The following is a 57,245-nucleotide window of genomic DNA, read 5'->3' on the forward strand; positions in this document are numbered from 1 at the left end:
CGCGCGCTCGCGGACCTCAGGTGAGAACTTGTTCGACTTGTTCATGGCTCCATCTTCTCAAAGGTTGGAGCCTCCACAATTCCCGGGCCGGTTCAATAAACCGTGCGGGCTTCCGGCTACTCCGCGCGTATGCACCCGTCGACCGCGTTCAGCTACCGCGTGAAGCTCAATCTCATGCGCGATGCAGGCTAGGGGCCTGCTTCGGGTGTATGTTGCAGACACAAGGGCCTTCATTGGCGGTAGCAGTACGTTCATCTCTCCTCCCTCCGAGTCCGCTCAGGCGAACGGCACTCGCGACCTGAGCTGCCTGACCGAGAAGCCACCTGACTTTGTCCAGCGGACTGTCGCCGACGGTGGCGGGTCTGTTGGAGACACGGCCCTGTTGCCTCGTCCCCAGTGCGACAAGCGCTTGGAGCACACGCAGCTCAGTCACGCCCAGTTCGGGGCCGACCAGCCAGTAGGTGAAGGCGCCAGCTTGGTACTCCAGTTGCACGCACGCGGTCTGCCCATCTTTCGCCTGCGACCGGAAAAGACCGGGGGCAAATGCCACCAGCGGGCCAGGCGAGCGAACGCTGGCAAATCCGCCGGCTCAGTGCTGTGCGTCGCCATGGCCAAGTTCCGCAATCAGCTTCTCAACGTCAGCCCGGCGCCAAGCCACCGACCGTGCGCCAAGCTTCACAGGCGCGGGATAGCGCCCTACTTTGACGCCTTGGTACCAACCGGCACGGCTCACCGGGAAAAGCGCCAGCACTTCAGGCAGCTTCAGCAGCGGCGTTCCGGCCGCGTTCATCGTCTTCATCGAACATCACTCCACCCCCAAAGGTGGCCGGCGATGTGTCCTCAGTCAAATCAATCTGCCCTTCGCCGCAGCGGGGGAAGTGCTGCGGACAACCGGTGGCGTCCAACGACGCGCAGGGAGGTATAGAAGCGGACGAGGGGGGACAAAGGAACGACGGGATGAAATCGTGACAAAAATCACGACAACTGCCACCGTTGAACGAGGTGCACCGAGACGCCTCATGGCGGACACCACCGTGAACTCACGCCCAAGAGGCGTACAAATCAGGGGTCGATGTCCAGCGCCATCCGAGGGCGTTTAGGACACTTTTAGGACACTAGAAACGAAAACGCCACCCGAGGGTGGCGTAAGTCGTTGATTTCTTTAGGAAATCCTGGTGGGCGGTGCAGGGTTCGAACCTGCGACCCCTGCCGTGTGAAGGCAGTGCTCTACCGCTGAGCTAACCGCCCGAATGGGTTGCACCCGATCGGGTTGCAGCGATTTGCTTGTTTGCTCTTCGCTGCGAAGAATGTCATTATGGCATGGAATCAGGCGGATGCAAGCACTTTTCGCCAGATTGTTTTTCCACCGCTGGCCTTGTCCAGATCGGCGAGCATGGTGTCGTGGGCCTGGCGCTCGGCCGGGCTGCCGGCCAGCACCGGCAGGTCGAAGCTTTTCAGGTCGACGGCCAGCTCGATGTTCGACTCGCTGCCGGCGGACGAGCCGCCCTGCTCGTCCTCGTCGTGCATGAGCAGCGCATCCTGGCCACGGGTCAGGCGGATGTAGACCTCGGCCAGCAGCCGGGCGTCGAGCAGGGCGCCGTGCAGCGTTCGGTTGCTGTTGTCCACCTCCAGGCGGCGGCACAGCGCATCCAGCGAGTTGCCCTTGCCGGGGAACATCGCCCGCGCCATGGGCAGCGTGTCGACGATGCCCTCGACATGATCGGCAAAGCGCGACAGGCCCAGGCGGCGGAACTCGGCATCGAGGAAGCCGACGTCGAACGCGGCGTTGTGGATGACGATCTCGGCCCCGCGCAGGTACTCGACGATCTCCGGCGCGTGCACCTCGAACTTCGGCTTCGTGGCCAGGAAGGTGTCGGTCAGGCCGTGGACCCGCACCGCCTCTTCGTGGCATGGCCGCTCGGGGTTGAAGTAGAAATGCAGGTCGTTGCCGGTCGGGCGGCGGTTGACGAACTCGACGCAGCCGAATTCGACCACACGATCCCCCTGATCGGCGTACAGACCGGTGGTTTCGGTGTCAAGGAAGAGCTGTCGCATGGTGATCCAGGCAACGCGCCGCGCTCAGTGGTGCTCGCGGGCGTGGTTGATGGTGTAGCGCGGGATCTCGACGACGAGGTCCTCGCGGGCGACGATGGCCTGGCAGCTCAGGCGCGACTGCGGCGCCAGGCCCCAGGCCCGGTCGAGCAGGTCTTCCTCTTCCTCCTGCGCCTCGTTGAGCGAGGCGAGGCCTTCGCGCACGATGACGTGGCAGGTGGTGCAGGCGCAGCTCATCTCGCAGGCATGCTCGATCTCGATGCCGTTTTCCAGCAGCGCCTCGCACAGGCTGGTGCCGGGCGCGACGTCCAGCACGCGGCCCTCGGGGCACAGCTCGTGGTGGGGGAGGATCTTGATGATGGTCATGGTGCGGTGGGGGATCAGAGTTCTTCGAGGCGCCGGCCGGTGAGGGCCTGGCGGATGCCCCGGTTCATGCGGGCGGCGGCAAACGCTTCGGTGCCGTCGGTCAGCGCCTGGGTCGCGGCCTCGATCTGGCGCAGGTCGTTCTGGCTCAGGGCCATGCCCAGACGGGCCAGCAGGGTGTCGATGTCGTCGCGATCGCTGCCGTCGAGCAGGTCACCGTCGGCATCGAGGGCGGCCTGGGTCGCCAGCGCCAGGCGTTCGGCGTCGACGCGGGCCTCGGTCAGCGCGCGGCGGTGCATGTCCTCTTCGGCGTGGGAAAAGCCGTCGCGCAGCATCGAGGCGATCTGGTCGTCGGCCAGGCCGTAGCTGGGCTTGACCAGGATGGAGGCTTCGACCCCCGAGCCCAGCTCCCGCGCGCTGACCGACAGCAGGCCGTCGGCATCGACCTGGAAGGTCACGCGGATGCGCGCCGCACCGGCGACCATCGGCGGGATGCCACGCAGCTCGAACCGCGCCAGCGACCGGCAATCGCTGACCAGCTCCCGCTCGCCCTGCACCACGTGCACGGCCATGGCGGTCTGGCCGTCCTTGAAGGTGGTGAAGTCCTGGGCCTTGGCCGTCGGGATGGTGGCGTTGCGCTCGATCACCCGCTCGACCAGGCCACCCATGGTTTCCAGGCCCAGCGACAGCGGGATCACGTCGAGCAGCAGCAGCTCACCGTCGGCCGAGTTGCCTGCCAGGGCATTGGCCTGCACCGCCGCCCCCAGCGCGACGACCTGGTCGGGATCGAGGTTGACCAGCGGCGCGCGGCCGCACAGGGACTCGACCGCCGCACGCACGGCCGGCATGCGGGTCGAGCCGCCCACCATGACCGTGCCCTGCAGCTCGTCGGGGCGCAGGCGGGCGTCGCGCAGCACGCGCTTCATCAGCGTGATCGTGCGGGCGGTGAGCTCGGCCGTGGCCGCCTCGAGGTCGCCGCGGCTGCACACGCCCTGCAGCGTGCCGGCCTCCAGGGTCAGCTCGTAGGCCTGCTGCGGCTCGGCGGTCAGGGCCTCCTTGATCGCCCGGGCGCGCTCGAGCATGCGGCGCCGGTCGGAGGCCGACAGCGTGTCCAGCGAGGTCCCGCCATCGCGCTGCGCCAGCACGCGGGCCAGCGCCAGGTCGTAGTCATCCCCCCCCAGCGCCGAATCGCCTCCGACGGCCACGACCTCGAAGACCCCGCGCGCGAGGCGCAGCACGGAGATGTCGAAGGTGCCACCGCCCAGGTCGAAGACGGCATAGAGGCCTTCGACCGCGTTGTCCAGGCCGTAGGCGATCGCCGCGGCCGTGGGTTCGTTGAGCAGGCGCAGCACCTGCAGGCCGGCCAGCTGGGCCGCATCCTTGGTCGCCTGGCGCTGGGCGTCGTCGAAATAGGCCGGCACGGTGATCACCGCACCGTAGAGCTCGGCGTCGAAGCTGTCCTCGGCACGCTGGCGCAGCGCGGCCAGGATCTCGGCGGACACCTCCACCGGCGTCTTCACGCCATCGACCGTGGCCAGGCTGACCATGCCCGGACGGTCGACGAATTCGTAGGGCCACTGGGCACGGCCCTGCAGGTCGTCCAGGCCCCGGCCCATCAGCCGCTTGACCGAGACGATGGTGTTGCGGGGATCCTCGACCTGGGCGGCCAGCGCCTCGGCACCGATGCGACGCCCGCCACCGGGCAGGTAGCGCACGGCCGACGGCAGGATCGCCCGACCCTGGGCGTCGGGCAGGCATTCGGCCACGCCATGGCGCACGGCGGCGACCAGCGAGTGGGTCGTGCCGAGGTCGATGCCCACCGCGATGCGGCGTTGATGCGGATCGGGCGATTGCCCAGGTTCGGAGATCTGAAGGAGTGCCATGGAGTGATCACTGGTCCAGCGCATCGAGGCGCCGGTCTACATCGGCCGCGAATCGGGCCACGAACATGAGGGCTCGCACCTGGCCAGCCGCGGCGGACCAGTCCTGGCGCTCATCGATGAGGCTGGCGAGCTGCGTGTGCAGGCGCTGCTCGTGGCGCTGCACGTCGTCGGCCAGGCGCTCGACCTGCTCGACCCCGCGGGCCTCGTCCAGCGCCTCGCGCCATTCCATCTGCTGCATCAGGAAGGCACCGGGCATGGCGGTGTTGTTCTCCGCCTCGATGGCCGCCCCATGCAGCTCGCACAGGTAGGCGGCGCGCTTGAGCGGATCCTTCAGGCGCTGGTAGGCCTCGTTGACCCGGATGGCCCACTGCATGGCCACCCGCTGGGCGGCCGCGCCGTCGGAGGCGAAGCGGTCAGGGTGCACCTCGGCCTGGAGGGCCTTCCAGCGGGCGTCGATCTCGGCCCGGTCCTGCGTGTAGCGCACGGGCAGGCCAAAAAGTTCGAAGTCGGAATCGGTGAGGTTCATGGTGGCATCTGCCGGCATCGAGAAGGAAGACCGTCCGTTGCAAATCCGATGCCCCGTGGCCGACGGGGCGATGTCCACCCGCGCAGGATGAACGACGCCCGCGCGATGGCGGGCGCGACGGGGTCGACACGTGCCGATTGTCGGAGAAAAGACGAACGGCCCGCCGCGCTCGGCAGGCCCGCCGGTTCAGACGCGGAAGGATTCCCCGCAACCGCAGCGATCCTTCTCGCGCGGGTTGTGGAACTTGAAGCCTTCGTTGAGTCCCTCGCGAACGAAATCGAGTTCGGTGCCGTCCAGGTAGGGCAGGCTCTTGGGATCGATCAGGATCTTCACGCCGTGGCTCTCGAAGACATGGTCCTCGGGGGCGATGTCATCGGCGTACTCGAGCTTGTAGGCCAGACCCGAGCAGCCGGTGGTCTTGACCCCCAGGCGCACGCCGACCCCCTTGCCACGACGGCCCAGGTAGCGGGTGATGTGGCGGGCCGCCGCCTCCGACATCGTCACGGCCATGCCCGGCAGGCGCGACAACGCTGCCGGAGCCGGCTGCAACTCGCCGCGCTCCGTGCCGCAGGCAGCCGGCTCGGCGCTCACGGTGGAATCAGCCAGCATGCCGGGCCTTGTAATCGTCCACGGCCGCCTTGATCGCGTCCTCGGCCAGGATCGAGCAGTGGATCTTGACGGGGGGCAACGCCAGTTCTTCGGCGATGTGGGTGTTCTTGATGGCCAGGGCCTCGTCGAGCGTCTTGCCCTTGACCCACTCGGTCACCAGCGAGCTCGACGCGATGGCCGAGCCGCAGCCGTAGGTCTTGAAGCGGGCGTCCTCGATGCGGCCGGTGACCGCGTCGACCTTGATCTGCAGCTTCATCACGTCGCCGCAGGCCGGTGCGCCCACCATGCCGGTGCCCACCGATTCGTCGTCCTTGGCGAAGGCGCCGACGTTGCGCGGATGTTCGTAGTGGTCGATGACCTTGTCGCTGTATGCCATGTTTGATACTCCTCGTCAGCGGGCCGCAGCCCGGGTGCGCGTGTCAGTGCGCGCTCCACTGGATGGTGCTGATGTCGACACCGTCCTTGTACATGTCCCACAACGGCGACAGTTCGCGCAGCTTGGCCACCCGGTCCTTCAGGGTGGAGACCGCGTAGTCGATCTCCTCGGCCGTGCTGAAGCGGCCGATGGTCATGCGCAGGCTCGAATGCGCCAGCTCGTCGCTGCGACCCAGGGCACGCAGCACGTAGCTCGGCTCCAGGCTGGCCGAGGTGCAGGCCGAGCCCGAGGACACCGCCAGCCCCTTGACCCCCATGATCAGCGACTCGCCTTCGACGTAGTTGAAGGAAGCGTTGATGTTGTGCGGCACGCGGCGCTCGAGATCGCCGTTGATGAAGACCTGCTCGATGTCGGCCAGACCCGCCAGCAGACGCTGCTGCAGGCCGCGGATGCGGACCTGCTCCTCGGCCATCTCCAGGCGGGCCAGCTCGAACGCGACCCCCATGCCGACGATCTGGTGCGTGGGCAGCGTGCCCGAGCGCATGCCACGCTCGTGGCCGCCACCATGCATCTGCGCCTCCAGGCGGATGCGGGGCTTGCGGCGCACGTACAGCGCACCGATGCCCTTGGGGCCGTAGGTCTTGTGCGAGGCCAAGCTCATCAGGTCGACCGGCAGCGTGGCCAGGTCGATGGCCACCTTGCCGGTGGCCTGGGCCGCGTCGACGTGGAAGACCGCGCCACGCTCGCGGCACATCGCGCCGATGGCCGGGATGTCCTGGATGACGCCGATCTCGTTGTTGACGAACATCACCGACACGAGGATGGTGTCCGGGCGGAACGCCGCACGCAGCCGGTCGAGGTCGAGCAGGCCGTCGGCCTGCACGTCGAGGTAGGTCACCTCGAAGCCCTGGCGTTCCAGCTCGCGGGTGGTGTCGAGCACGGCCTTGTGCTCGGTCTTCACCGTGATGATGTGCTTGCCGCGGGTCTGGTAGAAGTGGGCCGCGCCCTTGATGGCGAGGTTGTTGGACTCGGTCGCGCCGGAGGTCCAGACGATCTCGCGCGGGTCGGCGCCGATCAGCTCGGCCACCTGGACGCGGGCTTTCTCGACGGCCTCTTCCGCTTCCCAGCCCCACGCATGGCTGCGCGAGGCGGGGTTGCCGAAATGCTCACGCAACCACGGCACCATGGCGTCGACCACGCGCGGGTCGACCGGGGTGGTCGCGCCGTAGTCCATGTAGATGGGAAAGTGCGGCGTCATGTCCATGATCAGTATGTCCTGCGCTGTGCCAGCCTGGACGGTCGACCATCGACCGCCGGGCCGCCAGCGTTCACTTCGATAGAGCGGAACCGAGGGCGAACACGGAGTTCGGCGCGGTGATCTTGATGGGCTTCACGACCGGCTGGGTCGAGATCGCCCGCTTGATGGGAGCCTCTTCCACCGACACGCCCCGAGCCAGCTGGTCGTCCACCAGGCTCTTGAGCGAGATCGAGTTCAGGTACTCCAGCATCTTGGCGTTCAGGCTGGACCACAGGTCGTGCGTCATGCAGCGACCCGAGTCGTCCCCCATGCAGTGACCACCCCCGCCACAGCCGGTGGCGTCGATGGCTTCGTCCACGGCGACGATGATGTCGGCCACCGTGATGTCCTCGGCCTTGCGTCCCAGCGAATAACCACCGCCGGGACCCCGGGTGCTTTCCACCAGCTCCTGCCGGCGCAGCTTGCCGAACAGCTGCTCCAGGTAGGACAACGAGATCTGCTGCCGGCTGCTGATGGCGGCCAGCGCCACCGGCCCGCCGTGTTCCCGCAGGGCCAGATCGATCATGGCGGTGACGGCAAACCGTCCTTTGGTCGTCAAACGCATCTCTGTGTACTCCTTCAACTCGCAAGCTGCAGCGCCTCCGTGGAGAGCACCGCAGAGCCAGCCGGATCAGTCCCGCCCGTTATCCCGAGTGATTTACTCGATTATAACGAGCTTCGTTCCGGCGTGCAGGACCACCCACGGCCCTGCCCTGTGTCAGCAAGTCTTCGACCAGTCCGCCACACGCCAGTTCAATCAAATCGAGCACCCGTTCGAAACCGTTTCCGCCACCGTAGTAGGGATCGGGCACGACCGGGGGAGAGCCGGCAGGCGCGTAGTCCATCAGCAGCCCGACGCGGGACTGCAGGTTGGACGGACAGACCGTCAAGAGATGATCGAGATTATCCCTGTCCATCGCGAGGATTCGATCGAATGTCGCGAAGTCTCCAGAGGCGACACGCCGGGCCCGCAGGCCGGCCAGGTCGTAGCCCCGGCGCGCGGCATGGGCGATGCTGCGCGGGTCGGGCGGCTGGCCGGCATGGCCGGCGTGGGTGCCGGCGGAGTCGATCAGCACCCGGTCGCCCAGCCCGGCGGCGGCGACGCGGTGACGCAGCACCGCCTCGGCGCTCGGCGAGCGGCAGATGTTGCCCAGGCAGACCATCAGGATGCGGACCGGCCCGGGCGCGCTCACGATCGCCCCTTCGACGCGGCCGCAGGGGCCGCCAGCAGCGCATCGCCGCCGCCGGAGGCCCCGAAGGCCTGCTCGCGCAGCAGCGCCAGCTGGTCGCGCACCCGGGCGGCCTTCTCGAACTCGAGGTTCTTCGCATGCTCGAGCATCTGCTTCTCGAGCTGCTTGATGCGCTTGCCCAGGTCCTTCTCGGACAGCACCTCGACCTCGGCGGCCGCATGCTCGACCACCTGGTCGTCGCGCCCCGGCTTGTCGCCGTAGACCCCGTCGATCAGCTCCTTGATGTGCTTGCGGATGCCACGCGGCGTGATGCCCATCGCCAGGTTGTGGGCGATCTGGCGCTCGCGGCGGCGCTCGGTCTCGCCGATGGCCTTGCGCATCGACTCGGTGATGCGGTCGGCATAGAGGATGGCGCGGCCGTTGACGTTGCGCGCCGCCCGCCCGATGGTCTGGATCAGGCTGCGCTCGGCCCGCAGGAAGCCTTCCTTGTCGGCGTCGAGGATCGCCACCAGCGAGACCTCGGGGATGTCCAGCCCCTCGCGCAGCAGGTTGATGCCCACCAGCACGTCGAAGGCCCCCAGGCGCAGGTCACGCAGGATCTCGACCCGCTCGACCGTGTCGATGTCGGAATGCAGGTAGCGCACCTTGACGCCGTTCTCGGCCAGGTAGTCGGTCAGCTGCTCGGACATGCGCTTGGTCAGCGTCGTGATCAGCACCCGCTCGCCGACCTCGACGCGCAGGCGGATCTCCTGCAGCACGTCGTCGACCTGGTTGCCCGCCGGGCGCACCTCGATCAGCGGGTCGACCAGCCCGGTCGGGCGCACCAGCTGCTCGACCACCTGGCCGGCGTGGTTCTTCTCGTAGTCGGCCGGCGTGGCCGACACGAAGATGCACTGGCGCATCTTGGTCTCGAACTCGTCGAACTTCAGCGGCCGGTTGTCCATCGCGCTGGGCAGGCGGAAGCCGTACTCGACCAGCGTGGTCTTGCGCGCCCGGTCGCCGTTGTACATGCCGCCGAGCTGGCCGATCAGCACATGGCTCTCGTCGAGCAGCATCAGCGCGTCGGGCGGCATGTAGTCCACCAGCGTGGGCGGGGGATCGCCCGGCTTCGCGCCGGAGAGGTGGCGGCTGTAGTTCTCGATGCCCTTGCAGTGGCCGACCTCCTGCATCATCTCCAGATCGAAGCGGGTGCGCTGCTCCAGGCGCTGGGCCTCGACCAGCTTGCCCTGGCTGACGAACTCGGCCAGGCGGGTGCGCAGCTCGTTCTTGATGCCCTCGATGGCGACCAGCACGCGCTCGCGCGGGGTCACGTAGTGGCTCGACGGGTAGATCGTGAAGCGCGGGATCTTCTGGCGGATCCTGCCGGTCAGCGGGTCGAAGAGCTGGATGGCCTCGACCTCGTCATCGAACAGCTCCAGGCGGACCGCCAGCTCGGAGTGCTCGGCCGGGAAGACGTCGATCGTGTCGCCCCGCACCCGGAAGGTGCCGCGCGTGAAATCGGTGTCGTTGCGGGTGTACTGCATGCGGATCAGCTGGGCGATCGCGTCACGCTGGCCGATCTTGTCCCCGTTGCGCACGATGAAGCGCATCTGGGTGTAGTCCTCGGGCTTGCCGATGCCGTAGATCGCGCTGACCGTGGCCACGATGACCGTGTCACGCCGCTCCAGCACGCTCTTGGTGGCCGACAGCCGCATCTGCTCGATGTGCTCGTTGATCGAGCTGTCCTTCTCGATGAACAGGTCGCGCTGAGGCACGTAGGCCTCGGGCTGGTAATAGTCGTAATAGCTGACGAAGTACTCGATGGCGTTCTTCGGGAAGAACTCCCGGAATTCGGCGTAGAGCTGGGCCGCCAGCGTCTTGTTGGGCGCGAAGACGATGGCCGGACGCCCCATCCGGGCGATCACGTTGGCCATCGTGAAGGTCTTGCCCGAACCGGTCACGCCCAGCAGGGTCTGGTAGCTCAGGCCGTCCTCGACGCCCTCGCACAGCTTGGCGATCGCCGCGGGCTGGTCGCCCGCGGGCGGATAGGGCATGAACAGCTGGAAAGGAGACCCCGGAAAGCTCACGAGCTCCCCGGCGGGGGCCTCGGTACCGGCTGGATCACCGCCAGGTTTTCCCCCTTCGATTGCGAGCTCCGTCATGCTGCTGCCACCCCACCGTAAAATTGCGCCAAACCAGCAGCCTACCTCACACGAGGTTCCGGTTTCACAACGTCCGCCCACCACCTCACAGGTTTGCCCATGTCCCTCCTGTCCGCCGTCGAAATGGCCCCCCGCGACCCGATCCTGGGTCTGAACGAACAATTTGCCGCAGACACCAACCCCGCCAAGGTCAACCTGGGCGTGGGCGTGTACTACGACGATGAGGGCAAGCTGCCCCTGCTCAAGTGCGTGCGCGCCGCCGAGCAGCAGATGATGGAGGCCCCCAAGGCCCGCGGCTACCTGCCGATCGACGGCATCGCCGCCTACGACAAGGCCGTGCAGGGCCTGGTGTTCGGCGCCGACAGCGCCGTCGTCACCGGCGGCCGGGTGGCCACCGTGCAGGCCATCGGCGGCACCGGCGGCCTGAAGATCGGCGCGGACTTCCTCAAGCGCCTGTCGCCCGATGCCCAGGTGCTGATCTCCGACCCGAGCTGGGAGAACCACCGCGCGCTGTTCACCAACGCCGGCTTCAACGTGGGCACCTACCCCTACTACGACGCCGAGAACAAGGGCATCAACTTCGCCGGCATGATCGCCACGCTGCGCGCGGCCGCGCCGGGCACCGTCGTCGTGCTGCACGCCTGCTGCCACAACCCGACCGGCTACGACATCACGCCCGAGCAGTGGGCCCAGGTGATCGACGCCGTCAAGTCGCAGGGCCTGGTGGCCTTCCTCGACATGGCCTACCAGGGCTTTGGCAACGGCATCGCCGAGGACGGCGCGGTGATCCAGCAGTTCGTCGACGCCGGCCTGGACTTCTTCGTCTCGACCTCGTTCTCCAAGAGCTTCTCGCTCTACGGCGAGCGCGTGGGCGCGCTGTCGGTGCTGTGCGCCAGCAAGGAAGAGGCGACGCGCGTGCTGTCGCAGCTGAAGATCGTCATCCGCACCAACTACTCCAACCCGCCGACGCACGGCGCCCAGGTCGTGGCCACGGTGCTCAACACCCCCGAGCTGCGGGCGATGTGGGAAGAGGAGCTGGCCGGCATGCGCGTGCGCATCAAGCAGATGCGCGTCGCGCTGGTCGAGAAGCTGGCCGCCGCCGGTGTCGACCTCGACCTGAGCTTCATCACGCGCCAACAGGGCATGTTCAGCTACTCCGGCCTGACCAAGCCGCAGATGGAGCGCCTGCGCAGCGAGTTCGGCGTCTACGGCGTCGACTCGGGCCGCATCTGCGTGGCCGCGCTGAACAGCCGCAACATCGAGTACGTGGCCGCCTCGATCAAGAAGGTGCTGTAAGCGGCACCTTCTCCGTCGGCGCTCAGTGCGCCGACACCGTGAGCACGCCGGGCAGGCCCGGTCCGGTCAGGGTGATGTAGACCGGATCGGAGCCGACCTCGATCGAGGCCTGCCCCGCGGCATCCCGACGCAGGCCCAGTGCCTGCCCCGTCATGCCCACGGCCGCCGACGCCCCCAGCGTCGGCGCCAGCCGCACGGTGCGCCGGGCTCCGTCCACCGACCAGGCCACCAGCTTGCGGTCCTTCGCCCCCTTGAAGGCGTGCACGTGCACCCCCTCGGCCGGCGAGGTCGAGCCCAGCACCTGGGCCTGCTGCCGGTAGCCACCCAGCTCGCGCGACATCACCTGCATCGTGAAGAAGGGCTTGCGGCGTGCCCGGTCGTTGGTGAGCAGCCCGAACGGGCCGTCGACCGAATCCTGCGACGAGAACCACTGCACCGACTCGACCCCGGCGGCCGCCAGCGTGATGAACGAGCGTGGCAGGTAGGCGGCCATCACCTGCTCGCTGACCGTCGACGGCTCCTGGCCGCCGTAGGTCCAGCCGACCTCGGTCACCCAGATCTCGGGCGTGCGGCCGAACCGGGCCGCGCCCTGCTCGCGCAGGCGCCGCACCGCGGAGGCCACCGAGCGGTCCGGGTCCACGACCTGGAAGGGCGCCGTCCAGTCGGTGTCATGGGCCACCGCGGCCAGCTCGGGGTAGCCCGGGTGATAGGGGTGCACGGCGAACCCGTCCAGATCAGGCGGCAGGCCGGCCTCCAGCAGCCAGTAGTGGATGATCCACATGTCGTCGTCCGACAGCAGCTTGACCGAGGCCTCGTGGGCCTTCACCTGCCGGACCGCCTCGCGCACCATGCCGGCGTAGTGGCTCAGCCAGGCCGACGGCAGCTTGCCCTGCCACTGCCCGCCGAACACCTTGGTGATCTCGTTGTGCGGCTCGTTGCCGATCTCCAGCACGAAGCGCACGCCGATCGCCCGCAGCTGCCGGGCGATCTCCACCGCGCGGCGCCCGTAGGCCACCGGCTCGTAGGGCTGGTTCGGGTAGGCCTGCTCGTTGCCGAGCTGCATGATGTAGACCACGCCGATGCCGTGGTCACGATAGTACTCGAGCCGGCGCTTCAAGCCCTCGGGCATGGCGACGAACCGGCCCGGGGACGGCTCGATGGCCGACGGCAGCTCCCAGTCGCGCACCCAGCGCACCCCGAGGTCCTGCACCATCGGGATGTCCGACAGCGGCTGCCCCTGCGAGAACTTGACGTTCAGCCCCACCACCGAGCAGAACTGCCCGGTGTCGCAGCCGGTCGGCGCCCGCACCACCGGCACGATGCAGGCGGTGCGCGAGGGACTGCCCGTCGGGCAGGCGGGCGGGCCGCTGAAGCGCAGCGTGCCGGCCCGGGCCAGCTCGCTGCGCCCGGGCACCAGGCTGGCGACACCGATGGCGCCGCGGTCGTAGACCACCTGGGACTGCGCCAGGTCCAGCGGCACCCCCTGCACATGGACACGCTCGACCAGCAGACGCCGGTCACCGCCGCCGGCCTGCGCATCGTTGAGGAAGACGACGTCGATCGCCGAGGACGCCGGCAGGTGATCGACGACAAAACGGTAGTCCTGCCCCGTGGTGGAGCGGACCTCGACCCGGCCGACCGGCTGGGCATCGACCCGCAGCTCCATCACCGGCCCCACGCCGGACCAGGGCACCCCCTTGGCCCGCACGACGATCGTCGCGTCGGGCGGCACCGGACCGGGGGCTGCACAGCCCTGCAGCGCCAGCATCGGACCGAGCACCAGGACCATCAGGGCGCCGATCTGGCGCGGTCGCCAGGACGACCAGGAAAGGACAGGCATGCGCATCTCCGAATCGGGCCGTGGCCGACGACCCGCCCCCCTGGCCTGTCTGCCGCCCCGGCCATGCTGCACTGCAGCGATTCGAGTGTAGGGCGACCCGGGACATCCCGCAGGCCGCAAAGACGTCTCGTTGACGCCGCGGCAAACGCGTCGCTCAGCGCCTCGTCGAGCAGGTACGGGGTCTGCTGGCCGCTGGCGCCCGTCCATTCACCTCGACGAGGCTGTTGCAGGGCACATCAAGATGCCATCGGAGGCGCCCCGTGTCAGTGCCCGCGCACCAGATCGGCCCGTGCCCGCGCGCTGAAGCAAGCACAGCGGGCACCTTGATTCGCTGAAGCGGCCGGGCCGCCGCCCGCCGGTCAGAAGGACGTCAGCCCGCCTCAGGGCGTGATCGGTGCCCCGGCCTGCACCCAGCGATCGAGCAGCGCCCGCTCGTCCTCGGTGATCTGCGTCGCGTTGTTCATCGGCATCAGGCGCTGCAGCACCACCTGCTGGCGGATCTGCAGCGCATGGGCGACGAGCAGCTCCGGGGTGTGCAGCGCCACGCCCTTGTTCTGCACCTGCGCGTTGTGGCAGAGCACGCAGCGCTGCGCCACCACCTGCCGGACCTCGGCCAGCGTGGGCACCGTCGCCACGCGGGCGACCGGCGCCGCCGGGCGCAGCCCGACGATCAGCGCCACCAGCAGGCCCAGCGCCAGCCCGACCAGCGGCCACAGCACGCGGCCCTTGTGGCGGGCGACGAAGAAGGTCCGCACCAGCGCGCCCACCAGCATCAGCACGCTCAGCACCAGCCAGTTGTGCGGGCCCTCGTAGAGCATGCCGTAGTGGTTGCTCAGCATCGCGATCAGCACCGGCAGCGTGAAATAGGTGTTGTGCACGCTGCGCTGCTTGCCCCGCTGGCCGAAGATGGCCTGCAGCGGCCGGCCCGCCTTCAGGTCGGCCACGACGGTGCGCTGGCCGGGGATGATCCAGAAGAACACGTTGGCGCTCATGATCGTCGCCAGCATCGCCCCCATCAGCAGGAAGGCCGCCCGCCCGGCGAACAGCTGGCAGGCCAGCCAGGTGGCCGCCACCGTGTAGACGAAGAGCAGCGCCAGCACCAGCGTGTCGTTGCCGGTCGACAGCGTGCCGTCGGCCGCCTTCTTCTGGCCGACGAGGCGACAGATCAGGTCGTAGACCACCCAGCCGGCCACCAGGAAGCCCAGTGCCGCGGCCCCGGCGGCCATCGGCGACCAGTCCATGCGGCCCTTGTCGACCAGGAAGGTGCCCGCGTTCCACAGGTAGAGCACGGTGAACAGCCCGAAGCCCGACAGCCAGGTCGAATAGCTCTCCCAGTAGAACCAGTGCAGCTGCTCGGGCATGCGCTTCGGGCCGAGCGGGAACTTGCGCGCGTTGTAGAAACCGCCGCCGTGCACCGACCAGATCTCGCCGCCCACGCCCTCGCGGCGCACCGCCTCGTCTTCGGGGGGCACCAGGCTGTTGTCCAGCCAGACGAAATAGAAGGACGAACCGATCCAGGCGATGGCCGTGATCACGTGCAGCCAGCGCAGCAGCAGGTTGGCCCAGTCGAGCAGATAGGTTTCCATGTCAGCTGCCGCGGTAGGTGGAATAGCTCCACGGGCTCACCAGCAGGGGCACGTGGTAGTGGGCGCCGGGGTCGGCCAGGCCGAAGTCCAGCGGCACAGTGTCGAGGAAAGGCGGCTCGGGCAGGGTCACGCCCCGCGCACGGAAGTAGGCGCCGACCTCGAACGACAGCCGGTAGCGACCGGGCTGCAGGCCCTCGCCCTCGAGCAGCGGGCCGCTGGCACGACCATCGCTATCGAGCACCAGGGACTGCAGGCAGCGTGCACTGCCATCGGGCGCCACGCGCCACAACGCGACGGCCATGCCCGCCGCCGGGCAGCCGTTCATCGTGTCGAGCACATGGGTGGTGAGCTTGCCCATCGGGCGGCCTTTCTGCTGCGGACCGCAGCGTCTGATTGCACTGTTTTCAAAAGTGTATACACTTTGCAGTCAATCGAACAGCACCCCGGTCGATCCGCCCAACCCGCCGCCTCCCATGTCCGAAGACACCCTCACGGTCGCCGTGGAAACCGCCATCGATGCCACCGACGACCTGGTCGCCGCCGGCAGTCCGGCGCGCCACAACATGACCCAGCGCATCGCCGACGCGATCACCACGGCCGTGGTGGAGCGCCGCCTGATGCCTGGCACCAAGCTCGCCGAGCAGCAGATCGCCGACATCTTCAAGGTCTCGCGCACGCTGGTGCGCCAGGCGCTCAACCAGCTCAGCCGCGACCGGCTGGTCACGCTCGAGCCGGCGCGCGGCGCCTTCGTGGCACGCCCCAGCGTGGAAGAGGCGCGCCAGGTCTTCGAGGTGCGCCAGATGCTGGAGAGCTCGATGGTGCGCCAGCTCGCGGCGTCGATCACCGACGAGCAGGTCGCCCAGCTGCGCGCCCACCTGCAGGCCGAGCGCGAGGCGGTCGGCCGCACCGACGTGACCGGACGCACCCGTCTGCTGGCCGATTTCCACGTCGTGCTGGCCCGCCAGCTCGGCAACGAGGTGCTGGCCCAGCTGCTGACCGATCTGCTCAGCCGCAGCTCGCTGATCTCGCTGATGTACCAGAGCTCGCACTCGGCCGAACATTCCCAGGACGAGCATGTCGCCATCGTCGACGCGCTGGCGCGCCACGACGCCGACGCCGCGGTGGCGCTGATGGCCGGCCACATCGGCAACGTCGAGCGCAACCTGCGGCTGAACCCGCGCATCAACGACCTGGCCACCGCCCTGGTCCCGCCGGCCGGGCCCGGTGCGGACGACCCTGCCACCTGACCGCCTTCGAAGGGAGCCCCAGCGATGAACCGTTATCCCCGCGACCTGGCCGGCTATGGCCGCAACCCGCCCCACGCCCGCTGGCCGGGCCACGCCCGCGTGGCCGTGCAGTTCGTACTGAACTACGAGGAGGGCGGCGAGAACTCGGTGCTGCACGGCGACGCCGGCAGCGAGCAGTTCCTCTCCGAGATGTTCAACCCGCCGAGCTTCCCGGCCCGCCACCTCAGCATGGAGGGCATCTACGAGTACGGCTCGCGGGTCGGCGTCTGGCGCATCCTGCGCGAGTTCGAGCGGCGCGAGCTGCCGCTGACGGTGTTCGGCGTGTCGACCGCGCTGCAGCGCCACCCCGAGCTGACGGCGGCCTTCAAGGAACTGGGCCACGAGATCGCCTGCCACGGGCTGAAGTGGATCCACTACCAGAACGTCGACGAGGCGGTCGAGCGTGAGCACATGCAGCAGGCGATGGCCATCATCGAGCAGCTCACCGGCGATCGCCCGGCGGGCTGGTACACCGGCCGCGACAGCCCCGGCACCCGGCGCCTGGTGGCCGACCACGGCGGCCTGCTCTATGACAGCGACTACTACGGCGATGACCTGCCCTTCTGGCTGCAGGTGCGCCGGACCGACGGCGCGCTCGCGCCCCACCTGGTCGTGCCCTACACGCTGGACTGCAACGACATGCGCTTCGCGCTGCCGCAGGGCTACAGCCACGGCGACGAATTCTTCGAATACCTGCGGGACGCCTTCGACGTGCACTACGCTGAAGGCGACGAGCGCCCCGCGATGATGAGCATCGGCATGCACTGCCGCCTGCTGGGCCGGCCCGGGCGCATGCGGGCGCTGCAGCGTTTCCTCGACCACGTGCAGTCCCACCACCGGGTCTGGATCTGCCGCCGGGTGGACATCGCCCGCCACTGGCGCGACACCCATCCGTTCGACGCGGACCGCGCCTTCGTCTGGGAATGAGGCCCGCCATGCACACGCCCCTGGACCTGCACACGCTCAACGCCGCCGACCAGCCGACCTTCGTCGCGCTGCTGGACGGCACCTACGAACATTCGCCCTGGGTGGCCGAACGTGCCTGGGCGCGCCGGCCCGCGGGCGGGCACCTGAGCCTGGCGCACCTGCTGCATGACCTGGCGTGCAGCGTGCGCGAGGCCAGCGAGGCCGAGCAGCTCGCGCTGATCCGCGCCCACCCCGAGCTCGCCGGCAAGGCCATGGTGGCGCAGTCGCTGACGGCGGAGTCGACCGACGAGCAGAGCCGCGCCGGCCTGACCGCCTGCAGCCCCGAGGAGTTCAGCCGCCTCCAGCAGCTCAACACGCAGTACAACGGCCGCTTCGGCTGGCCCTTCATCCTGGCGGTGCGCGGCCCGCGCGGCACCGGGCTGACCCGCCAGCAGATCATCGCCACCTTCGAGCGGCGCCTGCACGGCAGCCGCGACACCGAGTTCGCCGAGAGCCTGCGCAACATCCACCGCATCGCGCAGATCCGCCTGACCGAGAAACTGGCCCTGCCGCCGCGGCTGGGCCAACAGGTGTGGGACTGGTGCGAAGCCTGGGCGACGCACACCGAGGCGCAGGAGCCCGGCCAGCTCACCGTCACCTACCTGACCGCGGCCCACCAGGCCTGCGCGCGGCAGCTGGCGGACTGGATGCGCGAGGCCGGCTTCGACGAGGTGGGCCGCGACGCGGTCGGCAACGTGGTCGGGCTCTACCACGCGGCAAGCGGCCCGGGCGCACCGCGCCTGCTGACCGGCTCGCACTACGACACGGTGCGCCAGGGCGGCCGCTACGACGGCCGGCTCGGCATCCTGGTGGCCGTGGCCACCGTGCGCGAGCTGGCCCGGGCGGGCCGGCGCCTGCCCTACTCGATCGAGGTGGTCGGCTTCGCGGAAGAGGAAGGCCAGCGCTACAAGGCCACCTTCCTCGGCTCGAGCGCGCTGACCGGCAGCTTCGATCCGGCCTGGCTGGAACAGACCGACGCGGCCGGCATCCCGATGCATGCGGCCATGCGGGCCGCCGGCCTGCCCGGCGAGATGTCGGTCATCCAGGACCTGGCTCGTGACGTGAGCCAGTACCTGGGCTTCGTCGAGGTGCACATCGAGCAGGGACCGGTGCTCGACGAGGAGCTGCTGCCGCTGGGCATCGTCACCTCGATCAACGGCAGCGCACGCTACCTCGGCGAGGTCACCGGCCAGGCCAGCCACGCCGGCACCACGCCGATGAACCGCCGCCGCGACGCGGCCACGGCGGTGGCCGAGCTGGCGCTCTATGCCGAGGCGCGCGCGCTGGCCGACGAGGACTCGGTGGCCACCGTCGGCCTGCTGCAGGTGCCCGACGGCTCGATCAACGTCGTGCCCGGACGCTGCCGCTTCAGCCTGGACCTGCGCGCGCCCAGAAACACCCAGCGCAACGCGCTGGTGGCCGACATCCGCCAGCAGCTCACGCGCATCGCCGAGCGCCGTCGCGTGGGCGTGCGGCTCGAGGAGACGATGGTCGCCTCCGCCGCCCCCAGCGCCGCACCGCTGCAGGCGCTCTGGGAGCGGGCCGTGCAGTCGCTGGGCCTGCCGCTGTTCCACCTGCCCAGCGGCGCCGGTCATGACGCGATGAAGCTGCACGAGATCATGCCCCAGGCCATGCTCTTCGTGCGGGGCGAGAACGGCGGCATCAGCCACAACCCGCTCGAGTCGACCACCTGCGACGACATGCAACTGGCCTGCGAGGCCTTTGACCACCTGCTGCATCAGCTTGCCGAGGAGCACCCTTGAACACGACCAACGACACGTTCTATCCGCAGCTGGACGCCTGGATCGAGCAGCACTTCGACGAGGAGGTCCGCACGCTGCAGGCCCTGGTGCAGGTGCCCACCGACACCCCGCCGGGCCACAACGCACCACACGCCGAGCGCACGGCCGGCCTGCTGGAGGCCTGCGGCTTCGCCGTCGAGCGCCACCCCGTGCCCGAGGCCGAGGTGCAGGCCTGCGGCCTGGGCTCGCTGACCAACCTGATCGTGCGGCGCCGCTATGCGGCGGGGCCGACCATCGCGCTCAACGCCCACGGCGACGTGGTGCCGCCCGGCGAAGGCTGGCACCAAGATCCGTATGGTGGCGAGGTGGTCGACGGGGCGCTCTACGGCCGCGCCAGCGCGGTCAGCAAGAGCGACTTCGCGACCTACCTGTTCGCGGTGCGCGCGCTGGAGTCGCTCGGGCTGCCGCTGAAGGGCGGCGTCGAGCTGCACTTCACCTACGACGAGGAGTTCGGTGGTGAACTCGGCCCCGGCTGGCTGCTGCGCCAAGGGCTGACGCGGCCCGACTACCTGATCGCCGCCGGCTTCAGCTACCAGGTGGTGACCGCGCACAACGGCTGCCTGCAGATGGAGGTCACGCTGCACGGGCTGGCCTCGCACGCGGCCTTCCCGAGGACCGGCGTCGACGCGCTGCAGGCCGCGAACAGGCTGCTCACGGCGCTGTACGCGCACAACACGGTGCTCGAGGGCCGGCGCTCGGCGATCGCCGGCATCGACCACCCCTACCTGAACGTCGGCCGCATCGAAGGCGGCAGCAACACCAACGTCGTGCCCGGCAAGGTGGTGCTGAAGCTGGATCGCCGCATGATCCCCGAGGAGGACGCCACCGCGGTCGAGGCCGAGGTGCGGGCGCTGATCGACGCCGTCGTGGCGGACTGCCCGGGCATCCGGGTCGAGGTGCGCCGCCTGCTGCTGGCCCGGGCCCTGCAGCCGCAGAGCGGCAACGCGGTGCTGGTGCAGGCGCTGCAGCGCCACGGCGAGGCGGTGTTCGGCGAGCCGATCCCGACCTCCGGCACCCCGCTCTACACCGATGTGCGCCTGTACGGCGAATACGGCGTGCCCGCGGTCATCTACGGTGCCGGCCCGCGCACCGTGCTCGAGAGCAATGCCAAGCGCGCCGATGAGCACGTGCAGCTGGCCGACCTGAAGCGGGCCACCCAGGTCGTGGCACGAACGCTGCTCGACCTGCTGCACTGAAGCCGCGACCGAACCGACGAATCCAGCCAAGAACAGGCGCCGACCGGCATGGACGCTGTCCCGCCGGAATCGAGCGCCGCCACGATGTCCCGCCGACCTCCGTCCACCCCTCGATCCCATCCGGCAGCCCCGACAGGGGACTGCCTCCCCAGGAGTCCGCTCACATGTCCAAGCCCTCGACGCTGCGCCGCAGCCTGCTCGCTCTCGCCTCGGCGGCCACGCTCACGACCGGCCTGTTCGGCAGCACCGGCGCCATGGCCCAGGAAACCCCCGTCAAGTTCCAGCTCGACTGGCGCTTCGAAGGCCCGGCCTCGCTCTTCCTGACGCCGGTGAGCAAGGGTTATTTCAAGGCCGAGAAGCTCGACGTCACCGTCGACGCCGGCAACGGCTCGGGCGGCACGGTCACGCGGGTCGCCTCGGGCACCTACGACATGGGCTTTGCCGACCTGGCCGCGCTGATGGAGTTCCTGGCCAACAACCCGACCGTGCCGAACAAGCCGGTGGCGGTGATGATGGTCTACAACAACACGCCGGCGGCCGTGCTCGCGCTCAAGAAGAGTGGCATCGCCAAGCCTGCCGACCTGACCGGCAGGAAGCTCGGCGCCCCGGTGTTCGACGCTGGCCGCAAGGCCTGGCCGATCTTCGCCAAGGCCAACGGCGTGGGCGCCGTGACCTGGACCGGCATGGACCCGTCGCTGCGCGAGACCATGCTGGTGCGCGGGGACATCGACGCGATCACCGGCTTCTCGTTCACCTCGCTGCTCAACCTCGAGGCCCGCGGCGTCAAGTCCGAGGACATCGTGGTGCTGCCCTATCCCCAGTTCGGCGTGAAGCTCTACGGCAACGCCATCATCGTCGGCGAGACCTTCCTGAAGAAGAATCCCGAGGCGGTGAAGGCCTTCCTGCGGGCGTTCACCAAGGGCATGAAGGACGTGATCGCCGACCCGACGGCGGCCATCGCCACCGTCAAGGCCCGCGACGGCATCATCAACGAAGCGCTCGAGCTGCGTCGCCTCAAGCTCACGCTCGACGCCACGGTGCTGACCCCGGACGCCCGCGCCGAAGGCTTCGGCGACGTCAAGGGCCCGCGCCTGAGCCTGATGGCCAGCCAGGTCTCCGACGCCTTCGGCACGAAGGAGCGTGTCAAGCCCGAGGCGGTGTGGAACGGCAGCTACCTGCCGTCGGCCGCCGAACGCGCGATCTTCCCGAAGAAATGACCCCGCGCGGGCCCGCGCCGGCCCGCGTGCGCCGCCCCTGGCGCCCGGCACCCTGCCGGTGCGCCGGCGAGGCGCGCTCCTTGCTGGGACCGCTCCATCGCGGCACGGTCCCCGCCCTGCCCTTCCATCACCGCCTTCCCGCCGGGAAAGGAATCCGAGATGAGTGCGTTTGTCGATTTCCGCGACGTCTGGCTGGCCTACAACGACGAGCTGCTGGCCAACGGACAGTTCGCGGTCGAGGACATCAACCTGCAGGTGCACGAGGGCGAGTTCATCGCCATCGTCGGCCCCTCGGGCTGCGGCAAGTCCACGTTCATGAAGCTGGCCACCGGCCTGAAGATGCCCAGCAAGGGCACGGTCACCATCGGCGGCCAGCATGTCGAGGGCCCGCTGAAGATCACCGGCATGGCCTTCCAGGCCGCCAACCTGCTGCCCTGGCGCACGACGGTGGAGAACGTCATGCTGCCGCTGGAGATCGTCGAGCCCTACCGCTCCAGCTTCAAGCAGAAGAAGGCCGAGTACGAGCAGAAGGCGCGCCAGCTGCTCCAGAGCGTGGGCCTGGCCGGCTACGAGGACAAGTTCCCTTGGCAGCTCTCGGGCGGCATGCAGCAGCGGGCATCGATCTGCCGGGCGCTGATCCACGAACCGAAGATGCTGCTGCTCGACGAGCCCTTCGGCGCGCTCGACGCCTTCACCCGCGAGGAGCTGTGGTGCGCGCTGCGCGACCTGCAGGCGGCGCAGAAGTTCAACGTCATCCTGGTGACGCACGACCTGCGCGAGAGCGTCTTCCTGGCCGACACGGTCTACGTGATGAGCAAGAGCCCGGGCCGCTTCGTGGTCAAGCGCGAGATCGACCTGCCGCGCCCGCGTGACCTCGAGGTCACCTACTCGCCCGAGTTCACCGCCATCGTGCACGAACTGCGTGGCCACATCGGCGCCATGCGCCAGCCCGGCGCCACCGTGGCGCAGTGAGATGAGCCGCCCCGTTCCCCTCCGCCCTGGACCCTCGACATGACATCCAAACCGCTCGAACGCTACTCGCCCTGGATCCTGCTGGCCCTGGTGCTGCTGGTCTGGCAGGTGCTGTGCACCGGCTTCCACGTCTCCGAATTCATCTTCCCGAGCCCGCTGCGCATCGCCGAGTCGCTGGTGGAGTTCGGCCCGACCATCGCCGGCCACGCCTGGCGCACCTTCTGGGTCACGATGGCCGGCTTCGGCCTGTCCATCGTCGTGGGCGTGCTGCTGGGCTTCCTGATCGGCAGCTCGCGCATGGCCTACACCGCCATCTACCCGCTGATGACCGGCTTCAACGCGCTGCCCAAGGCGGCCTTCGTGCCCATCCTGGTGGTGTGGTTCGGCATCGGCGTGGGGCCGGCGATCCTGACCGCCTTCCTGATCAGCTTCTTTCCGATCATGGTCAACATCGCCACCGGCCTGGCCACGCTGGAGCCCGAGCTCGAGGACGTGCTGCGGGTGCTGGGCGCGCGGCGCTGGGACGTGCTGATGAAGGTCGGCCTGCCGCGCTCGCTGCCCTATTTCTACGGCTCGCTGAAGGTGGCGATCACGCTGGCCTTCGTCGGCACCACGGTCAGCGAGATGACCGCCGCCAACGAGGGCATCGGCTACCTGCTGATCTCGGCGGGCAGCTCGATGCAGATGGGCCTGGCCTTCGCCGGGCTGGTCGTGGTCGGGGCGATGGCGATGGTGATGTACGAGCTGTTCTCCGTCGTCGAGAAGCGCACCACCGGCTGGGCACACCGCGGCTCCAACGCACACTGACCGGACGGCTGCACCGCGGCGGTGCAGCCCGTCAAGCGTGCAGTCTTGGCGACCGGGCGGACTTCCGGACCGCATCCCCCGCAGTTCAGGGGACTGGCTCCAGGGGGGGCCTTCACCCTGAACACAGGAGTGCCGATTAGGATGTGAAGCATGAACCGGCCGGTTGTGGTGGCCGGGATTGGCCCACCGCAATCCATTCGAAACAGGCCCCACTCCATGTCAACGCTCCAGAAACTCACCCGTCGCCTGACGCTGCTCGCCCTGCTGGGCGCCACCTTCGGTGCCCAGGCGGCCACCACGACCTATGACTTCAACAGCGGCACGCTGGCCACCGAGTTCAGCTCGACGGACAGCATTTTCCGCAGCACGACCGACCAGTACCTGCGCTACGTCGCGGACACCGGCCTGCTGACGTACACGCTGACGCTGACGCAGGCGTCGGACGTGTCCTTCGACTTCTACTACGCCTCGACCGAGACGACGGCCACCACCGCGGCCGACGTCTCGTTCAGCGGCGGCGCGCTGACCAGCTCCACGCTGCTGGGCACGGCCTCCGGGGAGAACTTCAACCCGGGCGTCGGCTCGACCTCGGCCTGGAACGCGCACTACGTCTCCGACACCTTCACCGGGCTCAGCGCCGGCACCTACACCTTCACGATCGACAAGGCCAGCGTGGCGACCGTCGGCAACCCGCACTACCTGCACGTCGACGACTTCTCGGTGAGCGTGCAGGCTTCGGCCGTGCCGGAGCCGGAAAGCCTCGCGCTGATGCTGGCCGGACTCGGTGCCGTCGGCCTGATGGGCCGCCGCCGCCAGCGCCAGGACTGATCGTCCGCCCGCGCCCACCGGCCAACGCCTCCTGCGGGAGGCGTTCGTCATGGTGCGACGCACCCGATCGGCGCAGCCGCGGCGGCTCCACGCTGGCACAGCTCCTGCAAATCACGGCCACAAGGACAAGGAGACCGCCATGACTGCGAACCGTCTGCCCGTGATCGACCTGGCCAGCAGCTTCGGCAGCGATGCCGTGGCGACGCTGGAACTGGCCCGTGAGATCGATGCCGCCTGCCGGCGACACGGCTTCTTCTACGTCATCGGCCATGGCGTGCCGCTGGCGCTGACCAGTCACCTGTTCATGCTCAGCCGGCGTTTCTTCGCGCTGCCCGAGGACGTCAAGCGGCGCTGGCACATCGACCGGTCGGGCGGACTGCACCGCGGCTTCGATCCCGTGGGCTGGCAGGCGCTCGACCCGACCCGCCCGCCCGACCTGAAGGAGAGCTTCTACCTGGGCGTCGACCGCGACCACACCGATGCGCTGGTGCGTGCGGGCACGCCGCAGCACGGCCCCAACCAGTGGCCCGACGAGGACCTGGTGCCGGGGTTCCAGTCCACCTGCGAGGTCTACGCCGCCACGATGCAGCGGGTCTCGCGCCAGCTGATGGGCCTGATGGCCCTGGGCCTGCGGTTGCCGCGGGACCACTTCGAGCCGTCGATGCGCAACCCGATGCCGGTGCTGCGCCTGCTGCACTACCCCGGGCCCCGCAGCGGTGCGGGCGCGCCCGCCGCGCCACCGGCCGAACCGGTGCCGCCGCTGCCGGGCCAGCTCGGCTGCGGCGCCCACACCGACTGGGGCGGCCTCACGCTGCTGGCCCAGGACAGCGCGGGCGGGCTGCAGGTGCACGACCGTGCCGGCGAGTGGATCGACGTGCCACCGATGGAGGGCAGCCTGGTCGTCAACCTCGGCGACATGATGCAGCGCTGGACCAACGACCACTACCGCTCGACGCTGCACCGGGTGCACCAGGGCGAGGTGCGGCGCGAGCGGCACTCGCTGGCCTACTTCTTCGACATCGACTACCACGCCCAGGTCAGCGCCCTGGCCGGCTGCTGGAGTGCGGAGGATCCGCCGCACTACCCGCCGATCACCGCCGGCGAGCACATCGTCGAGATGTACCGCCGGACCACCTCGGCCCCGGCCGATCCGGCCACGCTGCGCCTGGCGGCCTGAGCGGCTGCGGCATCCCCGGGCCGGCGGCTCCGGAGCGACGCCGGCCCGCGGACCGCTCCGGAGGAGCCGGTCGCGAGACCGGCCCCGAGTCGCGTCAGAAGCGGTGGCGCAGGCCGACCGCGAAGGTGTTGCCGCTCGACAGGCTGGTCTTCTTGTCGTTCATGTAGACCGCATAGACATCGCTGCGCCGGGACAGCTTGTGGTCGTAGCCGAAGGAGGTGGTCTTGCGGGTGACGGTGGCCGCGCCCTTCTCCTCCCGGGCCTGACCGTGGGACAGCAGCAGGGCGCCCGAGCCGACCGGCACCGAAGCCCCGACCTGGAACAGCCGGGTCTCGACATCGACCGTCGCATCGGTCTCGACCTGGCCGTACTGGCCGAACAGCTTGGCGACACCAAAATCGTAGGAGGCGTTGAGCTGGGTCGTGGTCTGGGCCTCGAAGCCCGCGGGATAGACCGCCACGCCGTTCTTGACCTGCTGGTAGGTCAGCATCGTCGACAGGCCGGCGATGGCGTACTTGACGCTCGCGCTGGTGTTGCGGCCGGTGGCCCCCGTGGCCCCTTCACCGGCATTGACCAGCGCCGAGGCGCTGAAGCCGCCCCAGGTCGGGCTGGTGTAGAGCGCCGAGTTGCTCCAGCCGCTGTCACCGTAGAGCGCACCGACGAAATAGTGGCGCACCGACGGCGAGAAGCCGTAGGAGTCGCCGAAGGCGTTGTAGGACACCGTGCTGACGAACAGCGGCGTGGTGTTGCGGCCCAGGGTCAGGCTGCCCAGCGTGGCGCTTTCCAGGCCGACGATGGCCTTGCGGGCCCAGAACGCATCGGTGTCGAAGCGGGCGCTCTTGCCGGTGTCCGCACGCAGGAAGCTCTCCAGCGCGAACTTCGCCTTCAGGCCACCCCCCAGGTCTTCCGTCCCGGCAAAGCCGATGTGGCTGGTGGTCATCTTGCCGTTCTCGGCGGCCTTGAGCTTGCTTTCACCCGCCGCCTGGAACGAGCCGACCGACATGTCGACCAGGCCGTACAGGCTCACCGTCTGGGCCGAAGCCGAACCGGCAAGGGCCGCCAGGGCGGCGGCGGCGATCAATTTCTGGTGCGAAAAAAGCATGGTGATTCCACGTAGGAGGTTGTCGACAACGGAGGCACAAGAGCAATTTCCGACCGCCTCAGGCCCGGGCCGCCTCACCTCGGTGCCGGCGGCGGCCCGTGGCGAGGCACGGCGCCTGATTCTGGTGAACGCTTCTACTCTCTGCCGCTTTGTATGCAAACGGTGTACCAGTCGGGCCCTCGCTGCCTATTCCGGAGGCAATCCAGGACGAGCCCAGCGCTGGCGCGCACTTGCGAGGTCGCCCCCCATGTTGTCCACAACCTTGTCCAGTGCGGATGTGGACGGATCGGCCCGGGAAAACTTGTCCACAGATCCATCCACGCCTCGAAGGCCGATTCCACGTGAAATATTCGTGTCAGGTTCTTGACAGAACCATGATGAGGCCTTCGGGCTTACCCTGAGACCCCCTCTGCCCGATCCGGAGGCAATCCAATGAATTCTTTTTCAATACAACGTCTTGCATGAACTGACCACAGCAAGCCCACAGACTTGTCCCTGGACTTTGTGGAGTCGATTCCAGTGCCGCGTCGCTCTCGACTCATCCACAGGGCACCCGACTTATCCACAGACGATGGCAGCCGATACACTGCCGGCCTCACGCCGTTCTGTTCTCCACTTTCCACACGGATTCCGCACCCATGGGCTGGCAAGGTCATCTCCAACTCGACTATCGGCTCGACAGCAGCAGCAGCCCGCCACGCACGATCGCCCAGGACCGCCACCGGGGTCCGCTGCGGGTGCTGCAGCGCCTCTATCCCGAGGGCCCGTCGGTCTGCCATCACGTGCTGGTGCATCCACCGGGCGGCATCGTCGGCGGCGACGAGCTGGTGGTGGACATCGACATGGCGCCGGGCACCCACGCGCTGATCACCACCCCGGGGGCGACGCGTTATTACCGCAGCGCCGGCGAAGAGGCGCTGCAGCGGGTGCGCGCGCAGGTGCGCGACGGTGCGCGCCTCGAATGGCTGCCGCTGGAGACCATCGCCTACCGCAGCTGCCGGGCGCGCAACCAGCTGCGCTTCGAGCTGGCCCCGGGGGCCGAGATGATCGGCTGGGACGTGCTGGCGCTGGGCCTGCCGGCCGCAGGCGAGGCGTGGACACAAGGCACCTACCAGCAGCACCTGGAGCTGCCCGGGGTGTGGCTCGAGTCGGCCCGCATCGACGCCACCGACCGGCGCCTGCTCGACAGCCCGCTGGGCTGGGCCGGGCACCGGGTGCTGGGCACGCTGTGGATGGCCGCGGGCAGCGCCCTGAGCCCGGCCCGGCGCACCGAGCTGGTCGCCAGCGCCCACGACGCCATCCAGGCCAGCGGCCTGGGCGACCAGGCCGGGGTCAGCTCGACCCACGGCGAGGTGGTCGTGCTGCGGGTGCTGGCCGGCCGGGTGGAGCCGCTGATGCAGCTGCTGACGCAGGTGCGTGCACGCTGGCGCCAGCTGGGCTGGGGGCTCGAGGCCGCCCCGCCGCGGATCTGGCGGACGTGACTTGATCACGAACTGAAATTCCGGCCCCCGCGAACGGGGGAAAACCCGTAATTTGTCGCACCCCCTCGTACGGAAGCAGGCGAAGATGCGGCCATGCGCTCCTCCTCCCTGACCTCCGTCAAGGCCCGTCCATCGATCCGCACCCTGCGGATCCTGGGCGGATGTGTGGCATGGACCGCCGGCCTGCTGGCGAGCGCCCCGGCCCGTGCCGCCACGGCGCCCGAACCGGCACGCATCGTCGCGGTCGCCTATCAGCAGGGCGTCGACCTCGGCACGCTGCGGATCGGCGAATCCCCGGCGGCCCGCTCCGCCGAGAGCCTTCGGGCGCCGACGGGCAACAGCAACGGGTCAGCGACCCCGCTCGGCGCCGACGAGGCCCTCGTCAGCGAAGAACAGGGCAGCCTCGGCCTGCTGCTGCTGGCCGGCATCGGCATCCTGGCGCTGATGCATTTCCGGATCGGCCGGCGCGGCTGAACGGCCCGCTCACGACGCGTAGTCGTAGGGCCCGCCGCGCTCGAGTGCCCGCCGGTAGGCAGGGCGGGCGTGGATGCGGCGCAGGAAATCCTGCAAGGCCGGATGGCGCCCGTCCAGGCCGGCGCGCTGCGCCGCCGCCTCGAGCGGAAAGCTCATCTGGATGTCGGCCGCCGAGAACTCGTCGCCCGCGAACCAGGCCCGCGTGCGCAGCTCCGTCTCCATGAAATCGAACTGCGCGGTCAGCGTGGGCTGCACGAACCCGCCGATGACCTTGCGCGCGATGCCCCGGGCGATCGGGCGCACGAAAAACGGCATCGGTGCCCGGGCCACCCGGTCGAACACCAGGCGCAGCAGCAGCGGCGGCATGGCCGAACCTTCGGCGAAGTGCAGCCAGTAGGTCCATCGCAGGCGTTCCGGGCTGCCCGCGGGCGGCACCAGCCGGCCCGCCCCGTGGCGCTCGACCAGGTACTCGACGATGGCCCCTGATTCGGCCACCGTCAGGTCTCCGTCGGTGATCACCGGCGACTTGCCCAGCGGATGCACCGCACGCAGGGACGGCGGCGCGAGCAGCGTGACCGGATCGCGCTGGTAGTGCCTGAGCTCGTAGGGCAGGCCCAGCTCCTCGAGCAGCCACAGCACGCGCTGCGAGCGCGAGTGGTTCAGGTGGTGGACGACGATCATCACGGCGTCCCGGACGAGGCGGCCTGCGCCGCCGCGAGCCAGCGCAAGGCGCCGCGGGCCGCGACCCGGCCGCTGGCCAGGCAGGCGGTCAGCAGGTAACCGCCGGTCGGCGCCTCCCAGTCCAGCATCTCGCCGGCGCAGAACAGGCCCGGCAGCGCCCGCAGCATCAGGCCGGCGTCGGTGGTCGCGGCATCGAGCCCGACCCCGCCGGCACTGCTGATCGCCTCGTCGATCGGCCGCAGGCCGGTCAGGCGCAGCGGCATGGCCTTGATGCGCGCGGCCAGCGCGACCGGATCGGCCTGCAGCGCCGTCCAGGCGGCCGGATCCAGCCCTTCGCGCAGCAGCACGGCCTTGACGCCGTGCAGGCCCAGCTGCTCCTTCAGGTGGTTGGACCAGGAACGGGCACCCCGGCCCCGTGCCAGCGCGGTCTCCACCTCATGCAGCGGCCGGGTCGGCAGCAGGTCCAGTTCGATGTCGGCATGGCCCTGGCGCTGCAGCAGCGCCCTCAGGTCGGCGCTGGCGGCGTAGACCAGGCTGCCCTCCAGGCCGGTCTCGGTGACCACGGCCTCGCCCTTGCGGTGGAAGCGGCGGCCCGTGACGTCGGTGAATGCCAGCGCCACGCCCTTGAGCGGCGCACCGGCGTGGCGCTCGCGCAGGTGGTCGCTCCAGGGCAGCTCCACGCCGCCATTGGCGGCCTGCAGCGGAGCCACCGTCACGCCACGGTCCTGCAGCCACGGCACCCAGGCGCCGTCGGAGCCGAGGCGGGCCCAGCTGCCACCGCCCAGCGCCAGCACCACCGCATCGGCGCGCACCTGCTGCGGGCCGGCGGGGGCATCGAAGCCGAGCTGCCACGGTGCACCGGAAGGCTGAGTCGCCTCGCAGGCGCCCGTCCAGCGGTGGCGCATGTGCAGCCTCAGGCCGGCGGCCCGCAGGCGCTGCAGCCAGGCACGCAGCAGCGGCGCCGCCTTCATCTCGGCCGGAAACACCTTGCCCGAACTGCCGACGAAGGTGCTGATGCCCAGGCCGGCGGCCCAGTCCCGGATCGCCTGGGCGTCCAGCCCCTGCAGCCAATCGCCGACCGGCAGGGCCGGCTGGTCATGGCCCGGTGCGGTGGGCCCGACCCGGTAGCGCCGGGCGAAGTCCGCCGCCGGTTCGGCATGGGTCAGGTTGAGCCCGCCCTTGCCGGCCAGCAGGAACTTGCGGCCGACCGAAGGCATCGCGTCGTACAGGTCGACACGCGCGCCGCCTTCGAGCAGGACCTGCGCAGCCATCAGCCCCGCCGGGCCGCCACCGATCACGACCACGCAAGGAGAAGGCGACAGAACGGAGGCATCGGACATGGCTGCGGGGCCGCGAGGCCGGAGGAGAGGGGGCGGGCAGTCTATGCGAAGCCCGCTCCGCAGCGCTTCACGAGGTCAAGCCACCGCACCGCGGCCATCGTGCACGAGCACCGAAATCCGACGACGGCACCTGCAGATTTTTCAGTAACGGCACAGTAACGCCCACGCTCCTATGCTGACTTTACAAACGCGGAACATGCCCGTGAAAAAAGTGGCGCAGGGAGTGCGATCGTGGAAAAGTTGTCGGGGGGGCGAGCGTCGATCCATGTGCATCTGCTCGGGCCACCCCGTTGGCTGGGCCTGGACGGTGGCGAGCGCAGGCTGAGCGCCAAGGACGCGGCACTGGTCGCGGTGCTGGCACTGGACGGTCCGCAGCATCGGGATCACCTCGCGGCGCTGCTCTGGCCGAACGTGTCGCTGTCGACCGCCAGAAGCAGTCTGCGGCAGCGGGCGTTTCGATTGAAACGTGCGGCAGGAGGCGAATTTGTCGTGGCCGACGAATTCATCCGCCTGGCTCCGGAGGTCCTGGTCGACGTCCACGTCACCCTTTCGTCCGACAGCGGCCTGCTGACCTCGTTGACATCGGATCTGCTGTCCGGGCTCGAGTCCACCGCACCGGACCTGCGATCCGAATGGCTGCTGACACGTCGGGAGCGGTTTGCCACCGAGCGACGGGATGCGGTCACCCACCGGGCGAATCGCTGCGAACGCGAGGGCAACGTTGCCCAGGCCATCACCTGGATGAAGCTGCTGATCGATGCCGATCCGTTGAGCGAATGCGCCTGGCGCCGCTTGATGCAACTGCACAGTGCACGCGGGGACCGGACGGCAGCGCTGGCCACCTATGACCGTCTGGAGCGATTGATCCGGGATGAACTGGGCACGCATCCGGATGAAGAGACGATGGAGCTGATGCGCTCCATCGACGCCATGGGGCGGACTGACGCCGTCAACGGTCTGCTGAGCCGGAGCAGCAGCATCCCGGAGCGCCTGAAGCACCCGCCCCGGCTCGTCGGCAGACAGGACGTGCTGGCGGACGTCCGCAACGCCTGGGCTTGCGACCGGCTGGCCTGGATCGAAGGACCGATCGGCAGCGGCAGGACACGGCTGCTGGAGGCGCTGTCCACGACCACCGGTGTCCTGCGATGGCAACTGCTCATGAGGGACGGCTCGAGGCCTTCGGCGACGGTGGCCCGGTTCGTGAAGCAGCTGCTCCACTGGCCGGCATCGACAGCGGACGGCAGCTCACCGGACAGTGTGGAGACGGCGATTCGCAGGGACGCGCCAGCGGTCCTGATGGAAGCCTTGACCGCGGCCATGGCCGCAGGCCTCACCACGGTTCTGATTGATGACCTGCAGCACGCCGACCCGGACAGCCTGGATGGCCTGGCCCGGGCGCTGCCCCCGATGCTTCAACGTGGTCTGCGCCTGGCGGTCACCGTGCCCAGCACCACCGAAGACACACGACTCGCCGTCATCAGAAACAGCCTCGCGAGCCGCCACGACGTCGTGCACGTGAACCTGCCCATGCTGAATGCCGCGCAAATGGCCGAGTTGCTCGATGCCATCGATGGGAACGGCGAGTCTTCGAGACTGCTGGCGGCCGACCTGATGGCGCACACCGGCGGCAATCCCTGGTTCGCGCTCGAGACGCTCAAGGCCATGCACCTGCAGCGCTGGTCCGAGGCCGGCTTCTCCGGACTTTCCCCGCGGCTGGTCGCCGTCGTCCCGGCCGTCGTGCTAGATGCCTGTCGGTTGGCGCTGGAGGCGCTGACGCCACTCCAGATGGCGATCGCGCGACTGGTTTCCACGCTGGAAGAAGGTTTCAACCTGGAGCGCGCGGCCGAACTGCTCGGCTGTGCCCCGATGGACCTGATCGACGCCTGGGTCGTGCTGGAACGCCGCGGCATCTGCAGGGGTGACCGATGCTCGTCCTATCTCATGCAGCAGGCCATCCGATCGTTGATGCCAGAAATGCTGGCCAATCAACTGGAGGGAATGACGCGACAGGTCAGGACCCGGAGCATGAATGGCAGACCGGGAAGTTGAGTCGCATCGGTTCCACGTTCAGCCGTACTCAGAGTGATTGCACGACCTCGACACCAGCGCCCTTTTTGTGGGATGGGTTCTGCCCGTCGTTCGGTCGGCCGCGGTGCCTTGCGCCCGGCATGGATTTGCCCGTCTGCCGTTGCAAATATCAAGGAGTGAATCGTGTTCAAGCATCCCTCCAAAGATCCACCCAGACTCTTCAACTGCTTCATCTTCGAGTTCGTTCAATAACCACCATGGAAAACTTGACCATGCAGACGACAGCCCCCCGAAAAAGCTCGACGCAATTGATCTCCTACCCGCGCAAGCTGCTCCTGACGGCCGCACTGATCTCCCTCGCCGGATGTGCGTCGAATCCCGCGGCTCCTCCCCCGCCGGAATCGACCGGGGCCGCGGGCGGAGGCACATCGGTGGGCGCTGACGCGACGCTCCAGACCTGTTCGGCACCGGTGGGCACCGTGCGACTGCAGGATGGGAACAGCTCCGCCGACACGGGGGCCAATCAGGTGGCCAGCAATGAAAATGTGCAATCGCTGCGCTTGCTGCTGAAGGACCTCAAGGATCTGACCGGCAAGGACAGGAAGGAAGAAGATCGAGCCGCCTCGATCGAGGCCTTGCGCCTGCTGATCCAGCAGTCCGGTTGTTTTGTCATCGTGGATCGGGGCGCCAGCGAAAACGCGGCGACCGATGAGAAGAACCGCTCGCGGTCCCCCGGTGCCGAGGTGCGTGACAACGCCAACATGGGCAAGGGACAGGAGGTCGCGGCCGACTTTGTCCTGCGGTCGGTCGTGCTGTCCATGGAGAAGGACGACTCCTCCAGCATCAACGTGGGGGGATTGATCCCGTTCAAGGCTCTGGGTGGACTGTCCGTCGGCCAGTCCAGCACGTCAGCCAAGGTTCAACTGGTCCTGTCGGACGTGCGCGCCAAGATCCAGCTGGCCATCGCCCAAGGTGCGGCCACCGGCAAGAACACCGGCATCGCGACCTCGGTGCTGGGCAAGCTGGGCGGCGGGCAGATCAAGACCGGATCGACCACTTCGAGCTCGACGATTCTGCTGCAAGCGTTTGCCGATGCCTACAACAAGCTCGTTCCGGCGGTCCAGAACTACAAGGCCCAGGAAGTCAAGGGCGGCCTGGGGGCCGGCGGCGCACTGCGGGTTCAAGGCCGGCAACTTGATCCGTCATCCGTGAGCAAGAAATGATCACGTTCCGTCGCGACACATCAGCGGCAAACCCATCCACGGCCCCGGTCCGGGCCTGGTGGGGTCTCGTGCCACTGGGCGTTGTGACGGCGCTGCTGCTGGGGCTGGCCAGCAGCGCCAAGGGCCAGGAGTTCAGCAGGTACCTGCAGTGTGAAGGCACAGTCCTGGCGCAAGGCAAGTCGACTCCGGCACACGCGGACTTTGCCCTGCGCTTCAACAACCGGACCGCGCTGATCCAGAGATCCAACGTGTTGCCAGTGGGCGAGTCCCTGGCCTACAGACCGTCGCCAGTGGCCTATTCGATGACCTATCGCTTGCGCGCCCAGGGGATCAAGGTGATCGCCGTGCCCGGATGGTTTCACAGCACCGTTCTCGTGTTGTATCCCAACCTGGCACGGCTCCATCAGATCAGGATGTCCATCGATCGCCAGACAGGCCTGATGGAAGGCCATCTGCTCAACGAAGAAGAGCAGATGCTCGGGTCCTTCGAGATGCAATGCCAATCGCGGGGTGCGGAGGATCTGCCGGAGCCCAGGTTCTGAATCCATGCCCAGGAGCCTTGCCCTGCACGGGCCCGAATCGTGCACAGGCAAGCGGGGAAAGCCGCTCAGATCGACATCAGCTCGCGCACGCCGTTGGCCTGCATCTCGTGGCCGCGGCCGCGGGCGATGATCTCGCCACGCTCCATCACCAGGTACTGGTCGGCCAGTTCCTCGGCGAAGTCGTAGTACTGCTCGACCAGCACGATGGCCATGGTCTTGCGGTCGGCCAGCATGCGGATCACCCGGCCGATGTCCTTGATGATGCTGGGCTGGATGCCCTCGGTCGGCTCGTCGAGGATCAGCAGCTTGGGGCCCGCCGCCAGCGCGCGCGCGATCGCCAGCTGCTGCTGCTGACCGCCCGAGAGGTCACCGCCACGGCGGTGGATCATCTGCTTGAGCACCGGGAACAGCTCGAACAGCTCGGCCGGGATCGGCGTGCTGCCGCTCTTGTAGGCCAGGCCCATGCGCAGGTTGTCCTCGACCGTCAGGCGGCCGAAGATCTCGCGCCCCTGCGGCACGTAGCCCACGCCCTTGCGCACGCGCTCGTAGGGCACATCCTTCGTGATGTCCTGGCCATCGAGCGTGATGGTGCCGGCCTTGATCGGCACCACGCCCATCAGGCTCTTGAGCAGCGTGGTCTTGCCCACGCCGTTGCGGCCGAGCACGACCGTGACCTCGCCCAGCCGGGCCTCGAAATCGAGCCCGCGCAGGATGTGCGAGCCGCCGTAGTACTGGTTGAGACCTTCCACCTTCAACATACGAACTCCAAGATCCGATCACAAGCACGGTGGGGCCAGGCGATGACGTCGGGCGCCCGGCTGCCGCAGGTAAAGGAGGAGCCTTCAGCCCACCGGGCTGAAGGCGGGGGACACGAAGGCAGCCGGGTGCCCGGCGTCAGCGCTCCCACACGGTCCAGGCACAGATCAGCGCCCAAGATAGACCTCCACCACCTTCTCGTTGGCCTGCACCTCGCTGAGCTTGCCCTCGGCCAGCACGCTGCCCTCGTGCAGCACGGTGACGGTCTTGCGGCCTTCGGTGAGCTGGTCGACGAACTTCATGTCGTGCTCGACCACCACCAGCGAGTGCTTGCCCTCGAGCGACAGGAAGAGCTCGGCAGTGCGCTCGGTCTCCTCGTCGGTCATGCCGGCCACGGGTTCGTCGAGCAGCAGCAGCTTGGGGTCCTGCATCAGCAGCATGCCGATCTCCAGCCACTGCTTCTGGCCGTGGCTGAGCAGGCCGGCGGTGCGCTGCGCGTCGTCCTTCAGGTGGATCAGCGTGATGATCTCGCCGATGCGGTCGAGCTGCTGGCCCGACAGCCGGTGGAACAGGCTGGCGCGCACGCGGCGGTCGGCCGACAGCGCCAGCTCGAGGTTCTCGAACACGCTCAGCTCTTCGTAGACCGTGGGCTTCTGGAACTTGCGGCCGATGCCGATCTGCGCGATCTCGTTCTCGCGCAGGCGCAGCAGGTCGATGGTCGAGCCGAACGAGGCCCGCCCCGCGTCGGGCCGGGTCTTGCCGGTGATGACGTCCATCATCGTCGTCTTGCCCGCGCCGTTGGGGCCGATGATGCAGCGCAGCTCGCCCACGTTGATGGCCAGGCTCAGCGAGTTCAGCGCCTTGAAGCCGTCGAAGCTGACGGTGATGTCGTCGAGGTAGAGCGCCACGCCGTGCGTGAAGTCGGGCTGGCCCAGGCGCATCACCCGGCCGTACGAGGCCTCGCGGTCACCGGACTTGTTGCTGGTGGGGGCGAGCTGGTCGTGCTTGTGGCGCAGCTCGGCCAGCGATTCCATCAGGTCGGGCGTCATGAACGGCTCTCCTTCTTCTTGCCGGACCACTTGTCAAACAGGCCGACGATGCCGTGCGGCAGGAACAGCGTCACCGCGATGAACAGCGCGCCGAGGAAATACAGCCAGAACTCGGGGAAGACCTGCGTGAACCAGCTCTTGGCGCCGTTGACGAAGAAGGCACCGACGATCGGCCCGATCAGCGTGGCCCGTCCGCCCACCGCCGCCCAGATGGCGATCTCGATGCTGGCCGCCGGCCCCATCTCGCCCGGGTTGATGATGCCCACCTGCGGCACGTAGAGCGCACCGGCCACGCCGCACATCACCGCGCTGAGCGTCCAGATGCTGAGCTTGTAGGCGATCGGGTCGTAGCCGGTGAACATCACCCGGCTCTCGGCATCACGGATGGCCTGCAGCACGCGGCCGTACTTGCTGTTGACGATCCAGCGCGCCATCAGGAAGAAGCCGATCAGCGTCAGCCCGGTCAGCACGAACAGCACCATGCGCGTGGACGGCTGGGCGATCGGGATGTCGAGGATGCGCTTGAAGTCGGTGAAGCCGTTGTTGCCGCCGAACCCAGTCTCGTTGCGGAAGAACAGCAGCATCGCCGCGTAGGTCATGGCCTGCGTGATGATGGAGAAGTACACCCCCTTGATGCGCGAGCGGAAGGCGAAGAAGCCGAACACGAAGGCCAGCAGGCCCGGCACCAGCAGCACCAGCAGCATCTGCGCGAGGAACGAGTCGCTCAGCGCCCACTGCCACGGGAACTCCTTCCAGTTCAGGAAGACCATGAAGTCGGGCATCTCGGACTTGTACTGTCCGTCGGTGCCGATCTGGCGCATCAGGTACATGCCCATCGAATAGCCGCCGAGCGCGAAGAACAGCCCGTGGCCCAGCGACAGGATGCCGGTGTAGCCCCAGATCAGGTCCATCGCCAGCGCGCAGATCGCGTAGCACATGATCTTGCCGATCAGGGCCACGTAGTAGTCCGGCAGGTGCAGCGCGCTGCCCTCGGGCACGACCAGGTTGAGCAGCGGCACGAGCAGCACCACCGTGGCCAGCGCGGCCATCAGGCCGGTCCAGCCCCGCGGACCCAGCAGCAGTCCGCGGCGGGGCGTCGACATCGAATTGGTGGTGGTGACACTCATGCTTCGGCACTCCGGCCCTTCATCGCAAACATGCCTTGCGGACGCTTCTGGATGAACACGACGATGAAGGCCAGCACCATGATCTTGGCCAGCACCGCACCCGCATATCCTTCCAGGAACTTGTTCAGCAAGCCCAGGCCCAGGCCGGCGTAGACCGTGCCGGCCAGCTGGCCCACGCCGCCCAGCACCACGACCATGAAGCTGTCAACGACGTAGCTCTGGCCCAGGTCGGGCCCGACGTTGCCCACCTGGCTCAACGCACAGCCGGCCAGGCCGGCGATGCCCGCGCCGAGGCTGAAGGCATAGGTGTCGATGCGCGCCGTGTTGACGCCCATGCAGGCGGCCATGCGACGGTTCTGGGTCACGCCGCGCACGAACAGGCCCAGCCGCGTGCGCGCGATCAGCAGGGCCACGCCACCCAGCACCAGGAAGGCGAACACCAGGATGGCCAGGCGGTTGTAGGGCAGCGTCAGGTTGCTCAGCACCGCCACGCCGCCCGACAGCCAGCCCGGGTTCTCGACCGCCACGTTCTGCGCGCCGAACAGGCTGCGCACGCCCTGCATCAGCACCAGGCTGATGCCCCAGGTGGCCAGCAGCGTCTCGAGCGGGCGGCCGTACAGCCAGCGGATCACCGTGCGCTCGAGCACCGCACCGACCAGCGCGGAGGCGAGGAAGGCCAGCGGCACGGCGGCCAGCAGGTACCAGTCGAACAGGTCCGGCAGCCAGGCGCGGAACAGGTTCTGGACCATGAAGGTCGCGTAGGCGCCGATCATCATCAGCTCGCCGTGCGCCATGTTGATCACGCCCATCAGCCCGTAGGTGATGGCCAGGCCGAGGGCGGCCAGCAGCAGGATGGAGCCCAGGCTGATGCCGGTGAACAGCACGCCCAGCCGCTCGCCCCAGGCCAGCCGGCCCTCGATGCCGGTCAGCGCGGCCTGCAGCGCGGCACGCACCGGGCCTTCGGACTCGACGCCGGGCATCAGCCGCTCCTGCAGCAGGTTCTTGACCGAGGGCTCGCTGGAGCCGGCCAGCGCCTGCGCTGCCGCGAGGCGGCGCGCCGGATCGCTCGAGGCGACCAGGATGGTGGCGCGCATGATCTCCAGGCGGGCCTTCAGCGACGGGTCGGTCTCGGCGGCCAGGGCCTTCTCGATCATCGGCAGCGCCGCCTCGTCGAGCGACTGCTTGCTCAACTCGACGAGCGCCTGCTCGCGGGTGGCGCGCTCGGGCGAGACCAGCCGCAGCACGCCGAGCGCGGCCTCGAGCGCACCGCGCATGCGGTTGTTGTTGACCACGTCCTCGGCCTCGGGCGGCGGCTCGGCGGCGGTGTCGGTGCCGGCGATCACGGAGCGGCCGTCCTGCAGCACGAAGGCCCGCTCACCGGCGACCTTGACCTCGTTGTCGAGCAGCGCCCGGATGAGCACCAGCAGGCTGGCATCCCCTTCGGCCGTGGCCTTCTGGAGCGCCTCGATGCGGGCGTCGGTCTCGCCGGCGGAGATCGCGGCGGCCTGCTGAGGGGTCAGCGCCTGGGCGGCGGAGGCCGCCATCAGGCCGGCCCAGAACCACAAGGCCAGCCTGATGGCCGCCCACGCCAGGCCGCTGCGGCCCGGCGGGCGATCGCACGGCGTGGTGTTCTGCATGCGCATGAGCATCACGGACATTCTTCTTCCTGGAAAGGCGAAGGTGGCGGCACCGGCGTCCTGCGACGCGGCGCACGCCACCTGGGGACCCCCGGCCTGCGGGCCGGGGCGGTCTGGCGGATCGACTCAGCCGATCACTTCTTGACGGGCTCGTTCTTCTTGCCCTTGTTCTCGGCGATGTAGTCGCTCCACGGATCGGCCACGACCGGACCCTTGGTCTTCCACACCACGTTGAACTGGCCGTCGGACTTGATCTCGCCGATGAACACCGGCTTGTGCAGGTGGTGGTTCTTCGCGTCCATCGTGGACGTGAAGCCGCCCGGCGCCGGGAAGGTCTGGCCGCCCATCGCCGCGATCACCTTGTCCGTGTCGGTGCTCTTGGCCTTGGCGACGGCCTGCGCCCACATGTGGATGCCGATGTAGGTGGCTTCCATCGGGTCGTTGGTCAGCGGCTTGTCCTTGTGGCCGGCGATGCCCTTGGCCTTGGCGTAGTCGCTCCACGACTTGATGAAGGCGGTGTTGGTCGGGTTCTTGATCGACATGAAGTAGTTCCATGCGGCCAGGTGACCCACCAGCGGCTTGGTGTCCACGCCGCGCAGCTCTTCCTCACCCACCGAGAAGGCCACCACCGGCACGTCGGTCGCCTTCAGGCCCTGGTTGCCCAGTTCCTTGTAGAAGGGCACGTTGGAGTCGCCGTTGATGGTCGAGATGACGGCGGTCTTCTTGCCTTCGGACGAGAACTTCTTGATCTTGGCGATGATGGACTGGTAGTCCGAATGGCCGAAGGGGGTGTATTCCTCGATGATGTCCGACTCGGCCACGCCCTTGCTCTTCAGGAAGGCGCGCAGGATCTTGTTGGTGGTGCGCGGATAGACGTAGTCGGTGCCCAGCAGCACGAAGCGCTTGGCCGAGCCGCCGTCCTTGCTCATCAGGTATTCCACCGCGGGGATGGCCTGCTGGTTCGGCGCCGCGCCCGTGTAGAACACGTTCTTGCTCAGCTCCTCGCCCTCGTACTGCACCGGGTAGAACAGCAGGTTGTTGGTCTCCTCGAAGACCGGCAGCACCGACTTGCGCGACACCGAGGTCCAGCAGCCGAACACGGCGGCGACCTTGTCCTGCGTGATCAGCTGCTTGGCCTTCTCGGCGAACAGCGGCCAGTTGGAGGCCGGGTCGACCACCACCGGCTCGAGCTTCTTGCCCAGCACGCCGCCCTTGGCGTTGATCTCGTCGATGGTCATCAGCGCGACGTCCTTCAGGACCGTCTCGGAGATGGCCATCGTGCCCGACAGCGAGTGCAGGATGCCGACCTTGATGGTGTCGGCGGCCTGGGCGAACAGGGGCAGGCTGAGGGCGGTGACACCGACGGCAACGGCGGTGAGACGCTGGGCAAACGTGCGACGCGAAGACTTCATGCGAGTGACTCCTGGGCTGAGGTCTGGATGACCGGGACAACGGGTGAAGGAATGCACGAAGTGTGAACAGCTGTGCCGGTTTCACCCATACGCCGGATGGCGTATGGCGTCTGTCCTGATGGGTACCGGCCGCCATGCCCCTTAGAATGATTTTTCATTTGAGGCCGACCAGGTCACCGACGGCATCACGCTCGGGACCGCCCCGTCCGACGCGTTCACCAGGGCCCTGCTCCATGTCCAACGAAACCTTCGTCGAGGCGCCCGTGCCGTCCGATACCGCGCAAGCGATCCCCTCGCGCCCCGTGAGGGTCGTCGGCATCGGGGCCTCGGCTGGTGGACTGGAGTCGCTGAGGGTGCTGGTCAGTACCCTGCAGCCGGGTCTGAACGCGTGTTACGCGGTCGCCCAGCACCTGTCGCCGACCCACCGCAGCATGCTGGTCGAGTTGCTGGCCCGCGAGGCGGACCTGCGGGTCGAGGAGATCTCGCACGGGCAGAGCCCGCAGGCCGACACGATCTACATCACGCCGGCCAGCTGCCATGTGCGGCTGCGTGACGGACTGTTCCAGCTCGAGCCGGCCTCCCGCGCGGGCATTCCGAAACCCAGCGTCGACGAGTTCTTCGAGTCACTGGCACAGACGTTCGAGGAGCGCGCCATCGGCGTGGTGCTGTCAGGCACCGGCAGCGATGGCTGCCGCGGCGTGCGGGCCATTCACGCGGCCGGGGGCTGCACGGTCGCGCAAGATCCGGCGGAGGCCAAATACGACGGCATGCCCAGGGCAGCCATCGAATCCGGCTGCGTCGACTTCGTCACGGGCGTGGGCGAGATCGGCGCTCGACTGGCTCGGCTGCTGGCGCACGATCGAAGCACCAGCGTGCTCGACAGCCTGCCGATGACCCCCACCGACACCCTCGACACCATCGTGCAGACGGTCAAGCGCCGGGCCGGCTTCGATCTGGGACAGTACAAGACCCGCACGCTGGAGCGCCGCATCCGGCGCCGGGCCGTCGCCACCGAATCGCAGTCGCTGGAGGACTATGCCGACCTGCTGCAGCGCTCGCCGCAGGAAGTCGACCTGGTCGTGCGGGAGATGTTCATCTCGGTGACCCAGTTCTTCAGGGACCCGGACGCCTTCGAATCCCTGACGGCCGAACTCGGGCCGCTGATCGACCGCAAGTCCGATGGACAGGAACTGCGCATCTGGGTGCCCGGCTGCGCCACCGGCGAAGAGGCCTACAGCCTGGCGATGCTGGTGTGCGAACATTTCGACCGCGTCGGCCGCTGGTGCAATGTGCGCCTGTTCGCCACCGACCTGGACACCAAGGCCCTCGCCATCGCTCGACGCGGCACCTTTTCCGCCTCGGCGCTGAACGACCTGCCTGCAGCGCTGGCCGAGCGCTACCTTCAGGTCGATGAAGGGGCCTGCCACGTCAGCAAGCGGGTGCGTGACCTGGTGATCTTCTCCGAGCACAACGTGCTGTGCGACCCGGCCTTCCTGAGGCTGGATCTGGTCAGCTGCCGCAACCTGCTGATCTACCTGCAGCCCGAAGTGCAGCAGCAGCTGCTGGGCACCTTCGCCAGGGCCCTGAAGCCGGGCGGCCTGCTGTTCCTGGGCAAGGCCGAGGCGCTGCACGCCCGCACCGACCTGTTCACCGCCATCGAAGGTGCCGGACACCTGTATCGATCCACCGGCAGCACCGACCTGATCCGGGGACCGGCGACACGAACGGTGGCGGCACTGGCCCGCGTGACCGGGGCACGCCCCGGCAGCGAGGCCCGACGCTGGGACCTGGGAGGCTGGCTGACACGTGCCCACGCCGAGGGACTGCTGCCACCCTTCGTGCTGATCGAGGACAACCTGCGCGTGCTGCATGTCTTCGGTGACGTGTCGCGTTACCTGAAGCTGGGCAGCGTCGATGCCACGCTGGACCTGCTGAAGCTGGCCATCGACCCGATCCGCCTGGAGCTGCGCTCGATGCTGCTCAAGGCAAGGCGGCAGCCGGGCAGCCGGCTCGTGCTGGATCTCGTGCTGCCCGACGGCCACCACAACCGCAGCCTGAGGCTGACCGCCCACCGCCGCGAGGAGACGGGGTCGTCGCCGCTGACGATGGTGATGTTCGAGGAACGCGAGGAGCCCGTTCGCCCCGCGCTCCCCGGAGAAGCCGAGGCGCTGAAGGACTTGCAGCGCCTCGAACTGGAGGAACAGCTCAGTGCCATGCGGGAGCATCTCCACACCGTCATCACGGAGCTGGAGTCGGCCAACGAGGAACTGCAGTCGCTCAACGAGGAGACGCAGTCGTCCAACGAGGAGCTGCAGTCGGCCAACGAGGAACTCGAGACCTCGAACGAGGAACTGCAGTCGACCAACGAAGAGCTGATCACGGTCAACGAGGAGCTCGAGTCACGCACGGCCGAGCTGTCGCTGCTCAACGCCGATCTGCACAACGTCAAGAACAGTCTGGTCGACCCGATCATCGTGGTCGACGAACATCGCCGGGTGACGCTGTTCAACCCGCCGGCGGTGCAGGTGTTCGCGCTCGACGCCCACTCGATCGGCGCCCTGCTGTTCTCGCTGCCCTGCCTGGTGGACGTCAGCCAGGCTGCGGCCTCGATCCGGGAGGTGATCGACAGCCACCGCATGATCGAGTGCCAGATCAACGGCCCGCGCAGCTACCGGATGCGCATCCAGCCTTATCTGGACCTGGCGGGGCAATGCAAGGGCGCGGTGCTGACCTTCCACGACAACACCGACCTGCTGGTCGCCGCCCAGGACCTGGCACGGGCGCACGAGCGCATCCATCAGGCCGAGCGTTTCGCCTCGGCCACCATCGATGCGCTGCCCGAACAGATCGGGGTCATCGACCGCAGTGGCCAGTTGGTCAGCGTCAGCCAGCGCTGGCGGGAGGCGCTGGGCGACACCCACCCCATCGCCCCGCAATGTGCAGCCGGAGGCAACTACCTGGCCACCTGCGCCCGCCTGGCGGCAGCCGGCAGCAGCTCCGCCGCCGATCTGCTCGCCGGGCTGCACGCCGTGCTGCACGGCAAGGTGGCCTCGCACGTGCAGGAGTTCATCGACATGACCCAGGATCGGCCACGCTGCGGCCTGATCAGCGTCATGCCCTTCGGCACGCACCTCCGAGAGACGGCGGCCGAGGGCGCCTCCGGACCGGACGACCGTGACCTGTGGGTCATCAGCCACCAGGACCTCACCGAGCGCAAGCGCCAGGAAGCCAAGATCCGTCTGCAGGCCAAGGCGCTGGACAGCGCGTTGAGCGGCATCAGCATCGCCGAAGCCGCCGACGGGACGGACTTCCCGCTGGTCTATGTCAACAAGGCCTTCGAGGAGACCACCGGCTACACCGCCGAGGAGGTGCTGGGACTGAACTGCCGGCTGCTGCAGGGCAGTGACCGCAACCAGCCCGGCCTGGCACAGATGCGCCAGGCGCTGGCCAACCGGCAGGGCTGCCGGGTGCTGCTGCGCAACTACCGCAAGGACGGTTCGCTGTTCTGGAACGAGGTCACGCTGGCTCCGATCATCGAGGAGGGCCGCTTCACCCACGTGGTGGGCATGCTGCGCGACATCACCGCCCGGCTGGCGGCCGAGGCGGCGCTGAAAGTCAGCCTGGAGCGCGAAAGCCAGGCCCTGAGCTTTGCCGGCCTGGGCAGCATGGAGTGGGACATCCGCAGCGGCAGCATCACGCTGTCGGAGCGCCATGCCCGTCTGCTGGGCCTGCCCGGGGATCTTCGCCTGCTGCCTCTGGCCGACTACCGGCGCCTGGTGGTGGCCGACGACTTGCCGCTGTTCGACGACAGCGTCAAGCTGTGCGTGGCCGGCCATGGCGGCCTGGACCTGGAATACCGGGTGGCATGGCCCGACGGCACGCGCCACTGGCTGCACACCCGCGGCAACACCGTGAGCGACGGCCAGGGGGTGCCGACCCGCATCCTGGCACTGACGCAGGATGTCAGCGTGCGCAGGGACACCGAGGACAAGGTGCGCTTCATCGCCCACCACGACGGACTGACCGGACTGCCCAACCGCGTCCTCCTGCGCGATCGTTTCCAGCTGGCGCTCAACGGTGCAAGGCGCAGCCGGTCGCGGCTGGCCGTGATCTTCATCGACCTCGACCACTTCAAGGACATCAACGACTCGCTCGGCCATGAACAGGGCGATGCACTGCTGGTCTCGGTGGCCGAGCGCATGCGGTCCTGCATGCGAGACACCGACACCATCTGCCGCCAGAGCGGGGATGAGTTCATCGTGCTGCTGCCCAGCGTGCGGGATGCCAACGATGCCGCGCACATGGCCGACAAGCTGATCACGCAGATGGCGCGGCCCCACCACATCCTCGGTCAGGAACTGCGGGTGACCTGCAGTGCAGGCGTCAGCCTCTACCCCGACGACGGGGACACCATCGATGCGCTGATGCGCCATGCCGACAGCGCGATGTACCACGCCAAGGGCAACGGCCGCAACGGCGTCGCCTTCTTCGGCCCGGAGATGAACGAGAAGCACCAGGCGCGCATGTCGATCGCCAATGCCTTGCACCACGCCGTGCCCCGCGACGAACTGCGACTGCATTACCAGCCCCAGTTTGATGTTCGGACCGGCAGGCTGGTGGGCATCGAGGCGTTGGTGCGCTGGCAGCACCCCGAACGGGGCATGCTGCATCCGGACGTGTTCATTCCGGTGGCCGAGGACTCCGACCTGATCATCACCATCGGCGACTGGGTGCTGCACGAGGCCTGCCTGCAGGCCGCACGCTGGCATGCCTCCGGCGTGGCCCGGGTGCCGATCGCGATCAACATCTCGCCGATCCAGCTGCGCCAGCGCAACATCCTCGAGAAGGTGGCCTCCGCACTGCACACCAGCGGACTCGACGCCCGCTGGCTGGAGCTGGAGATCACCGAGCGGGCGCTGATCCACAACGCCGAGAGCGTCGGCGACCTGCTGGCGGACTTCCGACGGGCCGGTGTCCGGATCGCGCTCGATGATTTCGGGACGGGTTACTCCAGCCTCAGCTACCTGCACCGTTTTCCGGTGCAGAAACTGAAGATCGACCGGAGTTTCGTCGCGGCCGCACCGGCGGATGGCAATGCCGCCGCCATCATCCGTGCCGTGATCAGCCTGGCTCGCAGCATGAGCCTGGACGTGGTGGCCGAAGGAGTGGAAACGCCCGCGCAGCTGGCCTTCCTCGGCGCCGAGGCCTGTTCGGCCTTCCAGGGTTTCCTGGCAAGCCGCGGCACACCGGCGGCAGATCTGGCGGCCCAGGTCGAGGGCTATGCACGCCTGTGCTCGAGCACATCGGAAGCGGCGACCGACTGAACGCGCCGAGCACGTCGTGCCGTCTCAACGTCCCAGCTGTGCCACCTTGCCCAACGCCACCGCCGCCGCCGCGTTGCGGGTCTCGACCCCGAGCTTCTCGTAGATGTGCTCGAGGTGCTTCTTCACCGTCGCCGGGCTGGAGCCGAGGATCTCGCCGATGTCGCGGTTGGTCTTGCCCTTGACGACCCAGAACAGCACCTCGGCCTCCCGCTGGGTGAGGCGGAAGGCGAGCATCAGCCCCTCGAGCACCGGCACGTCGTCGGCCTCGCGCAGCACCAGCAGCCACTGGCCGTCGCCGGTGGCCTCGTGCAGCGTGAAGCGCAGGCGCCGCTCGCGCGCCTCCAGCACCAGCGACGGCGGTGCCGCCAGCACGCCCTCGACCGCCCCGAGGCGCCGGGTCTCGCCGGCCATCCAGTCCAGCAGCGCGGCCGGCGCCTGCCGGCCGTCGCTGGCGAAATGGGTCTCGAGCAGTTGGCGCGCCAGCGCGGTCTGCCAGACCAGCCGGCCGTCCGGCAGGCGCACCACCAGCGTCGCGTGGCCGAAGGCGTCGAGCGCATTGCGCGCCTGGCGCTGCTGGCGCGCGGCGTGCAGGTGGGCGGCGATGCGCGCCAGCACCTCGCGGGCGCGGATGGGCTTGGTGACGTAGTCGGTGCCGCCCGCGGCGAAGGCCGCCACCACGTGCTCGGTCTCGGTCAGGCCGGTCATGAAGACGATCGGGATCGCGGCGGTCGAGGCCTCGGCCTTCAGGCGGCGGGCCACCTCGAAACCGTCCATGCCGGGCATCAGCGCGTCGAGCAGGATGATGTCCGGGCGGGCCTGGGCGGCCCGCTGCAGCGCGCTGGCGCCGTCGATGGCCACCAGCACGGTGTAGCCGGCCTCGTCGAGCGCGTCGTGCAGCACGGCCAGGTTGTCGGGCACGTCGTCGACGATCAGCACCAGCGCGCTGCTGCCATCGAGGGCGGCAGGCCGGTGGGTGTCTTCGGTGTCAGGCGGTCGGGTGGTCATGCAGAGCCTGTCGGATCAAGCCGCTCATCGCTTCGAGCTGGAACTGGCGCGCGAGTGTACGCAAGCGGGCGGTGCAGGCACGGGCCTCGGGTTCTTCGGCATCGATCTGGTCGAGCCGGCGCACGATGCCACGCAGGTAGCCCAGCGTGACCAGCTCCTGCAGCGCCTCGAGCTGGGCCCGCGACGGCGGCGGCCCGGCGTCGGCTCCGGCCGGATCGGTCGACGCGGGCGTCGCCACGGGCGCGGCGCGTGTCCACTCCAGCGCGAGCCGGCGCTCCAGCCAGTCGAGCAGCAGCGACAGCCGCACCGGCTTGACGATGAAGTCCTGCGTGGTGATGCCCACGTCGTTGTCCAGCGACTGGTCGAAGGCATTGGCCGAGACGATCGCCGCCGGGGCGTCGCTCAGCCCCCCGGCGCGCATCCGGCGCAGCGTCTCCCAGCCGTCGATGCCGGGCATGGCCAGGTCCATGAAGAGCGCGTCGGGCTGGCGCTCGGGCGGCAGCTCCTGCAGCAGCGTCAGGCATTCGTGGCCGGAGGCGGCCTGGTGGATCTCGAAGCCCAGCGGCTCCAGCAGGCTGACCAGCAGGCCGCGGTCGTCCTGCTCGTTGTCGACCACCAGGATGCGCCGGCGCGGGCCGAGGTAGCCGGTGCGGGCGGGCGTGCGCAGCACCTGCACCGCCTCGGCCGCGCGCAGCTCGGGCAGGAAGAGCCGGATGTGGAAGGTCGTGCCCTGCCCCGCCCGGCTCTCGACCGTCATCTCGCCGCCCATCAGCTCGGTGAGCATCTTGCTGATCGTCAGCCCCAGGCCGGTGCCGCCGCTGGTGGCCGCGGCCGCGCCGCCGCGCTCGAAGGGCTCGAACACCCGCTCCAGCTCGTCGGCCGTCATGCCCGGGCCGGTGTCGTGGATCTCGAAGCGGGCCATCTCGCGGCTGTGGCGGGCGTGGAAGCGCACCTCGCCCTCGCGCGTGAACTTGACCGCGTTGCCCAGCAGGTTGATCAGGATCTGCCGCAGCCGCTTCTCGTCGGCACGCACCAGCTGCGGCAGCCCGGCGTCGAGGTCGGCCACGAAGCCGATGCCCTTGGCCGCGGCCTGCAGCTCGAACAGCCGGGCGATCTGCTGCAGCCCCTCGCGCAGCTGCATCGGCGCGGGCTCCAGGCGCAGCTTGCCGCTCTCGATGCGGGCGATGTCGAGCGTGCCCTCGATCAGCGACAGCAGGTGGTCACCGCCGCGGCGGATGACGCGCACGGCCTGGCGGCGGTGCTCGGGGATGGACTCGTCCTCGTCGAGCAGCTGGGCGTAGCCGAGGATGCTGTTGAGTGGCGTGCGCAGCTCGTGGCTGATGGCCGAGATGTAGCGGCTCTTGGCCTGGTTGGCCGATTCGGCCACGCCCTTGGCCTCCTGGAGCGCGCGGTCGGTCTGGCGGCGCAGCTCGATCTCGTGGCGCAGCGCGCTGGCCTGGTCGTTGAGGGCCTGGGTCTGGCGGTTGGACTCCTCCTGCGCCACCACCCGGCTCTGGTGCGCCAGCACCAGCCACCAGGCCACCACCCCCGACACCAGCAGCAGCGCGGCATAGGCCTTCAGGAAGGCCAGCCGCAGCGCCGGCTCCAGCAGCGTCAGCGACTCGGGCGCCTCGGCATCGAGCCTGCCCAGCTCATGCTGGTAGAGCAGCCCCAGCAGCAGCGCCAGCAGCGGGATCACCGCCAGCATCAGCAGGATGTAGTGCCCCAGGCCCCGGTCGAGGTAGGGCCAGACCGGCGAGGGCAGCACCGCGCGCAGCGTGGCCGACCACTGCACGGCCAGCCGGGCCTCGGGCTTGCACAGGTCGTGGCAGCGCACGTCCAGCGTGCAGCACAGCGAGCAGATGTCGCCCTGGTAGGCGGGGCAGTGGGCGGTGTCCTCGACCTCGTACTCGCGCTCGCAGATGCAGCAGCGCTTCAGGCGCAGCACGCCGCCCTGGCCCGGCCGCATCGGCGCGCCGACGTCGTCGGCGGGCAGCCCGGCGTCGGCCGGCACGGCGGGCCGGCGCGCCAGGTAATAACGCCCGCCGGTGCGCCAGGCGATCAGCGGGGCGGCGATGAAGGCCGTCAGCAGCGCGATCAGCGCCGAATAGGCCTGCGCCAGCTCGCCGAACACGCCCAGGTGCGCCACCACCGACAGCACCGAGGCAATGCCCATCGCGCCCACGCCCACCGGGTTGATGTCGTAGAGGTAGGCGCGGCGGAACTCGATGCCCGGCGGCGACAGGCCCAGCGGCTTGTTGATCACCAGGTCGGCGACCACCGCCATCATCCAGGCGATGGCGATGTTGGCGTACAGCCCCAGCACCCGGCCGAGCGCCTGGAACACGTCGAGCTCCATCAGCATCAGCGCGATCAGCGTGTTGAACACCACCCAGACCACCCGGCCGGGGTGGCTGTGCGCCACCCGCGAGAAGAAGTTCGACCACGCCAGCGAGCCGGCGTAGGCGTTGGTGACGTTGATCTTGAGCTGCGAGACCACCACCAGCACCGTCGTGGCCGCCACCGCCCAGCCGTAGTGGGGGAAGACGTATTCGTAGGCAGCCAGGTACATCTGGTTGGGGTCGACCGCCCGCTCGACCGGCACCATGTGCTCGAGCGCCAGGAAGGCCAGCAGCGCCCCGCCGAGCATCTTCAGCACGCCCGGGATGACCCAGCCCGGACCGCCCACCAGCGTGCCCAGCCACCAGCGCCAGCCCTGCCGGCCGATGGGCTCGCCCGGGCGGCCCTCGGGCATGAAGCGCAGGTAGTCGGCCTGCTCGCCCATCTGCGTGATCAGCGCGATGCCCATCGTCATCGCCGAGCCGAAGGCCACCGCGTCGAACTGGCGCAGGCCGCGCTCGCCGCCGTACAGCGCCAGCTCGCCGACGATGCCGGGGTTGCGCTGGAAGACGTAGACGTAGGGCAGCACCAGCAGCACCAGCCAGACCGGCTGGGTCCAGACCTGCAGCCGGCTGATGACGGTCACGCCGTGCGTGACCAGCGGGATCACCAGCAGCGCGCAGATCAGGTAGCCCCAGGCCGGCGGGATGTCGAAGGCCAGGTCCAGCGCATAGGCCATGACCGCGGCCTCGAGCGCGAAGAAGATGAAGGTGAAGCTCGCGTAGATCAGCGAGGTCAGGGTCGAGCCGATGTAGCCGAAGCCCGCCCCGCGGGTCAGCAGGTCCATGTCGACGCCGTAGCGGGCGGCGTAGGCGCTGATCGGCAGGCCGGCCAGGAAGATCAGCAGGCCGGTGGCCAGGATGGCGAGCGCCGCGTTGACGAAGCCGTACTGCACCAGCAGCGTCGCGCCGACCGCCTCCAGCACCAGGAAAGACGAGGCGCCGAAGGCGGTGTTGGCCACCCGCCAGCTCGACCACTTGCGCGAGGCGCGCGGCGTGAAGCGCAGCGCGTAGTCCTCCAGCGTCTCGCTGGCGACCCAGGCGTTGTAGTCGCGGCGGATCTTGATGACCCGCTGCGGGGCGGTCAGCGTGGCCTCGGCGGCGCGGTCGGCCGCGGCGTCGGCGGCAGGGGAAGTGGCAGGGGAAGACAAGGGAGCGGACCGTCTCGTGACGCTGGAGGTGCAGGGCCGCGTTCAAGAACCGCACCAGTGCCGCGACCCTGCACTACGATGGCATTCATCCTGCTGACAGCGAGCCACCATGGAACTGACCCCGCGCGAAAAAGACAAGCTGCTCATCTTCACCGCCGCCTTGCTGGCCGAGCGTCGCAAGGCCCGGGGGCTGAAGCTGAACTACCCCGAGGCGATCGCCCTGATCACCGCCGCCATCATGGAAGGCGCCCGTGACGGCAAGACCGTCGCCGACCTGATGAGCGACGGCAAGCAGGTGCTCGGCCGGGCCGACGTGATGGACGGCATCGCCGAGATGATCCCGGAAATCCAGGTCGAGGCCACCTTCCCGGACGGCACCAAACTGGTGACCGTGCACCAACCGATTGCGTAAGCACCAATAAAGTGCATTGTTGATTGCAAATCACGCAATGCCACATTCCTCCCCGTTGAATCCGGAGACTCCATGAACATCACCCTATCGCGCCTGCTGCGCCGCGCCTTGCCTGTCGCCGGCCTGCTCGCCACCGCCTCCGCCGGAGCCCACACCGGCGTGGATGCTGGCAGCCACCATGGTCTGCTGAGCGGCTTTGCCCATCCCATCACCGGGCTGGACCATCTGGCGGCCATGATTGGCGTGGGCCTGTGGAGCGCCATCAGCGCCCCGGCCGTGGACCGCCGCATGCTGTGGGCACCGCTGAGCTTCGCGCTGATGCTGCTGGCCGGCGCATTGCTGGGCTACGCCGGGATCGAACTGCCTGCCGTGGAACCCATGATCGCCGCATCGGTGCTGCTGCTGGGTCTGCTGGCGACTGCTCGGTTGGCCCTGCCCGGTGCAGCCGCTGCGGCGCTGGTCGGTGCATTCGCCGTCTTCCACGGCGTGGCCCACGGGCTGGAACTTGGCCAGGCCAACGCCGGCCTGGCCGCGCTCGCCGGCATGGTGATGGCCACCGCGCTGCTGCATGGCACGGGTCTGGCCATCGGCATCACCCTGCGCGAACGCAACGTCTGGCTGCCGCGTCTGGCCGGGACGGCCGTGACCCTGTTCGGTGCCGCGCTGGTCGGCGGCTGGGCCTGAAGCCCGGGGCGGAGCACACCATGATCCCCGGAGAACTCTTCACCGACGAGGGCGAGATCCCCCTCAACCCCGGCCGGCGCACGCTCACGCTGGTGGTCGAGAACGCCAGCGACCGGCCCATCCAGGTCGGCTCGCACTACCACTTCGCCGAGACCAACGCCGGCCTGAGCTTCGACCGTGCCGCGGCGCACGGCATGCGGCTGAACATCGCCAGCGGGCTGGCGGTGCGCTTCGAGCCGGGCCAGCAGCGCACGGTCGAGCTGGTCGACCTTTCGGGCGACCGTCAGGTCTGGGGTTTCCGCGGCCTCGTTCAAGGAGCCTTGTGATGGCAAGCATCGGAAGACGCGCCTACGCCGAGATGTTCGGCCCCACCACCGGTGACCGCCTGCGGCTGGCCGACACCGAGCTGATCCTCGAGGTCGAGCAGGACCTGACGCTGCGGGCCGGCGGCTACGGCGAGGAGGTCAAGTTCGGCGGGGGCAAGACCGTGCGCGACGGCATGGGCCAGAGCCAGCGCCCCAACGGGCCCGGGCCGGGCGACGCGGTGGACTGCGTCATCACCAACGCGCTGATCCTCGACCACTGGGGCATCGTCAAGGCCGACATCGGCCTGCGCGGCCAGCGCATCTGCGCCATCGGCAAGGCCGGCAACCCCGACGTGCAGCCCGGCGTGGACATCGTCATCGGCCCGGGCACCGAGGTGATCGCCGCCGAAGGCATGATCGTCACCGCCGGCGCGATCGACACCCACATCCACTTCATCTGCCCGCAGCAGATCGAGGAGGCGCTGAGCTCGGGCGTGACGACGATGATCGGCGGGGGCACCGGGCCTGCCACCGGCACCTTCGCCACCACCTGCACGCCCGGCCCCGAGAACATCGCCCGCATGCTGCAGGCGGCCGACGCCTTCGCGATGAACATCGGCTTCCTGGGCAAGGGCAACGCCAGCCGCCCCGAAGGCCTGCGCCAGCAGACCGAGGCCGGGGCCATCGGCCTGAAGCTGCACGAGGACTGGGGCACCACGCCCGCGGCGATCGACAACTGCCTGAGCGTGGCCGAGGAGGCCGACGTGCAGGTGGCGATCCACACCGACACGCTCAACGAATCGGGCTTCGTCGAGGACACCATCGCCGCCTTCAAGGGCCGCACCATCCACAGCTTCCACACCGAAGGCGCGGGCGGTGGCCACGCCCCCGACATCATGAAGGTGGTGGGCGAGGCCAACGTGCTGCCCTCGTCGACCAACCCGACCCGGCCCTACACGATCAACACGCTCGACGAGCACCTCGACATGCTGATGGTCTGCCATCACCTGGACGCGGGCATCGCCGAGGACCTGGCCTTCGCCGAGAGCCGCATCCGCCGCGAGACCATCGCCGCCGAGGACATCCTGCACGACCTGGGCGCCATCAGCATGTTCAGCTCCGACTCGCAGGCCATGGGCCGCGTGGGCGAGGTGATCATCCGCTGCTGGCAGACCGCGCACAAGATGAAGACCCAGCGCGGCAAGCTGCCCGACGATCCGGCGCGCGCCGACAACGCCCGCCTGAAGCGCTACATCGCCAAGCTCACGATCAACCCGGCGCTGGCCCACGGCATCGCCCACGAGGTCGGCTCGGTCGAGGTCGGCAAGTGGGCCGACCTGGTGTTCTGGCGCCCGGCCTTCTTCGGCGTCAAGCCCAGCCTGGTGCTCAAGGGCGGCTTCATCGCGATGGCCGCGATGGGCGACCCGAACGCCTCGATCCCGACGCCGCAGCCGGTGCACTACCGGCCGATGTTCGGCAGCTACGGCGGCGCCATCGCCCGCACCTCGCTGAGCTTCGTCAGCCAGGCCGCGCTGGCCAGCGGCGTGGGCGCCGCCTACGGCCTGCGCAAGACGCTGTCGGCCGTCCGGGGCTGCCGCACCGTGCGCAAGGCCGACATGGTGCACAACCACTACACGCCGGTGATGGAGATCGACGCGCAGACCTACCACGTGCGCGCCGACGGCCAGCTGCTGACCTGCGAGCCCGCCACCAGCCTGCCGATGGCACAGCGGTATTTCCTGTTCTGAGTTGATGCCCGTCAAGACGGCCGCCGCCCCAGCCCCTAGGCTGCGGGCGGTCCCATCCTGAGAGCCGTCATGCGTTTCCTGTCGTTCGCCCTCGCGGCGCTGTCCATCGCCGCCACCCCCGCCCGCGCCAACCCGGCCGAAAACGACGCCTACCTGCTGCAGCTGGCCACCGACAGCGGCTGCATGGCCTGCCACGGCGTGCTGCCGGCCGCACGGCGCGCCGACGGGCTGCCGCCGATCGCGCCCGCCTGGCGCGACATCGCCATCAAGTACCGCGACGACCCCGGGGCCTCGGACCGGCTGACGGGCATCGTCATGACCGGCTCGAACCCGCGCGCGCGGCACTGGACCGGCAAGACCGGCGCCAGCGCGATGCCGCCCAACGCGGCGGTGATCAGCGAGGCCGATGCCCGCATGCTGGTCAACTGGCTGCTCATCCTGGTGCCTTGAGCGTGGCGCCGTGACCGGCCACCGCGGCGGGTTCAGCCCGCCGCAGGCACCAGCACCTTCAGCAGCCAGGCCTCGAGGTCGTCGATCTCCTCCTGGCAGACCGAATGTTCGATCGGGTAGTCGTGCCACTCGACCCGGTGGCCCAGCGCCCGCAGCGTGTCGCGGGCGGCCTCGCCACGCGCGGGCAGCACGACGGGGTCGAAGCGGCCATGGCCCATGAAGACCGGCACGTCGCGGCTGGCGGCGCTGCGCTCGGCCGCGGTGGTCGAGGCCAGCGGCAGGTAGCCCGACAGGCAGGCCAGCCCCGCCAGGGGCCCAGGCGTGCGCAGGCCGGCCAGCAGGGCCATGGCGCAGCCCTGGGAAAAGCCCATCAGCACGATGCGCCCGGGGGCGATGCCCCGCTCGATCTCGCGGTCGATCAGCGCCTGCACGCCGGCCCGCGAGGCGCGCAGCCCAGCCTCGTCCTCGCGGCCGGCGAGGTCCGGGCCGTAGAGGTCGTACCAGGCCCGCATGCGCATGCCGGCGTTGCGGGTGACGGCGCGCACCGGCGCATGCGGGAAGACGAAGCGCATCGGGCCCACCGGCGACAGGTCGAGCTCACGCGCGATCGGCACGAAGTCGCTGCCGTCGGCGCCCAGGCCGTGCAGCACGATCAGGCTGGCCACGGGGGCCTCGCCGGACTGGAGTTCAAGGGTGTCGAGGTCCATGCGGAGCAGCATAACGCGCGGCCGCACGCCTGCACGGACGTGTCCGGCCCGCCGGGCCGACGGTGGGCCGGACACGACAATGCGCCGACCCGGGTGCGCGCGAGCCCGTCCGGCGAGCGGTTCGGGCCCGATTCCGTGGTACATCTCACGCCCTGGGGCGAAGTGGTGTGCGCCCCGCATCCACTCCACCCACAGGAATTCCAGACCATGATCCGACGTGTTCTGCTGGCCGCGGCCAGCCTGATGCTCGCCGCCAGCCTGAGCGGCTGCGGCTACAACGACTTCCAGCGCCTGGACGAGCAGACCAAGGCCGGCTGGGCCGAGGTGCTCAACCAGTACCAGCGCCGGGCCGACCTGATCCCCAACCTGGTGGCCACCGTCAAGGGTGAAGCCGGCTTCGAGCAGGACACGCTGACCCGGGTGATCGAGGCGCGGGCCCGCGCCACCGGCATCCAGGCCACGCCGGAGCTGATCAACGACCCCGAGGCCTTCCAGAAATTCCAGGCCGCGCAGAGCGAACTGCAGGGCGCGCTGAGCCGCCTGCTGGTCGTCAGCGAGAACTACCCCAACCTGAAGGCCAACCAGGCCTTCCAGGACCTGCGGGTGCAGCTCGAGGGCACCGAGAACCGCATCACCGTGGCGCGCAACCGCTACATCGCGACGGTGCAGGAGTACAACGTGCTGGCGCGCAGCTTCCCGAGCAACCTGACGGCGATGGCCTTCAGCTACCACGTCAAGCCCAGCTTCACGGTGCAGAACGAGGCCCAGATCTCCAGCCCGCCCAGCGTGAGCTTCGACAAGCCGGCCTCGCGCTGATCCCCCGCCCTGCACGCCCCCCTGACGATGACTGCCCTTGCCCCCCTCGCGGCCGCCGTGCCGCGGCCCGGACGCTGGCTGGCCCGGCTGCTGCTGAGCAGCTGGCTGGCGCTGACCGGCCTGCTCGCCACCGGACCGGCCACCGCCCAGACGGTGCTGCCGGTGCCCGAACTCACCGGCCACCTGCTCGACCAGAGCCAGCTGCTCAGCCCGACCGAACGTGAGCAGATCGAGGCCCAGCTGACCCAGCTCGAGAAGGACCTGGGCAGCCAGCTGGTCATCCTGATCCTGCCGACCACGCAGCCCGAGGACATCGCCGCCTACGCGCAGCGGGTGGGCGACCAGTGGAAGGTCGGCCGCGCGGCCGTCGGCGACGGCCTGCTGCTGGTGGTGGCCACGCAGGACCGCAAGCTGCGCATCGAGGTGGCCAAGACGCTGGAAGGCGCGATCCCCGACCTGGCGGCCCGGCGCATCATCGACCAGGAGATCGGCCCGGCCTTCGGACGAGGCGAATACGCCGCCGGCCTGACCCGCGCCGTGGCCCGCCTGCGCGAGCGCATCGCCGCCGAAGGGCTGGAGACCCCGGCCAGCGGCGCGGCCGCGGGCCGGTCCGCCGGGGACGGCGAGTTCGACTGGACCAGCGTGGGCATCGTCGCGCTGATGGGCGCGCTGGTGATCGCCAAGGTGCTGCGCGCGCTGCTGGGCCGCTGGCTCGGCGCGCTGGGCACGGCCGGCCTGGTCGGCGCGATCGCCTGGGTGATCAGCCACAGCCTGCCGATCAGCGCCGTCGTCGGCCTGATCGGGCTGCTGGCGGTGCTGTTTGGCGGCTCGTCGGGCGGCGGCGTCGGACGCCGCAGCGGCCCGCTGGTGGTGGGTCCGGGCGGCGGCTGGAGCGGCCGCGGGGGCTGGGGCGGTGGTGGCGGAGGATCGTCGGGCGGTTTCAGCTCGGGCGGCGGCGGCAACTTTGGCGGCGGCGGCGCCTCGGGAGGATGGTGATGGTGACGATCGACGAAACCCAGGCCGGGGCCGCGGTGGATGCCGTGGAGACGCAGACGGCCGAGCCGCCGGCGCTGCCGACCCGGCCGAGCCGGTGGCAGCGCCTGAAGCGCCTGCTGCGGCACCAGTGGTCCGATCCGCAGGACGCCCGCCGGGTGCTGAGCTCGCGCGCGCTGGACCGGCTGCAGTATGCGGTGCACACCAGCGAGACCGGCCACTCCGGCGAGATCCGCCTGTGCATCGAGGCCGGCCTGCCGCTGGCCGACCTGTGGCGCGACACCACGCCACGCGAGCGGGCGGTGACGCTGTTCGGCGAGCTGGGCGTGTGGGACACGGAGCACAACAACGGCGTGCTGATCTACCTGCTGCTGGCCGACCGGGCGATCGAGATCGTCGCCGACCGGGGGCTGATGCGGCACGTGGGCACCGACGAGTGGGCGGCCATCACCGAGCGCATGAGCGAGTCCTTCGCCGCCGCGCGCCACGAGGAGGGCATGGAGGCCGCGATCGCGGCCGTCGATGCGCTGCTGCGGGCCTATTTCCCGCGCGAGCCCGGCAGCCTGGACGTCAACGAGCTGCCGGACGTGCCGGTGCTGATCTGAGCGGACCCCACGGGGCCGCCGGGCCGGGTCACAATCCGGCCTGACTCATCTGCCGCGGCTCCGCCGACGACCCATGCTCACCGTCAACAAGCTCATTCCCCGTGGCCAGGGCCTGGCCGCCGTGCTGCTCAAGCGGGCCGCCCGCGTCGAACTCGACTGGGACGTGCGCCAGAAAAGCCGCTTCGACGCCACCGACAGCAGCGGCCGCACGATCGGCGTCTTCCTGCCGCGGGGCACGCTGGTGCGCGGCGGCGACGTGCTGGTCGCCGAGGACGGCAGCCTGATCCAGGTGGTCGCCGCAGCCCAGCCGGTGCTGGTGGTGCGCCACTGCAGCGAACACGGCAGCGCCTTCGACCTGCTGCGGGCGGCCTACCACCTGGGCAA

The 57,245-nt window shown here is 69.1% G+C and carries 50 protein-coding genes and 1 tRNA gene (1 of these 51 running past the window's edge); 25 read left to right on the forward strand and 26 right to left on the reverse strand.

What is annotated here, in order from left to right; translation table 11 throughout:
* Positions 1–589 precede the first annotated feature (589 nt).
* From C7444_RS17785 to uvrB, 12 genes are all read right to left on the reverse strand, one after another.
* Positions 590–799, reverse strand: coding sequence for a helix-turn-helix transcriptional regulator (locus C7444_RS17785; protein WP_245909625.1), 210 nt, complete (start codon positions 797–799; stop codon positions 590–592).
* A gap of 374 nt (positions 800–1,173) precedes the next feature.
* Positions 1,174–1,248: transfer RNA gene (locus C7444_RS17790), tRNA-Val, on the reverse strand.
* A gap of 78 nt (positions 1,249–1,326) precedes the next feature.
* Positions 1,327–2,055, reverse strand: coding sequence for a DNA polymerase III subunit epsilon (dnaQ, locus tag C7444_RS17795; protein WP_110402205.1), 729 nt, complete (start codon positions 2,053–2,055; stop codon positions 1,327–1,329).
* 24 nt (positions 2,056–2,079) lie between these two features.
* Positions 2,080–2,418 carry an ISC system 2Fe-2S type ferredoxin gene (fdx, locus tag C7444_RS17800; protein ID WP_110402206.1) on the reverse strand — a complete coding sequence of 113 codons (339 nt, stop codon included), beginning with the start codon at positions 2,416–2,418 and terminating at the stop codon, positions 2,080–2,082.
* Between the two features lie 14 nt (positions 2,419–2,432).
* The gene (gene hscA / locus C7444_RS17805; protein ID WP_110402207.1) at positions 2,433–4,298 is read right to left on the reverse strand and encodes a Fe-S protein assembly chaperone HscA; all 1,866 of its coding nucleotides are present in this window, start codon (positions 4,296–4,298) and stop codon (positions 2,433–2,435) included.
* Positions 4,299–4,305: 7 nt separating this feature from the next.
* The gene (hscB, locus tag C7444_RS17810; RefSeq protein ID WP_110402208.1) at positions 4,306–4,824 is read right to left on the reverse strand and encodes a Fe-S protein assembly co-chaperone HscB; all 519 of its coding nucleotides are present in this window, start codon (positions 4,822–4,824) and stop codon (positions 4,306–4,308) included.
* 186 nt (positions 4,825–5,010) lie between these two features.
* The gene (iscA, locus tag C7444_RS17815) at positions 5,011–5,334 is read right to left on the reverse strand and encodes an iron-sulfur cluster assembly protein IscA (RefSeq protein ID WP_110402260.1); all 324 of its coding nucleotides are present in this window, start codon (positions 5,332–5,334) and stop codon (positions 5,011–5,013) included.
* An 88-nt stretch (positions 5,335–5,422) separates the two neighbouring features.
* Positions 5,423–5,809, reverse strand: coding sequence for a Fe-S cluster assembly scaffold IscU (gene iscU / locus C7444_RS17820; protein ID WP_110402209.1), 387 nt, complete (start codon positions 5,807–5,809; stop codon positions 5,423–5,425).
* 43 nt (positions 5,810–5,852) lie between these two features.
* A complete protein-coding gene (locus C7444_RS17825; protein WP_110402210.1) occupies positions 5,853–7,073 on the reverse strand; it encodes an IscS subfamily cysteine desulfurase in 1,221 nt (406 codons plus the stop codon).
* Positions 7,074–7,137: 64 nt separating this feature from the next.
* A complete protein-coding gene (locus C7444_RS17830) occupies positions 7,138–7,671 on the reverse strand; it encodes an Rrf2 family transcriptional regulator (protein WP_110402211.1) in 534 nt (177 codons plus the stop codon).
* A gap of 79 nt (positions 7,672–7,750) precedes the next feature.
* A complete protein-coding gene (locus C7444_RS17835; RefSeq protein WP_110402261.1) occupies positions 7,751–8,269 on the reverse strand; it encodes a low molecular weight protein-tyrosine-phosphatase in 519 nt (172 codons plus the stop codon).
* Between the two features lie 26 nt (positions 8,270–8,295).
* Complete coding sequence (uvrB, locus tag C7444_RS17840) at positions 8,296–10,437, reverse strand: excinuclease ABC subunit UvrB (protein WP_110402212.1); 2,142 nt, start codon at positions 10,435–10,437, stop codon at positions 8,296–8,298.
* Positions 10,438–10,536: 99 nt separating this feature from the next.
* Here uvrB and C7444_RS17845 point away from each other — a divergent pair, with 99 nt between their 5' ends.
* Positions 10,537–11,733, forward strand: coding sequence for an amino acid aminotransferase (locus tag C7444_RS17845; protein WP_110402213.1), 1,197 nt, complete (start codon positions 10,537–10,539; stop codon positions 11,731–11,733).
* A 22-nt stretch (positions 11,734–11,755) separates the two neighbouring features.
* Here the strand turns inward: C7444_RS17845 and C7444_RS17850 are convergent, their stop codons facing one another.
* From C7444_RS17850 to uraH, 3 genes are all read right to left on the reverse strand, one after another.
* On the reverse strand, positions 11,756–13,573 hold the full coding sequence (locus C7444_RS17850) for a carbohydrate-binding domain-containing protein (RefSeq protein ID WP_146219437.1): 1,818 nt from the start codon (positions 13,571–13,573) through the stop codon (positions 11,756–11,758).
* Between the two features lie 380 nt (positions 13,574–13,953).
* On the reverse strand, positions 13,954–15,159 hold the full coding sequence (locus C7444_RS17855) for a urate hydroxylase PuuD (protein WP_110402215.1): 1,206 nt from the start codon (positions 15,157–15,159) through the stop codon (positions 13,954–13,956).
* Between the two features lies 1 nt (position 15,160).
* Positions 15,161–15,517, reverse strand: coding sequence for a hydroxyisourate hydrolase (uraH, locus tag C7444_RS17860; RefSeq protein WP_110402216.1), 357 nt, complete (start codon positions 15,515–15,517; stop codon positions 15,161–15,163).
* 205 nt (positions 15,518–15,722) lie between these two features.
* On the opposite strand from uraH, the gene C7444_RS17865 reads away from it, so the two are divergent.
* The 9 genes from C7444_RS17865 to C7444_RS17905 all read left to right on the forward strand — a co-directional run bounded on the left by C7444_RS17865 (position 15,723) and on the right by C7444_RS17905 (position 25,410).
* Complete coding sequence (locus C7444_RS17865; RefSeq protein ID WP_110402262.1) at positions 15,723–16,406, forward strand: GntR family transcriptional regulator; 684 nt, start codon at positions 15,723–15,725, stop codon at positions 16,404–16,406.
* A 24-nt stretch (positions 16,407–16,430) separates the two neighbouring features.
* On the forward strand, positions 16,431–17,372 hold the full coding sequence (gene puuE / locus C7444_RS17870) for an allantoinase PuuE (RefSeq protein WP_110402217.1): 942 nt from the start codon (positions 16,431–16,433) through the stop codon (positions 17,370–17,372).
* Between the two features lie 8 nt (positions 17,373–17,380).
* A complete protein-coding gene (uraD, locus tag C7444_RS17875; RefSeq protein ID WP_110402218.1) occupies positions 17,381–19,174 on the forward strand; it encodes a 2-oxo-4-hydroxy-4-carboxy-5-ureidoimidazoline decarboxylase in 1,794 nt (597 codons plus the stop codon).
* Entirely contained in the window at positions 19,171–20,409 is a 1,239-nt protein-coding gene (locus C7444_RS17880; RefSeq protein WP_110402219.1) for a M20/M25/M40 family metallo-hydrolase, read from the forward strand. Before uraD ends, C7444_RS17880 begins: the two co-directional genes overlap by 4 nt.
* A gap of 164 nt (positions 20,410–20,573) precedes the next feature.
* A complete protein-coding gene (locus tag C7444_RS17885) occupies positions 20,574–21,626 on the forward strand; it encodes an ABC transporter substrate-binding protein (protein WP_110402220.1) in 1,053 nt (350 codons plus the stop codon).
* Between the two features lie 159 nt (positions 21,627–21,785).
* Positions 21,786–22,598 carry an ABC transporter ATP-binding protein gene (locus C7444_RS17890; RefSeq protein ID WP_110402221.1) on the forward strand — a complete coding sequence of 271 codons (813 nt, stop codon included), beginning with the start codon at positions 21,786–21,788 and terminating at the stop codon, positions 22,596–22,598.
* A gap of 39 nt (positions 22,599–22,637) precedes the next feature.
* On the forward strand, positions 22,638–23,405 hold the full coding sequence (locus C7444_RS17895; RefSeq protein WP_110402222.1) for an ABC transporter permease: 768 nt from the start codon (positions 22,638–22,640) through the stop codon (positions 23,403–23,405).
* Between the two features lie 216 nt (positions 23,406–23,621).
* Positions 23,622–24,233: an FxDxF family PEP-CTERM protein gene (locus C7444_RS17900; protein ID WP_110402223.1), complete on the forward strand. Its 612-nt coding sequence runs from the start codon at positions 23,622–23,624 to the stop codon at positions 24,231–24,233.
* Positions 24,234–24,372: 139 nt separating this feature from the next.
* Positions 24,373–25,410 (forward strand): isopenicillin N synthase family dioxygenase, encoded by a 1,038-nt coding sequence (locus C7444_RS17905; protein WP_110402224.1) that lies wholly within the window; start codon positions 24,373–24,375, stop codon positions 25,408–25,410.
* 94 nt (positions 25,411–25,504) lie between these two features.
* Here C7444_RS17905 and C7444_RS17910 read toward each other — a convergent pair whose 3' ends face one another.
* Positions 25,505–26,512, reverse strand: coding sequence for a porin (locus C7444_RS17910; RefSeq protein ID WP_110402225.1), 1,008 nt, complete (start codon positions 26,510–26,512; stop codon positions 25,505–25,507).
* Between the two features lie 638 nt (positions 26,513–27,150).
* Between C7444_RS17910 and C7444_RS17915 the strand changes: the two genes are divergently transcribed.
* Both C7444_RS17915 and C7444_RS17920 read left to right on the forward strand, forming a co-directional pair.
* The gene (locus C7444_RS17915) at positions 27,151–27,993 is read left to right on the forward strand and encodes an urease accessory protein UreD (protein WP_110402226.1); all 843 of its coding nucleotides are present in this window, start codon (positions 27,151–27,153) and stop codon (positions 27,991–27,993) included.
* Positions 27,994–28,086: 93 nt separating this feature from the next.
* Positions 28,087–28,467, forward strand: coding sequence for a hypothetical protein (locus tag C7444_RS17920; protein WP_110402227.1), 381 nt, complete (start codon positions 28,087–28,089; stop codon positions 28,465–28,467).
* A gap of 9 nt (positions 28,468–28,476) precedes the next feature.
* Here C7444_RS17920 and C7444_RS17925 read toward each other — a convergent pair whose 3' ends face one another.
* On the reverse strand, positions 28,477–29,148 hold the full coding sequence (locus C7444_RS17925; protein WP_110402228.1) for a glutathione S-transferase: 672 nt from the start codon (positions 29,146–29,148) through the stop codon (positions 28,477–28,479).
* A complete protein-coding gene (locus C7444_RS17930; protein ID WP_110402229.1) occupies positions 29,148–30,488 on the reverse strand; it encodes a TIGR03862 family flavoprotein in 1,341 nt (446 codons plus the stop codon). The genes C7444_RS17925 and C7444_RS17930 overlap by 1 nt, the downstream gene beginning before the upstream one ends.
* A gap of 231 nt (positions 30,489–30,719) precedes the next feature.
* Between C7444_RS17930 and C7444_RS17935 the strand changes: the two genes are divergently transcribed.
* The 3 genes from C7444_RS17935 (at position 30,720) to C7444_RS17945 (ending at position 34,281) form a co-directional block, all read left to right on the forward strand.
* Complete coding sequence (locus C7444_RS17935; RefSeq protein WP_170130796.1) at positions 30,720–32,537, forward strand: ATP-binding protein; 1,818 nt, start codon at positions 30,720–30,722, stop codon at positions 32,535–32,537.
* A 236-nt stretch (positions 32,538–32,773) separates the two neighbouring features.
* Positions 32,774–33,739 (forward strand): hypothetical protein, encoded by a 966-nt coding sequence (locus C7444_RS17940; RefSeq protein WP_170130797.1) that lies wholly within the window; start codon positions 32,774–32,776, stop codon positions 33,737–33,739.
* The gene (locus C7444_RS17945; RefSeq protein WP_110402232.1) at positions 33,736–34,281 is read left to right on the forward strand and encodes a hypothetical protein; all 546 of its coding nucleotides are present in this window, start codon (positions 33,736–33,738) and stop codon (positions 34,279–34,281) included. Before C7444_RS17940 ends, C7444_RS17945 begins: the two co-directional genes overlap by 4 nt.
* Positions 34,282–34,346: 65 nt before the next feature.
* Here C7444_RS17945 and urtE read toward each other — a convergent pair whose 3' ends face one another.
* From urtE to urtA, 5 genes are all read right to left on the reverse strand, one after another.
* Complete coding sequence (gene urtE, locus C7444_RS17950) at positions 34,347–35,039, reverse strand: urea ABC transporter ATP-binding subunit UrtE (protein ID WP_110402233.1); 693 nt, start codon at positions 35,037–35,039, stop codon at positions 34,347–34,349.
* Positions 35,040–35,204: 165 nt separating this feature from the next.
* Positions 35,205–36,086 (reverse strand): urea ABC transporter ATP-binding protein UrtD, encoded by an 882-nt coding sequence (gene urtD, locus C7444_RS17955; protein ID WP_110402234.1) that lies wholly within the window; start codon positions 36,084–36,086, stop codon positions 35,205–35,207.
* Positions 36,083–37,213, reverse strand: coding sequence for an urea ABC transporter permease subunit UrtC (gene urtC, locus C7444_RS17960; protein ID WP_211317597.1), 1,131 nt, complete (start codon positions 37,211–37,213; stop codon positions 36,083–36,085). The genes urtD and urtC overlap by 4 nt, the downstream gene beginning before the upstream one ends.
* A complete protein-coding gene (urtB, locus tag C7444_RS17965) occupies positions 37,210–38,757 on the reverse strand; it encodes an urea ABC transporter permease subunit UrtB (RefSeq protein ID WP_110402264.1) in 1,548 nt (515 codons plus the stop codon). The genes urtC and urtB overlap by 4 nt, the downstream gene beginning before the upstream one ends.
* 227 nt (positions 38,758–38,984) lie before the next feature.
* Positions 38,985–40,262: an urea ABC transporter substrate-binding protein gene (gene urtA / locus C7444_RS17970; RefSeq protein ID WP_110402235.1), complete on the reverse strand. Its 1,278-nt coding sequence runs from the start codon at positions 40,260–40,262 to the stop codon at positions 38,985–38,987.
* A gap of 233 nt (positions 40,263–40,495) precedes the next feature.
* On the opposite strand from urtA, the gene C7444_RS17975 reads away from it, so the two are divergent.
* Positions 40,496–45,586, forward strand: coding sequence for an EAL domain-containing protein (locus tag C7444_RS17975; protein ID WP_170130798.1), 5,091 nt, complete (start codon positions 40,496–40,498; stop codon positions 45,584–45,586).
* A gap of 24 nt (positions 45,587–45,610) precedes the next feature.
* Here C7444_RS17975 and C7444_RS17980 read toward each other — a convergent pair whose 3' ends face one another.
* Complete coding sequence (locus C7444_RS17980) at positions 45,611–46,591, reverse strand: response regulator transcription factor (protein WP_110402237.1); 981 nt, start codon at positions 46,589–46,591, stop codon at positions 45,611–45,613.
* Positions 46,572–50,141, reverse strand: coding sequence for a hybrid sensor histidine kinase/response regulator (locus C7444_RS17985; RefSeq protein ID WP_110402238.1), 3,570 nt, complete (start codon positions 50,139–50,141; stop codon positions 46,572–46,574). Before C7444_RS17985 ends, C7444_RS17980 begins: the two co-directional genes overlap by 20 nt.
* Positions 50,142–50,250: 109 nt before the next feature.
* On the opposite strand from C7444_RS17985, the gene C7444_RS17990 reads away from it, so the two are divergent.
* From C7444_RS17990 to C7444_RS18010, 5 genes are all read left to right on the forward strand, one after another.
* Positions 50,251–50,553 (forward strand): urease subunit gamma, encoded by a 303-nt coding sequence (locus C7444_RS17990; RefSeq protein ID WP_110402239.1) that lies wholly within the window; start codon positions 50,251–50,253, stop codon positions 50,551–50,553.
* Between the two features lie 72 nt (positions 50,554–50,625).
* The gene (locus C7444_RS17995) at positions 50,626–51,237 is read left to right on the forward strand and encodes a HupE/UreJ family protein (protein ID WP_110402240.1); all 612 of its coding nucleotides are present in this window, start codon (positions 50,626–50,628) and stop codon (positions 51,235–51,237) included.
* A gap of 20 nt (positions 51,238–51,257) precedes the next feature.
* Positions 51,258–51,563 carry an urease subunit beta gene (locus C7444_RS18000; protein ID WP_110402241.1) on the forward strand — a complete coding sequence of 102 codons (306 nt, stop codon included), beginning with the start codon at positions 51,258–51,260 and terminating at the stop codon, positions 51,561–51,563.
* Positions 51,563–53,290, forward strand: coding sequence for an urease subunit alpha (gene ureC, locus C7444_RS18005; protein ID WP_110402242.1), 1,728 nt, complete (start codon positions 51,563–51,565; stop codon positions 53,288–53,290). Before C7444_RS18000 ends, ureC begins: the two co-directional genes overlap by 1 nt.
* A gap of 69 nt (positions 53,291–53,359) precedes the next feature.
* On the forward strand, positions 53,360–53,740 hold the full coding sequence (locus tag C7444_RS18010; RefSeq protein ID WP_110402243.1) for a c-type cytochrome: 381 nt from the start codon (positions 53,360–53,362) through the stop codon (positions 53,738–53,740).
* Between the two features lie 32 nt (positions 53,741–53,772).
* Here the strand turns inward: C7444_RS18010 and C7444_RS18015 are convergent, their stop codons facing one another.
* Entirely contained in the window at positions 53,773–54,447 is a 675-nt protein-coding gene (locus C7444_RS18015; protein WP_110402265.1) for an alpha/beta hydrolase, read from the reverse strand.
* Between the two features lie 207 nt (positions 54,448–54,654).
* Between C7444_RS18015 and C7444_RS18020 the strand changes: the two genes are divergently transcribed.
* From C7444_RS18020 to ureE, 4 genes are all read left to right on the forward strand, one after another.
* The gene (locus C7444_RS18020) at positions 54,655–55,263 is read left to right on the forward strand and encodes a LemA family protein (RefSeq protein WP_211317598.1); all 609 of its coding nucleotides are present in this window, start codon (positions 54,655–54,657) and stop codon (positions 55,261–55,263) included.
* Between the two features lie 27 nt (positions 55,264–55,290).
* Positions 55,291–56,259 (forward strand): TPM domain-containing protein, encoded by a 969-nt coding sequence (locus tag C7444_RS18025; RefSeq protein ID WP_110402244.1) that lies wholly within the window; start codon positions 55,291–55,293, stop codon positions 56,257–56,259.
* A 2-nt stretch (positions 56,260–56,261) separates the two neighbouring features.
* Positions 56,262–56,861, forward strand: coding sequence for a TPM domain-containing protein (locus C7444_RS18030; RefSeq protein WP_310732635.1), 600 nt, complete (start codon positions 56,262–56,264; stop codon positions 56,859–56,861).
* A 73-nt stretch (positions 56,862–56,934) separates the two neighbouring features.
* Positions 56,935–57,245: the beginning of an urease accessory protein UreE gene (gene ureE, locus C7444_RS18035; RefSeq protein WP_110402246.1), read on the forward strand. It continues 382 nt past the right edge of the window; 311 of the gene's 693 nt are visible here — the first part of the coding sequence; the start codon lies at positions 56,935–56,937; its stop codon lies off the right edge, out of view.

The organism is Sphaerotilus hippei (assembly GCF_003201595.1).
Classification (GTDB): domain Bacteria; phylum Pseudomonadota; class Gammaproteobacteria; order Burkholderiales; family Burkholderiaceae_C; genus Sphaerotilus; species Sphaerotilus hippei.

Coding starts and splice junctions, on each gene's coding strand:
- C7444_RS17885 (WP_110402220.1), top strand. CDS start 20,574: ATGTCCAAGCCCTCGACGCTGCGCCGCAGCCTGCTCGCTCTCGCCTCG.
- C7444_RS17910 (WP_110402225.1), bottom strand. CDS start 26,512: ATGCTTTTTTCGCACCAGAAATTGATCGCCGCCGCCGCCCTGGCGGCC.
- C7444_RS17900 (WP_110402223.1), top strand. CDS start 23,622: ATGTCAACGCTCCAGAAACTCACCCGTCGCCTGACGCTGCTCGCCCTG.
- C7444_RS17890 (WP_110402221.1), top strand. CDS start 21,786: ATGAGTGCGTTTGTCGATTTCCGCGACGTCTGGCTGGCCTACAACGAC.
- C7444_RS17915 (WP_110402226.1), top strand. CDS start 27,151: ATGGGCTGGCAAGGTCATCTCCAACTCGACTATCGGCTCGACAGCAGC.
- C7444_RS18000 (WP_110402241.1), top strand. CDS start 51,258: ATGATCCCCGGAGAACTCTTCACCGACGAGGGCGAGATCCCCCTCAAC.
- C7444_RS17930 (WP_110402229.1), bottom strand. CDS start 30,488: ATGTCCGATGCCTCCGTTCTGTCGCCTTCTCCTTGCGTGGTCGTGATC.
- iscA (WP_110402260.1), bottom strand. CDS start 5,334: ATGGCCGTGACGATGTCGGAGGCGGCGGCCCGCCACATCACCCGCTAC.
- urtE (WP_110402233.1), bottom strand. CDS start 35,039: ATGTTGAAGGTGGAAGGTCTCAACCAGTACTACGGCGGCTCGCACATC.
- C7444_RS17975 (WP_170130798.1), top strand. CDS start 40,496: ATGTCCAACGAAACCTTCGTCGAGGCGCCCGTGCCGTCCGATACCGCG.
- C7444_RS17785 (WP_245909625.1), bottom strand. CDS start 799: ATGAAGACGATGAACGCGGCCGGAACGCCGCTGCTGAAGCTGCCTGAA.
- uvrB (WP_110402212.1), bottom strand. CDS start 10,437: ATGACGGAGCTCGCAATCGAAGGGGGAAAACCTGGCGGTGATCCAGCC.
- urtD (WP_110402234.1), bottom strand. CDS start 36,086: ATGACGCCCGACCTGATGGAATCGCTGGCCGAGCTGCGCCACAAGCAC.
- C7444_RS17945 (WP_110402232.1), top strand. CDS start 33,736: ATGATCACGTTCCGTCGCGACACATCAGCGGCAAACCCATCCACGGCC.
- C7444_RS17980 (WP_110402237.1), bottom strand. CDS start 46,591: ATGACCACCCGACCGCCTGACACCGAAGACACCCACCGGCCTGCCGCC.
- C7444_RS17865 (WP_110402262.1), top strand. CDS start 15,723: ATGACCCAGCGCATCGCCGACGCGATCACCACGGCCGTGGTGGAGCGC.
- C7444_RS17850 (WP_146219437.1), bottom strand. CDS start 13,573: ATGCCTGTCCTTTCCTGGTCGTCCTGGCGACCGCGCCAGATCGGCGCC.
- hscA (WP_110402207.1), bottom strand. CDS start 4,298: ATGGCACTCCTTCAGATCTCCGAACCTGGGCAATCGCCCGATCCGCAT.
- C7444_RS18015 (WP_110402265.1), bottom strand. CDS start 54,447: ATGGACCTCGACACCCTTGAACTCCAGTCCGGCGAGGCCCCCGTGGCC.
- C7444_RS17990 (WP_110402239.1), top strand. CDS start 50,251: ATGGAACTGACCCCGCGCGAAAAAGACAAGCTGCTCATCTTCACCGCC.
- C7444_RS17855 (WP_110402215.1), bottom strand. CDS start 15,159: ATGGAAACCTATCTGCTCGACTGGGCCAACCTGCTGCTGCGCTGGCTG.
- C7444_RS18020 (WP_211317598.1), top strand. CDS start 54,655: ATGATCCGACGTGTTCTGCTGGCCGCGGCCAGCCTGATGCTCGCCGCC.
- C7444_RS18025 (WP_110402244.1), top strand. CDS start 55,291: ATGACTGCCCTTGCCCCCCTCGCGGCCGCCGTGCCGCGGCCCGGACGC.
- urtC (WP_211317597.1), bottom strand. CDS start 37,213: ATGAGTGTCACCACCACCAATTCGATGTCGACGCCCCGCCGCGGACTG.
- dnaQ (WP_110402205.1), bottom strand. CDS start 2,055: ATGCGACAGCTCTTCCTTGACACCGAAACCACCGGTCTGTACGCCGAT.
- C7444_RS17830 (WP_110402211.1), bottom strand. CDS start 7,671: ATGCGTTTGACGACCAAAGGACGGTTTGCCGTCACCGCCATGATCGAT.
- C7444_RS17845 (WP_110402213.1), top strand. CDS start 10,537: ATGTCCCTCCTGTCCGCCGTCGAAATGGCCCCCCGCGACCCGATCCTG.
- urtA (WP_110402235.1), bottom strand. CDS start 40,262: ATGAAGTCTTCGCGTCGCACGTTTGCCCAGCGTCTCACCGCCGTTGCC.
- C7444_RS17920 (WP_110402227.1), top strand. CDS start 28,087: ATGCGCTCCTCCTCCCTGACCTCCGTCAAGGCCCGTCCATCGATCCGC.
- puuE (WP_110402217.1), top strand. CDS start 16,431: ATGAACCGTTATCCCCGCGACCTGGCCGGCTATGGCCGCAACCCGCCC.
- C7444_RS17905 (WP_110402224.1), top strand. CDS start 24,373: ATGACTGCGAACCGTCTGCCCGTGATCGACCTGGCCAGCAGCTTCGGC.
- urtB (WP_110402264.1), bottom strand. CDS start 38,757: ATGGCGGCCTCCGCCGCCCAGGCGCTGACCCCTCAGCAGGCCGCCGCG.
- uraH (WP_110402216.1), bottom strand. CDS start 15,517: ATGGGCAAGCTCACCACCCATGTGCTCGACACGATGAACGGCTGCCCG.
- C7444_RS17835 (WP_110402261.1), bottom strand. CDS start 8,269: ATGGTCTGCCTGGGCAACATCTGCCGCTCGCCGAGCGCCGAGGCGGTG.
- C7444_RS17895 (WP_110402222.1), top strand. CDS start 22,638: ATGACATCCAAACCGCTCGAACGCTACTCGCCCTGGATCCTGCTGGCC.
- ureC (WP_110402242.1), top strand. CDS start 51,563: ATGGCAAGCATCGGAAGACGCGCCTACGCCGAGATGTTCGGCCCCACC.
- iscU (WP_110402209.1), bottom strand. CDS start 5,809: ATGGCATACAGCGACAAGGTCATCGACCACTACGAACATCCGCGCAAC.
- uraD (WP_110402218.1), top strand. CDS start 17,381: ATGCACACGCCCCTGGACCTGCACACGCTCAACGCCGCCGACCAGCCG.
- fdx (WP_110402206.1), bottom strand. CDS start 2,418: ATGACCATCATCAAGATCCTCCCCCACCACGAGCTGTGCCCCGAGGGC.
- C7444_RS17925 (WP_110402228.1), bottom strand. CDS start 29,148: ATGATCGTCGTCCACCACCTGAACCACTCGCGCTCGCAGCGCGTGCTG.
- C7444_RS17940 (WP_170130797.1), top strand. CDS start 32,774: ATGGAAAACTTGACCATGCAGACGACAGCCCCCCGAAAAAGCTCGACG.
- C7444_RS18010 (WP_110402243.1), top strand. CDS start 53,360: ATGCGTTTCCTGTCGTTCGCCCTCGCGGCGCTGTCCATCGCCGCCACC.
- C7444_RS17995 (WP_110402240.1), top strand. CDS start 50,626: ATGAACATCACCCTATCGCGCCTGCTGCGCCGCGCCTTGCCTGTCGCC.
- C7444_RS17825 (WP_110402210.1), bottom strand. CDS start 7,073: ATGGACATGACGCCGCACTTTCCCATCTACATGGACTACGGCGCGACC.
- hscB (WP_110402208.1), bottom strand. CDS start 4,824: ATGAACCTCACCGATTCCGACTTCGAACTTTTTGGCCTGCCCGTGCGC.